The following is a 56,695-nucleotide window of genomic DNA, read 5'->3' as shown; positions in this document are numbered from 1 at the left end:
AGGCCACTGGTCGCGGGCAACTGGAAGATGAACGGCCTGCGCGGCTCCGTCGCCGTGGTCGAGGCCGTTCGCAACGGTCTGAGTCCGGATCTGCTCTGCGAGGTCGACGTCCTGATCTGTCCACCCTCGACCCTGATCTCCTCCTGCGTCGCGGCGGTCTACGGTTCGCCCATCGCCATCGGCGGCCAGAATCTCCACGCCAAGGCGAGCGGCGCCTTCACGGGCAGCATCTCAGCCGAAATGCTCGCCGATCTCGGCGCCTCCTACGTCATCGTCGGCCATTCCGAGCGCCGGGCCTATCACCACGAGACCGACGACGGCGTCCACGCCAAGGCTTTGGGCGCGCGCCGCGCCGGCCTGTGCGGCATCATCTGCGTCGGCGAGACCCAGGACGAGCGCGAGGAGGGCCGCACCCTCGACATCGTGCGGGCGCAGCTCGCCATCGGCGTGCCGAAGGGCGCTACGGGCGCCGACACGGTCATTGCCTACGAGCCGGTCTGGGCCATCGGCACCGGCCTGACCCCGACGCCGTCCGACATCGCCGAGGTGCACGCGTCCCTGCGCGAGATGCTCGGACAGCTCATCGGCCCGGAGGCCGCGAAGGTCCGCATTCTGTATGGCGGCTCGGTGAAGCCTGGCAACGCCCGCGAACTCATGGCCGTCGAGAACGTCGACGGCGCCCTCGTCGGCGGTGCGAGCTTGGTGGCGAACGACTTCCTTGGGATCGTCGGCGCTTACGCCCGCTGACCCGGCGGCCCATTGGCGTTCCGGCGCGGGTTGGTGTAACAGCCGGCTCAAATCACCGGCCGGCGCGGGGTGCGTGCGTCGCGCCCGATCCCTCCCGCGTGCGCCCCCGGCGGTGCCGCCCCTGGATAACCGATGCAGACCGTCCTCATCTCGATCCACCTCATCGTCGTGCTCGGCCTCATCGCCGTGGTGCTGCTCCAGCGCTCGGAGGGCGGCCTCGGGCTCGGCGGCGGCAGTAGCGGCGGTGGCGTCTCGGGCTTCATGACCGGGCGCGGACAGGCCAATGCCCTGACCCGGGCCACGGCGATCCTGGCGGCGCTGTTCTTTGCCACGAGCATGACCCTCGGCGTGCTGTCGCATCGCAGCGCCGCCCCACGCTCGATCCTCGACGGCGCCGGCACCACGACGCCCGCCGGCCAGCCGAATGCCGGAAATCTCCTCGATACCCTGCGGCAGCAGCAGGGCGGCACGCCGCCGGCGGCTCCGGGCGCCGCCGCGCCGGCTCCGAGCGCCGCCCCTGCGCCGACCGCGCCTGTCGCCCCCGAGGCGCCGCAGTCGCGCTGATCGCAGTCGACGGATACCCGCCGCTTTTCACGCCCGCCCGACGTTTCGCTGCCGGGTCGGCACCGGCCCATCCGGGCTGGAAACCCGAACCGACGCCCCCCGAACGGACGACATTCCGTGCATGCCCGGCTTGCGCGGGGGATAAGCGTTATTGTGGTTTGGCGAATCGTCCACCCTTGTTTATGAACCGAGGCCCATGACGCGGTACGTTTTCATCACCGGCGGCGTGGTCTCCTCGCTCGGCAAGGGTCTCGCATCGGCCGCCCTCGCGGCTCTGCTACAGGCGCGCGGCCATACGGTCCGCCTGCGCAAGCTCGACCCCTACCTCAACGTCGATCCGGGCACCATGAGCCCGACGCAGCACGGCGAGGTGTTCGTCACCGACGACGGCGCCGAGACCGACCTCGATCTCGGCCATTACGAGCGCTTCACCGGTCTGCCGGCGACGCGGGCTGACAACATCACCACGGGCCGGATCTACCTCGACATCATCACCAAGGAGCGGCGCGGCGACTATCTCGGCGCCACCATCCAGGTGATCCCGCACGTCACCAACGCCATCAAGGCGTTCGTGCTCGATGGCAACGAGGCGTTCGACTTCGTCCTCGTCGAGATCGGCGGCACGGTGGGCGACATCGAGGGCCTGCCGTTCTTCGAGGCGATCCGCCAGCTCGGCCAGGAACTGCCGCGCGGCGCCACGGCCTTCGTCCACCTCACCCTGCTGCCCTACATCCCGTCCGCCGGCGAGTTGAAGACCAAGCCGACCCAGCACTCGGTGAAGGAGCTGCGCTCCATCGGCATCCAGCCCGACATGCTGCTGTGCCGCTGCGACCGGCCGATTCCCGTGGACGAGCGCCGCAAGCTCGCCCTGTTCTGCAACGTGCGCGAGACCGCCGTCATTGAGGCGCGTGACGTCGCCTCCATCTACGACGTGCCGCTGTCCTACCGCGAAGCCGGACTCGACCGCGAGGTGCTGGCGCATTTCGGGATCACACCGAAGGGCGAGCCGGACCTGACCAAGTGGCAGACCATCTCCGAGCGCGTGCGCAACCCCGAGGGCGAGGTCTCCATCGCCATCGTGGGCAAGTACACGGGCCTCAAGGACGCCTACAAGTCGCTCACCGAGGCCCTGACCCATGGCGGCATCGCCCACCGGGTGAAGGTCAACCTCGAATGGATCGAGGCCGAGGTGTTCGAGCGCGAGGACCCCGCGCCGTTCCTCGAAGGCATCAACGGCATCCTCGTACCCGGCGGCTTCGGCCAGCGCGGCGCGGAGGGAAAGATCCGGGCGGCGCGTTACGCCCGGGAGCGGAAGATTCCGTATTTCGGCATCTGCTTCGGCATGCAGATGGCGGTGATCGAGGCGGCTCGGTCGCTGGCCGACGTGCCGGATGCGAACTCGACGGAGTTCGGCGAGACCACGGAGCCCGTGGTCGGCCTCCTCACGGAATGGCTACGCGGCAACGAACTGGAGCAGCGCGCGGCCGCTGGCGACCTCGGCGGCACCATGCGGCTCGGCGCCTACGACGCGACGCTCCACGCCGACACGAAGATCGCCGAGATCTACGGCACCACGGCCATCTCCGAGCGTCACCGCCATCGCTACGAGGTCAACATGGCCTATCGCGAGCGCCTGGAGGCCCGGGGTCTGCGCTTCTCCGGCCTGTCGCCCGACGGGCTGCTGCCGGAGACCGTGGAGCATGTCGGCCACCCGTGGTTCATCGGCGTGCAGTTCCACCCGGAGCTGAAATCCCGACCGTTCGAGCCGCATCCGCTGTTCCAGAGCTTCGTCGGCGCCGCCATCGTGCAGAGCCGGCTGGTCTGAGCCGGGACGACGCGCCGCGCCGGGAAACGTTTCCGCGCGGCGCATGAGCGCTTCCTTATCCTCCCCGGCATGCCTAACTCTGGTGCCGACAGGACTCGGGTCGCTCGCGCCCCGTGTCGTCGCGACCGGGCCAGGAGGGGGCGTGACCGAGATCCTGTTCTACCACCTGCAGCACCAGCCCCTGGAGCGGGTGCTGCCGAGCCTCGTCGAGCGCTCCTTGGAGCGGCAATGGCGCGCGGCGATCCAGGTCGCGACGGAAGAGCGGCTCCAGGCCCTCGACGACGGCCTCTGGACCTACACCGACGACAGCTTCCTGCCCCATGGCACCGACCGCGACCCGGATCATGCGGGCCATCCCGTCGTGCTGACCCTGAAGGGCGCCAACCCCAACGGTGCTGCCATCCGCTTCCTCGTCGAGGGGGCAGCCTTGCCGGAGGATGCCGACGATTACGCCCGTATCTGCGTGCTGTTCGACGGCAGCGACCAGGACGCGCTCCTGCGCGCCCGCGAGCAGTGGAAGGAGGCCAAGGCCGCCGGCCACGCCATCGCCTACTGGCAGCAGGACGAAGACGGCCGCTGGCAGAAGAAAGCCTGATGCGCGCTTCCCGAGGACAGACCATGCAACGCTTCGCCCTCGGCTTCGCGGCCGTGCTGCTCCTGACAAATCCCCTCGCCGCCCAGCCCTCGCCCCACGGCGACCGACCGACTCAGGAAACCCGAAAGCCCCCCGAGGCGCGGGGGCCGGAGGGGCGCAAGCTCCCGGCCGACGCGGTCACCGAGCACAGCGTCGCCCTGCCGGACGGGCGCACGCTGGCGTTCACGGCCCGGGCCGGCAGTCTTCCCCTGGTGGACGAGGCCGGTAAGCTCCAGGCCGAGATCGCCTTCATCGCCTACTCGATGCCGGGCAGGGCGGGCGCTCCGCGCCCCGTCACCTTCGCCCTCAACGGCGGACCGGGGGCGGCCTCGGCCTACCTCAACATCGGGGCCATCGGGCCCTGGCGCCTGCCCGTCGAGGGCGCGAGCATCAGCCCGTCGGCGCCCATCGGCCTGGTGCCCAACGACGGGACCTGGCTCGACTTCACCGACCTCGTCTTCATCGATCCCGTCGGTACCGGGTACAGCCGCGCGGCGGACGGCGACGGCAAGAAGTACTGGAGCGTCGACGCCGATGCCTCGATCCTGTCCTCGGCCATCGCCCGCTGGCTGCGCACCAACGAACGCATGGCCGCGCCGAAGTTCTTCGTCGGCGAGAGCTATGGCGGGTTCCGGGGGCCGCTCATCGCGGCCAAGCTCCAGGAGGAGATCGGCGTCGGCCTGTCCGGCCTCGTCCTGCTTTCACCCGTCCTCGATTTCGCCTGGCTCCAGACCCCCCGCACCACGCCGTGGGGGCATATGCTGAAGCTGCCGTCCTTCGCCGCCGCCGCCATCGAGCGGGCGGGCGGGACGCCGACCCGCGCGACCCTGGCCGAGGCCGAGGCCTACGCCATCGGCCCCTACCTCGCCGACCTTCTGAAAGGACCGTCGGATGCGGCCGCCGTCGCACGCCTCGGCGACCGGGTCGGGGCCCTGGCCGGGCTCGATCCGGCCTTCGTGCGGCGTCAGGCCGGGCGGCTCTCGTCGAGCGGTGTCCAGCGCGAGATCGGTCGCGACACCGGACGTGTCGCCAGCGCCTACGACACCGGCGTCACAGGCTGGGACCCGGACCCGTCGGCCCTGTCCTCGGGCTTCGAGGACCCGCTGCTCACCGCCATCCAGGCACCGCTCACCAGCGCGATGATCGCCCTCTACGCGGAGCGCTTGAACTGGAAGGTGCCGGATCTGCGCTACGAACTCCTCAACGGCGCGGTCAACCGGAGTTGGACCTGGGGAAGTGGACGCATGGCGCCCGAAGCCCTCGGTGCCCTGCGCGGCGCCCTCGCCCTCGACGGCAACTTGCGGGTGCTGGTCGCCCATGGCTTCACCGATCTGGTGACGCCCTACTTCGCCTCGAAGCTGTTGATCGACCAGATGCCGGCCTTCGGCGGCGGGCGCTTGAGCCTCTCCGTGTACCCCGGCGGACACATGTTCTATTCCCGTCCGGATTCCCGCGCCGCCTTCCACAAGGACGCCGCCGCGCTGTTCGAAGCGGCGCTCAAGGCACGCGGCACGGTGGTGGAGCCGCAAAAGCCCACGCAGAAGGATAAATTGTGATCCCACGCCCCGCCCATCGGTTGTCGCCCCTTGGGCTCCTCGTCCTCGCCGGCTGGGGGCTTTCCGCCTGTACAAGCACGGAGACGCGGGCGCCCGAGCCGGTGCCGGTGGCGACGCCCGCCCCGAGGCCCGCTCCAGCCCCGACTTTCTCGGGGCCGGTGCTGAATGGGGACGGAAGTTGTTCCGGTCCGGTTCCCACCGGAGCGGCCGCCATCGAACCCGGCATCGGCGAATGCGATCTCGTGCGCCTGAAGGGCAAACCGCCCACCGACGTCCTCGTCGGAGAGGGCCGCTCGGGCCGCGAGGTGCAGGTGCTCTATACGGAGCCCGGCGCCAAGGAGCTGTACTTCTTCGTCAACAACCGCCTCGACCGGATCGTGAAGTAGCGCATCGCCTCAGTAGCTCGGCACCAGCCGCTCCTCCGGCATCGGCGCTTCGAGATGGAAGCGCAGGCCCGCCGGGTCGTAGTCGATGGCCACGAGGGCATTGCATTGCTGGGCCAGCACCCGCTGTAGCAGGGTCGAGCCGAAGCCCTTGCGCTCCGGCACGGAAACGGGCGGGCCGCCGGATTCCGTCCAATCGAGGTTGAGCGTCCGGCCGCTCTCCGTCTGTGCCACCGACCACGTCACGGTGATCCGGCCGCCCGGCTGCGACAGGGCGCCGTGCTTCGCCGCGTTGGTGGTCAACTCGTGGAACGCCATCCCGGCCGGAACCGCGAGGTCGGCGGCGAGCTCGATGGCCGGTCCGTCGAGGGCGATGCGTCCGCCATCCGCCGCGTTGTAATGGCCGAGTTCGTTCTGCAGCAGCTCGTGCAGGGGCGCCGTCTGCCAGTAATCCTCCGTCAGCAGGGTGTGGGTCTTGCCGAGGGAGACGATGCGGTCCGAGAACGAGCTGTAGAACGCCTCGATGGTCTTCGTGCTGCGCGCCGTCGCCCCGAGCAGGCCCTGCACCGTCGCAAGGGTGTTCTTCACGCGGTGATGCAGTTCGCGAATCAGGAGCGCCTGACGCTCGTGGGTCTTCTGACGTTCCAAGAGATGCGCCTCGACTTCCCATTGCCGACGCCGCGCGCGCAGCGCCGAGCGCACGGCGCTGGCCAAGACGGCGGGGTGGAACGGGCGCTCGAGGACGGTGACGTTGCCGAGGAGGCTGGTCAGCCGTTCGTCGGGCGTCGCCCCGCGGTGATTCAGGAGCACGAAGGGGAAGTCCGACCAGGGCGGCTGGCGCTCGACCCAACCGGCGATGTCCCGGCGATCGGACTTGAGAAGCGCTTCCTCGGTGACCACCGCGCAGGCCGCGCCGTCGAGACCGGCGACGAGATCCTCGAGGCTGGTCTCGATCCGCGATGGAATCCCGACCTGGCGTAGGATCGCGGCGGCTACGGCTCCGTCCCGACCGACGGGCGCCAGGATCAGGACGTTGGCGTCACGGCTTGGCATGGCTGGCGCCGGCCTGGGTCTCGGAGGTGCGAGTCGGCTTGCCCGTTTCCCGGTCGTCGAGGAGATCGCGGCGGTCGCCCTCGTAGGTCGGCACGCCGGTGAGAACGCCGCGGAAGCCCGTCAGTGCTTCGCCCACGCGCAGGCCCTGGGTGTCGATCCGGAATTCCCGGATCGTGTCCTCGTGCATGCCCGTGCGCTTCTTCAGCACCGAGAGAGCGCGGCGTACCCGGCCCGAGGCCTCGAAGAACCGCAGCATCACCACCGCGTCGCTGACGTAGGTGAGGTCGACGGGTGAATCCATCCGCCCGACCATGCCGTGCTGGGCAAGGATCAGGATGGTCACCACGCCCTGCTGGTTCAGGTAGGTCACGAGCTCGTGCATCTGAAGAACGAGGGCAGGCTGGCCCGTCATCGCGCTCATGTAGCCGGTGAGACTGTCGATGACGACTATCCGGCTGCCATCGTTCTCGACGGCGTCGCGGATACGGCCGGCGAAATCACCCGGCGAAACATCGGCCGGATCGATCTGCTCGACGCGCAGGAGCCCATCCGCGACGAAACCGCTGAGATCCATGCCGACACCGGCGGCACGCCGCAGAAGAATGCCGATGGTCTCGTCGAAGGACAGGATGAGCGCACGCTCCTTCCGTCGGAGGGCGGCGGCGAGATAGCTGAGCGCGAGGGTCGATTTGCCGGCGCCCGAGGGGCCGATCACCAGGGTCGTGGTGCCCCGGTCGAGGCCGCCACCGAGCGCCCGGTCGAGTTCGGGCACGTCGCTGGAGACGGTCTCCTCCGGAAAGGTCGTGTGATGCCCGGCGGCCACGAGGCGGGGGTAGGCGCGCAGGCCACCCTTCCGGATGGTGAAGTCGTGATAACCGCCGTGATACTTCGTGCCGCGCATCTTGATGACATGCAGGCGACGGCGCCCGGCGCCGTAATCCGGCGTCACCTGCTCCAGGCGGATCACCGCATGGCTGATGGAGTGGAGATTGAGGTCGTTCTCCTCCGCGCTGAGGTCGTCGAGCATCAGCACGGTGGCGTTGTTGAGAAGGAAGTAGCTCTTGAGCGCCAGCACCTGGCGCCGGTAGCGCAGGGACCCCTGGGAGAGCAGGCGGATTTCCGACAGGCTGTCGAACACCACCCTGGACGGATTGACCCGCTCGATCTCCGCCAGGGCCATCCGCACGGTCTCGCCGAGTTCGAGGTCGGAGGAATGAACGAGACTCTGCTGCAGCTTCGCGTCGAGGCTGAGTTCGGGTGGGACGAGCTCGTAGATGTCGATGCCGTCGAGGCTCCAGCCGTGGCGTTCGGCCACCGACAGGAGTTCGCGCCGGCTCTCCGAGAGGGTGATGTAGAGCGCACGCTCACCGAGCTTCACGCCGTCCATGAGGAACTGCAGGCCGAGGGTGGTCTTGCCGCTGCCCGGGCGCCCTTCGATGAGGTGGGCCCGCTGGGCCGCATAGCCGCCGTTGAGAATGTGATCGAGCCCCGGTACCCCCGTGGGGATCGGCATGGCGTCGGCGGTGGCGGGGGTGGTCATTCGGCGACTCTGTTCATCGGGGCCTTGTCATCAAGGCCTTGGGTACCCAAGGGCCGAGCCGGCGAAGCGTCTTCGACCGACGGGCAAAAGATACGCCGTTCTCTCGTTCCCAGCGCCGTTGAACGGGTGGGAGCGGGCGGGGTTCCACCCGGGCCTGCGTGGCATAGAGCTTCCCCGCGTCCCGACCGGACCGCCGACGCTTCACCGCAGCATTCTTGCGGATCAGTCAAGCCTTTGCAGAAGGCCCCCGGCACCGTATCACCACCGGCCTTGACCGCATGGAGCGGTCCGTCCGGGTCGGTCACGCCCGCGAAGCCCTTTCGAGCCGACGGAACCCGGACTGTCCGATGCGCGAACCGAACGCGATCGATTTCTGGCGCGGGCTCGCCCTCGTCACGATCTTCGTCAACCATATCCCCGGCAACACCTTCGAGCGCTATACCTATTCGCAGTACGGCATCTCGGACGCGGCCGAGCTGTTCGTGTTCCTCGCCGGCTGGTCCATCGGCATCGCCACGCGGGGACGGGACGGACGCCCCGAACCGCGCCTGAAATCCGTGCTGCGACTCCTGTCGCGGACCATCGAGGTCTATCGGGCGCAGATCACCACCATGGCCCTCGCCCTGGCGATGATCGCCGGCACCGCCCTGGTTCTCGACAATCCGCTTCTCCTCGAATGGCACAATGCCGGCGGGTTCTTCGCCGATCCGATCCAAACCATGGTCGGCTTCGCGCTGCTGACCCATCAGCTCGGCTTCTTCAACATCCTGCCGCTCTACGTGGTGCTCCTCGGCATCGCGCCGATCTTCGTGCTGCTGGCCCGTGTCAGCCGCGTCGCCGCGCTGGCCCTGTCGTTCGGGCTCTACTTCGCGAGCCTGGTGTTCGACTTGAACCTACCGTCCTGGCCGGGGGAGGGCGACTGGTTCTTCGATCCCCTGTGCTGGCAGCTTCTCCTCGTCCTCGGGTTCGTCGCCGAGGACTGGAACCGGCGCTCCCCGTGGCTGCGGACCTGGTCCGTCCGTCTCGTGCCCCTCGGCATCGCCATCGTGCTGACGGGCATCGTCCTGTCGGTCCTCGAGATCCGGCCCGATCCCCTGCTGGTGCCGGAGCCGCGCCTGCTCTTCACCTTCGACAAGACCTACCTGACCCCCGCCCGGCTGATCCACTTCCTCGGGATGCTGCTCGCGTTCCAGACCCTCTACGCCGTGCTGGCACCACGCCTCGGCCCGGTGGCGGGCTACCTCACCGGCCTCGGCCGCAACTCCCTCGCCGTGTTCTCCATCGGATCGCTCCTGAGTCTGGCCGCGCAACTCGTCCGCTTCTGGACGGGTGGCGGTGTCTTCGTTGACGTTTCCGTCGTAGGATCGGGCCTGATCGCACTGGGTTTCACCGCATGGTTCGTCGAATGGCGCTCCCGCAAGCCGCGGCCCTCCTCGCCGCCAGCCTGACGCTCGCCGTCGGCCTGACACTTGCCGCAACCTGCCGCCCCGTCCGCGCCGAGCCGTCGGCGCCCGCGCCCACCGCGGGCCCGGCCACCGTGGTCTCGCCGCCGAAGACCATGGTGATGACCGCGCCGGGGCCGGACGGCGCCGAGGCCCTCGACGTCACCCTGTCGCCGGAATGCCGGGTGCCCGGCTCGAAGCTGTACACCCTGGCGCGTCTCGGCGCGGTGAAGCTCGCCCTGACGGAGAAGCGGCCGGTGCGGGTGCTCACCGTGGGCTCGTCGTCGGCCGGCCCCGGCGCGTCGGCGACCTATCCGGTGAAGCTGGAGACCGCCCTGGAGCGCTCCCTGCCCGATGTCGACGTGGTGGTGGAGAGCCGAGGCATGCAGGGCGAGATCGCGTCCGGCGCCGCCGAGCGCTTGCGCAACATGGTGGCCGAGATCGAGCCCGACCTCGTGATCTGGCAGGTCGGCACCCACGACGCCCTCGCGCGGGTGGACGCGGAGGATTTCGCCAACGCCCTCGACGAGACCGTGCAGTGGATCAAAGGCCACGAGATCGACGTGGTGCTGGTCACCCCGGTCTATACGGCGAGCCTCGCGGCGGACGAGTATTACAACAGCCTGGTGCGCAAGGTTCAGGAGGTGGCCGTCCGCGAGGGCGTGCCCCTGGTGCAGCGCTACGAGGCGATGCGCTACCTGTCGGGCCAGGGCCAGAAGGGGGAGGGGCACCTGCTCGGTTCCCAGTTCCGCCTCAACGACCTCGGCCTGCGCTGCATGGCCGAACACGTCACCCGTGCCATCACCCTGTCGCTTCTCCAGGCCGATACCGTCGTCACCGGAACCACGAAGACGCCCACGGCCGTGATCGTCCCGCCGCGCGATGCGGCGGTCAAGGCGGCGTCCCCACCGCCGTCCGTCCTCGTCGCCCCCGGCGATTGATGCCGAGAGCGCTCTCCGCCGAAGTGGATGCCGGTTCGACGGAAAAGAGCGCGGCAAAATAAAGGTTTCGCGATACGTCCCGACCCAACGTGGTCGGGCGCGGCTCTAGCCGACGCGCCGATTCCGGGTCGTCGTACTTAACCCCCTCGCAAGGCCGGTGCGCTAGACCCGATCGTCGGGCCGGGGACGCACGAATGGGCATGGCGACGGATCGCATCGGCGCATCGGTTTGGGGCACCCTCGCGGCGCGTCTGCGCGGAGCCCGCTCCGGGCCGGCCCGGGCCGCCCTCGACGTGTTTGCCATCCGCATCGCTTCGGCCGGCTTCGCCTACGTCGCGCAGGTTCTCATGGCCCGCCTCATGGGCGGCACCGAGTACGGCATCTTCGCGGCCGTCTGGGTCTGGATCGGCATCCTCGGCCATTCGGCGACCCTCGGCCTGTCGCAGGGGGCTTGCCGCTTCCTGCCGGCGGACCAAGGCGTGGGCCGCGACGACGCGGTGCGGGGCTTCCTCTTCGGCGGCGCCGTGGTCACGCTGCTGGCCGCCGGCCTGCTGGCGGGTGCCGGGCTCCTCGTCCTCCGGGCGGAGGGAACGCTGCTCGCCGGCCCCTACGGTGCGCCGATCCTGCTCGCCGCCGCCATCCTCCCCCTGTTCGCCCTGCAGGATTTCTGCGAGGGCGTCGCCCGCAGTCAGAATTGGGCGGTGCTCGCCATCGCGCCGCCCTACCTCCTGCGCCAGGGGCTCATCATGGCGGCGATGGTGGGGGCGGTGTGGTCCGGCGCTCCGGCCGAGGCCTGGGTCGCCATCGCCTGCACCCTCCTGGCCACGGCGCTCGCGGCGTCCCTCCAGGCTATCTGTCTCATCCGCCGCCTGCGTGCCGTCCATCCGCCCGGGCCGCGCGCCTATCGCTGGCGCCCCTGGCTGCGTGCCTGCCTGCCCATCGCCCTGACGGATCTCGCCAGCGCCGGGTTCAACGTCGTCGACGTGGTGATCCTCAGCGCCCTGATGCCGCCCGCCACCGTGGGCCTGTACTTTGCAGCCACCCGCATCCAGCAATTCGTCGCCTTCGTGCATTTCGCCGCCTCCGCCGCCACGGCGCAGCGCTTCACCGCCGCCCATGCGGCCGGGGACCGGGGCGGCCTCGCCGCCCTGGTGCGGATGCAGGGCGCCCTGACCCTGGCGGCGACGCTTCTCGTCGGGGCCGGCGTGCTGGTGGCCGCGCCCCTGCTCCTCGGTCTGTTCGGCCCCGAATTCCGCGACAGCCTGCCGATCCTCGCGGTTCTGGTGGCGGGCAGCGTCGCCGCGAGCGTCTTCGGGCCGGGCGAGGACCTTCTGACCATGCTGGGCGGCGAGGGCGTCTGCGCGGCCGTCACCCTGGCGATGCTCTGTCTCGCCGCCGGTTTGTGCTGGGTGCTGGTGCCGCCTTACGGTGTCATCGGCGCCGCGATCGCCATGGCGGTCGCCACCACCGTGCGGGGCCTCGCCATGGCGATCGCCGCCCACGCGATCCACGGCCTCGCCACGCCGGTCCGGCTCGGCTCCTTTCGGACACGAGACCGATGATCGCTCCGACCCGCCGGATATCCGGACCCGATCCGACCTTCGCCGTCGTCGCTCTCACCGACCTCTCCCGGCACGGGGCCGCCTGGGACGGCCTCTTCGCGCGGGCCATCGATCCGCACCCGCATTACAGCCGCCACGTTCTGGAGGCGCACCGCAGTGCCGGCCTCGTGTCGGACGATCTGCGGATCGTCACGGTGCGGTCCGGCGACCGCCTCGACGCCGTTCTGCCGTTCCGGCTCACCTACGACCTGTGCGGCCTCGGCCGTCCCGTCGCCCGTCCGTTCCTGTCGCCGTTCGTCACCGCGACCCTGCCCCTCGTCGCCGACGGACCGGAGCTGTCGGCGACCCTCGCTTCCCTCGTGGCGGGCCTGCGCGCCGCATCCGGCGGGCGGCCCTGGCGCTGGCCGCTGCTCGCCACCGGGACCCACCTCGGACGGGCACTCTCCGCCGCCTTGAACGCGGCGGGCTGGGCGCTCGGCGAGGTCGACGCCTTCCCGCGGCCGGTGCTCGATCGGCGCGCCAGTCTCGCTGCCTTCGAGGCCGACCATCCCAACCGGGCGCGTCTCAAGGATCTGCGCCGGCGCCGGCGCAGGCTGTCGGAGGGGGGTGCCCTGACCCTCGAGACCGCCACCGCAGGTGAACCCCTGCGCGCGGCCGTAGCGGCTTTCCTGGCCCTGGAACAGGCCGGATGGAAGGGCGCCGCCGGAAGCGCCTTGGCATGCCGCACCTCGCATGCCGCCTTCGCGCGGGCGCTCTTTTCCGATGCGGGCGGGCCTGTCGGCGCGCGGGCGGATCTCCTCATGCGCGACGGGCGCCCCCTCGCCATCAGCCTCGCGCTCGTTGCCGGCGGGACCGCCTGCCTGCTGAAGACCACCTACGACGAAGCCGAGCGGGCCGGGGCGCCGGGCCTCGTGCTCGAAGCCGAGATCGTGCGCGCGCTTCACGAGACCGGCTTCGCCGAGCGCCTGGACTCCGCGACCCTCGCTGGCTCGGCTCTGGAAAGCCTCTACCCGGATCGCGAGACCGTCGCGGATATCATCGCTGCTCCCGAGGGCGTGCGCGGGCTCGTGTCCGTCGAGCGGCGGGTTCGTCTCGCCCGGTTCGAGCATGCCGCCCGGGCGCAAGCGAAGCGACGTCTCGCCGAGAGCGCGTTGGCTCAGAGGTTGATGGGCAGGGGCTGACGCCCCACATCGTGCCTCGCGACTGGCCCACATCGGTTCGCCAGACAGGAAGCGCCGTATGTTTCGCCCGACCCTCGCCCTCACCGGAGCCTTGTTCCTCGCCATGACCACAGCGTCTTCCGCCGCCGAGACCGTGACCCTGCCCTCCGGGCTCCAGTACCGCGACGAGGTCGTCGGCACCGGACCCGAGCCGAAGGCCGGCCAGAAGGTCAGCGTCCACTACACGGGCTGGCTCGACGACAACGGCAAGCCGGGCAAGAAATTCGATTCCTCGCGGGATCGCGGCACGCCCTTCACCTTCACGCTCGGCGCCGGTCAGGTCATCGCCGGCTGGGATACGGGCGTCGCCACCATGAAGACCGGTGGCAAGCGCACCCTCATCATCCCGTCCGACCAGGGTTATGGCGCACGCGGTGCCGGTGGCCTGATCCCGCCCAACGCCACCCTGATCTTCGATGTTGAGCTTCTCGGCGCCAAGTAGGCCGAACACTTCAAGCTGGCTCAACACGCGAAAGGCCGGATCGGGTTGCCCCGATCCGGCCTTTCTTCGTTTCTCAAACCCGATCGGGCTGCGCCTCACTCGCCCGAGAGGGCGGCCTTGGTGCGGGACCACCAGCCGGCGCGCTTGGGCCGGTCGGGATCGAACGGCGTCAGGACCACGGCGACGGGCTCGGGCGTGGGCGCCGCAGCCGCAGGCTCCGCGCTCGGCTCGACCTCGGCGGACGCTGGCGCCCGGGAAGCCTGCTCGTCGACCTGCGCTGCGGCCGGCTCGGGCGCCGAGGCGACGGGCAGATCCTCGGCGACAGGCAGATCCTGTCCAACCGGCAGATCCTGGCTGACGGGGTCGGCGCTCGCCTGCGTCGCCGCGATGACGGCTTCCGCGCTCACCGGCTCCTCGCCGCCCGCGAAGGCCGTGGGGGCATCGGCCACGGTCTCGGACTCCGAGGCCTCGGCGTCCGTGTCCGTCGACTCGCTCGCAGTGTCGCGCGAACGGCTGTCCCGATCGCGCCCCCGGCCACCGCGACGGCCCCGGCGACGGCGACGGCCGGAGCCGTCATCCTCGCCCGTGGTGACGATCTCGGTCGAGCCGTTGACCTCGGAGCCCGTCTCCTCGGCCTGGAGCGTCGATCCGGCCTCATCGGACTCGTCTTCTTCGGACTCCGACCGGCCTTCGTCCTCGCCGCCCACCTGAGCGCCGCTATCCTGACGTCCACCACGACGGCGCCGACGCCGGCGACGGCCGCCGCGGCCTTCGCCGCCTTCGTTGGTTCCCTCGCGGGCCTCCTCGGTGTCGGACGCCTGAGATTCGGTTTCCGCTTCGGCCTCGGCGGTCTCGACCACTTCGTCCTCGAACTCCTCGTCGTCCTCCGTCTCCATCGCCGGGTTGATGGCGATGGCGCGGACGCCCGTGATGGCGCCCTCGGCGCGTACGGCCGGCTCGCCGCGGTCGAGCTGGAACGCCGCCGTGGTGGCGAGGCGCTCGTCGGCCGCGATGGTCACGGTCACGCCGAAGCGCACCTCCAGCTCGTGCAGGTGGCCGCGCTTCTGGTTGAGGATGTAGAGCGCGGCTTCCGTGCGGGTGCGCAGCACGAGGTTGTGCGTGGCACTCTTGAGGAGCGATTCCTCGATGGCGCGCAGGATCTGCAGGGCCACCGACGCCGTGGCGCGCACGAAGCCGGAGCCGCCGCAATGAACGCAGGGGAGCGACGAGCTCTCGAGCATGCCGGTGCGGATGCGCTGACGGCTCATCTCGAGCAGGCCGAAGGGCGAGATGCGGCCGACCTGGATGCGGGCGCGGTCGTTCTTCAGGCACTCGTTGAGCTTCTTCTCGACCGCGCGGTTGTTGCGCTTCTCCTCCATGTCGATGAAGTCGATGACGACGAGGCCGGCGAGATCGCGCAGGCGCAGCTGGCGGGCGACCTCCTCGGCCGCCTCCAGGTTGGTGCGGAGCGCCGTGTCCTCGATGTCGTGCTCGCGGGTCGAGCGGCCCGAGTTCACGTCGATGGAGACGAGGGCCTCCGTCGGATTGATGACGAGGTAGCCGCCGGACTTCAGGGTGACGTGGGTCGAGAACATCGCGTCGAGCTGCTGCTCGACCCCGTGGCGCGCGAAGATCGGCGTCGGGTCGCGGTAGGGCTGCACCACCTTCGACTGGCCGGGCATCAGCATGCGCATGAAGTCGCGCGCCTCGCGGTAGGCCGCGTCGCCCGCCACCAGGATGTCGTCGATGTCCTTGTTGTAGAGGTCGCGGATGGCGCGCTTGATGAGCGAGCCTTCCTCGTAGACGAGGGCCGGGGCCGAGGAGGACAGCGTCAGCTCGCGCACGCTCTCCCACAGGCGCATGAGGTATTCGAAGTCGCGCTTGATCTCCGGTTTGGTGCGGGACGCGCCGGCCGTGCGCAGGATGACGCCCATGCCCTCGGGCACCTCCAGATCCTGCGCGACTTCCTTGAGTCGCTTGCGATCGGCGGCGCTGGTGATCTTGCGCGAGATGCCGCCACCGCGGCCGGTGTTGGGCATCAGCACCGAGTAGCGGCCGGCGAGCGACAGGTAGGTGGTGAGCGCCGCGCCCTTGGTGCCGCGCTCTTCCTTGACGACCTGCACCAGGATGATCTGGCGGCGCTTGATCACCTCCTGGATCTTGTAGTGGCGGCGATAGGTGCGCGGGCGCTCGGGGATCTCGGCCAGGGCGTCGCCGTTGCCGCCGACCTGGGCGATCTTGGGCTCGCGCTCGCCGTCCTCGCCCTCGTGGTCCTCGTCGTCGTCCTCGTCCGAATCGTCGTCTTCGTCGGAATCCTCATCCGAATCGTCGTCTTCGTCCTCGTCCTCCTCATCGGACTCGTCCTCGTCGGATTCGTCCTCGGAGGTCTCGGCTGGGGCCGCGACGGGTTCGGCGGACCCGCCCATGGGCGCGGCTTCGAGGGCGATCTCGGCGGCCGGCTCGACATGAGGCGCCGAAGCGACGTGCGCCTCGGCGGTGATGTGCGGCTCGGGAGCCGCTCCAGTCGCCTGAGTCTCGGTTGCGGAAGCGTCCGTCGCGGGTGCCTCGTCGGCATTCGCCTGGGCAACGGCTTCCTCCGTGGATTCCACGGCGTGCTCGGCCTGAGCCAGCTCGGCGGACGCATCGCTGCCCGTCTCGGCCGAAGGCGCCGCCGTGTCGTCGAACCCGGACACGGTCTGCTCACCGACGTTCACGGCCGAGACGTCCGTCTCGGCGGCGTCGGCCGACGGATCCGCGACGCTCACGGTCTCGGCGGTCTTGGCCGAGGCGGCCTCGGCGCGGCGGCCGCGCGAGCGGCGGCGGGGCTTGCGCTCCTCACGCTCGCGATGCTCCTCGGCGTCGCGCGCCTCGTCCTCAAGCAGGGCCTGCCGGTCGGCGAGCGGGATCTGGTAGTAGTCGGGATGGATCTCGCTGAAGGCGAGGAAGCCGTGGCGGTTGCCGCCGTACTCGATGAAGGCCGCCTGGAGCGAAGGCTCCACCCGCGTCACCTTGGCGAGGTAGATGTTGCCCCGAAGCTGGCGCCGGTTGGCGGCTTCGAAGTCGAATTCCTCGACCCTAGACCCGTGGACCGTGACGACCCGGGTCTCCTCCGGGTGCATCGCATCGATGAGCATCTTGTTGTTGTTGGCCATGACGAACTTTCGACAGGGCGGCCGACGTCGTTCTCCTCGAACCGAGCGGCTCCCGTGGCGTGCCGCCCCGTCCCGGCCCATCGGGCCGGACGGTCAACGCGCGCGACGATCCGAAAACGCGGATCGCGGGAACTGTGGGGAAGGGATTGCCGTCAACCGCCTTTGGGCGCCGGTGATCGGCGCGCGTGGGGTTGATCCTGGTCAGGGCCGACGGGACTGCGGCGCCACGCGAAACGCGCATGCGTCGAACACGAGCAACGGCAACCGATGCTGTGTGTCCTCCCATCCTCTCCCTGACCTCGCGAAGACTCTTGGGCCGGATACCGCCGGCCACGGATTTCGAAGAATGGCCGCGAGCCGAGCGGCCGCAGCTTGAACCGTCACCTGCCCGGCTCTTTGGAGCACCGGCGAGCATGGCGCGGGAACCGACGGCGAAGACGCCCGAGCGATCACTCGAAACGTCCGCGGGCCGCGGAGCATACCGCACGGCACCGGGAAGGGTACAGTTTCATTACAGATCGCCGCAGGGATTTGGCAAGATGGAAACGCCGCACGTCCCGCGATAAGTCCCTTCCACGACGGGGCAATGGCGACCTTGACGCCCGTCCGGCCCCGAGGCCACGTGCCCCCGGCCGGCGAGGGTTTTTCCATCGACCGTCTTCACCGGTCCAGCGCCCGGCCCGATGCGGCGTCCGGGAAGGGAACGCAGCGATGGATGGCGACGCGACGTTCCGACTTGCGAACGATCAGGGCCGCGCTCGCCGCGCCGCCGAAGCGCTGTTCGCGTCGGTGAGGCGCGAGCTCGTGCCGATCATGGCCCGCGCGGGTGTCGCGCGCCGGCCACAACCCCATGCCAACCGACGGCGTGGCACAAGGAACCGTTAACCATCCCGGCCGTATCGCTTAACCGGACGCCATCAGGAACCGGAACGCCGGACCCATGTTCGCATCCCACCGCCTGCTTCGGTCGATCGTCCTCGCGGCGAGCCTCGCGCTGACCGCCAGTCCCTCCGCGCGGGCCCAGGACGGCGACAAGTCCGTCCGCCCCCCGGCGGCGGTCGCCATCGCGGCGGACCTGTCGAGCGGCGGTCCCGGCATCACCAAGCTCACCCTGACCCTGTCGAAGTCCATCGAGGCCCGCGCCTTCGTGATGGAGCGGCCCGACCGCGCCGTGATCGATCTGGCGGAGGTCAACTTTCAGCTCGGCACGGAGACCGGGCGCAAGCGCGAGGGTGTGGTCGCCTCGTTCCGCTACGGCCTGTTCGCACCCGGACGCTCGCGCATCGTCGTCGACCTCGCCCAGCCCGCCACCGTCGGAAAGATCGAGACGGTGACCCGCGCCCGCGACGGGGCCGTGCTCCTGACCGTCGAGTTCCAGCGCAGCGACCGCGAAGGCTTCAAGCGCGCTGCGGTGGCGAGCGATCCGGCACCCCAGGCGCGCAAGGCCGTGGCTCCGCCCGAGGCGACGGATGCCCGCCCGCTCATCATGGTCGATGCGGGCCACGGCGGCACCGATCCCGGCGCCATCGCGGTCACGGGCGTGTTCGAGAAGGACATCGTGTTCGGCTTCGCGCAGGCCCTCGTCGCCCGCCTCGAATCGGGCGGACGCTACCGGGTGCGGATGACCCGCGACCGCGACGTGTTCGTGCCGCTCTCCGAGCGGGTGCGCATCGCCCGCGACGCGAAGGCCGACCTGTTCGTCTCGATCCACGCCGATTCGATCCAGTCCGCCCCACAGGTGCGGGGTGCGACCATCTACACCGGCTCGGAGAAGGCCACGGACGCCGAATCGGCCCGCCTCGCCGAGCGCGAGAACAAGGCCGACGCCGCCGCCGGCACGGAGTCGAACGAGGGGCCGGGGCACGTCGCCGACATCCTCCAGGAACTCACCCTGCGCGAGACCCGCACCTTCTCGTCGGGCTTCGCCAAAGGCCTGATGGCCCAGCTCGGCCCCGTCATGGAGATGAGCCCCAAGCCCCACCGCGAGGCCGGCTTCATGGTCCTGCGCTCGCCCGACGTGCCGTCCGTGCTGGTGGAGCTCGGCTACCTGTCGAGCAAGCGCGACCTCGATCTCCTCCAGTCGGAGGCCTGGCGCACCGACGTCACCGGCGGAATGGCCAAGGCCATCGACGCGTTCTTCGGTAACCGGACCTCCCTGACCCGGCCGAACCCGCCCCGGCGTTCCGCGGCAATCGCCCCAGTTTCACCATAGAATGAGAGTGAAACCGGGGCTCACGGCGCCCCGGTCCAACCGACGTCGCGACTTCGACGGGAACGGCCGCGCGGGTAGCCCCAAGCGAACGCCGCCCTTCCTCATGCCCGCTGCCGAGAGCGGCGAGCCGCGTCCAGGCCGGACCGGTGGCAGATTTAGCGACGAACGGGACCCGGATGCGCATCATCCTTCGTTTCTTCGGCTTCCTGTTCAGCATCGGTGCGATGCTGTTCGTGGTCGCCTCGGCCGCCGGGGCGTTCTTCTACTGGAAGTACAGCCAGGATCTGCCGGACCACGCGGCGCTCGCCAATTACGAGCCACCGGTGATGAGCCGGGTGCATGCCGCCGACGGATCGCTGCTGGCCGAGTATGCCACCGAGCGCCGTCTCTATCTGCCGATCCAAGCGATGCCGAAGATCGTCGTCGCGGCCTTCCTCTCGGCCGAGGACAAGAACTTCTACAAGCACGGCGGCGTCGATCCGGAAGGGCTGGTCCGCGCCGCGCTGACCAACTTCAAGAGCGGCAAGAAGCAGGGCGCCTCGACCATCACCCAGCAGGTGGCGAAGAACTTCCTGCTCAGCCCCGAGCAGACCTTCGAGCGCAAGGCCAAGGAGGCGCTCATCGCCTTCCGGATCGAGGCCGCCTACTCGAAGGACAAGATCCTCGAACTCTACCTCAACGAGATCTTCCTCGGCACCATCGTGCCCGGGCGCAACCTGCACGGCGTCGCGGCGGCGGCGCTGGACTACTTCGGCAAGTCCGTCCACGAACTGACGATCAACGAGGCGGCCTACCTCGCCGCCCTGCCGAAGGGGCCGAACAACTACCACCCCTATCGCCAGACCCAGAAGGCCCTCGACCGGCGCAACGAGATCATCGGCCTGATGGCCCAGAACGGGTACATCACCAAGGAGGAGGGCGACGCCGCCCGCAAGATGCCGCTCGGCGTCAACCCGCGCGTCGCCTTCGCCAACGCCGCCAACGCCAACTACTTCACCGAAGAGGTCCGCCGCGAGATCGCCGAGCGTTACGGCGAGAAGAAGCTCTACGAGGGCGGCCTCTCCGTCCGGGCGACCCTCGACCCGAAGATGCAGGCCTGGGCCCGCAAATCCCTCGTCGACGGCCTGATCCGCTACGACCAGTCCCATGGCTGGCGCGGGGCCCAGGCCAAGGTCGACCTCGTCGGCCGCGACTGGGGCTTGGCCGTAGCCGAGGTTCCGGGTCTCGGCGACGTGCAGCCCTGGCGCCTCGCCGTGGTACTGAGCACCACCGGGGGTGCCGCGCAGATCGGCCTCCAGCCCCGGCGCGAGGCTTCGGGCCAGGTCTCGAAGGATCGGGAGACCGGCACCATCGCGGCCGAGGGGACGCGCTGGACCGGCCGCTCGCCCGCCGCCGCCCTCAGTGCGGGCGACGTGATCTACGTCGAGGCGATCGACGGCGGCCGCGGGGCCTACCGCCTGCGCCAGCGTCCGGAAGTCTCCGGCGCCATCGTGGCCATGGACCCCTACACGGGCCGCGTCCACGCCATGGTGGGCGGGTTCTCCTACGACGAGAGCCAGTTCAACCGGGCGACGCAGGCGATGCGCCAGCCGGGCTCGTCGTTCAAGCCGATCGTCTACTCGGCGGCCCTCGACAACGGCTACACGCCGTCCTCGATCGTCCAGGATTCGCCCATTACCATCGAGGCCGGCCCCGGTCAGGAGGCCTGGACCCCGTCGAACTACGACGGCAAGTCCGGCGGCCCGCACACCCTCCGCTACGGCATCGAGCACTCGAAGAACCTGATGACCGTGCGGCTGGCGAAGGACGTCGGCATGCCGCTCATCGCCGAGTACGCCCGCCGCTTCGGCGTCTACGACGACATGCTGCCGGTGTTGCCGATGTCGCTCGGCGCCGGCGAGACCACGGTCATGCGCATGGTGACCGCCTACTCGATGCTCGCCAATGGCGGCCGGCGTATCCGTCCGACCCTCATCGACCGCATCCAGGACCGGGTCGGCGAGACCATCTACAAGCACGACGCCCGCAAGTGCCTCGGCTGCGACGCGGAGAAGTGGTCCGGCCAGGACGAGCCGAAGCTCGTGGACGATTCCGAGCAGGTCCTCGATCCGCTCACCGCCTATCAGATGGTCTCGATCATGGAAGGGGTGGTCCAGCGCGGCACCGCCACCATCCTGAAGCAGGTCGGCAAGCCGCTCGCCGGCAAGACCGGAACCACCAACGACGCCAAGGATGCGTGGTTCGTCGGCTTCTCCCCGGATCTCGCCGTCGGCGTCTATATCGGCTTCGACAAGCCGCGCTCGCTCGGCGACCGCGCCACGGGCGGCGGCCTCTCGGCCCCCATCGCCCTCGACTTCCTGAAGCAGGCCCTCAAGGACAAGCCGCCCACGCCGTTCCGCGTCCCGCCCGGGATCAAGCTCATCCGCGTTTCGGCTTCGTCCGGCATGCGTGCCGGCTCCGGCGAAGGCCCCGGCACGATCCTCGAGGCGTTCAAGCCCGGTACCGCGCCGCCCGATGCCTACGTCGCGGCGCCCAGCAACGCCCCGCCCAGCGGCGGCGCTCCGCCGGACGCGGACCGTGCCGCTCAGGCCGGCGGCCTGTACTGAGACGCAGCCTTCGAAGCGGCCGGGACCCGATCCCGGCCGTTTTCGTTCACCGGAACCCTATTCCCGTTGGTCAGAAGCCCTTGCGCGCCAGGGCCAGGGCCGCGAGCTTGTCGATGTCGAAGCCGGCCTGGGGCACGTCGACCATGAAGCGTTCGGCGATTTCCGAAACGACGAAATCGGGGCGGACCCGCGCGATGGTGTTCCAGTCGATGCTCGTCGACCACAGCACATGCACCTCCCGGAACGTGTCGGCGAAGAGCGGCGTCAGGGTGCCGGTGGCGCCGTTGGGCGTATGATGCGCGTACGAATCCCCGAACAGGACGAGGCGGCGTGGATCGGCCCCGGGTGACGCGTTGCGGAAGATCGCGTGGGTGCCGATATGCGCGTCGCGCCCCCGGCCCTCCTGCTCGAACGCCGTGATCAGCGCGTTGGCGTGGACCCTCCGGGCCGCGCTCTCGAACAGGCACGGCTCGGCGACTTCGCAGCGGACCGGCGTGAACTTCGAACCGAGATCGCCGCCATAGACCTGGGGCGTGCCGATGCGGCGCTGGGCGATGTCGTAGCGCGGACGCACCCCGAGGCTCCGGCAGATCTCCGCATAGGCGAGCCAGCCCCCCGCGAAGGTCCAGTGGGTGTCCGTGTGGCGATAGAGCGCCGTGTCCCGGGCCCGCACCCGGAACGGCGGTACGAGATCGACATAGGTTCGACGGGCCGGCGACAGGCGCAACCAGCGTTCCAGGCGCACGGCCGGCGCGCGGTCGGGGTCGAGGGCGAGGCCGTCGAAGGCGTGGCCGTGGATGGCGAGCTTTTCGGGGGCGACGACGTGGGCGTAGCGAATCCCCATCTTCTCCAGGCGCCGGGTCCGAGCCTCGAGGAGGCGACGCCAGCGCCACAGCTTCCCCCGGGGAAATCCGGGCGCGCCGTACTGCGCCTGGACGGCGTTGCTGCCCCCCGTGAGGAACAGCCAGCCGTCGCGCCCGACATGGATGTCGGGATGGATCGCGGTCTGTGTGTGCGGCTCTATGGCTGCGGAAAGGCTCATTCGGGGGGTCTAATCGGGTTCGCGGCGGCGTGCCAACGCGCCCGGGTTAGTGCCTTGATCGGACGCGGGTTTCCAAGCCGATATCCAGGTTGCCCCTGGTGTGGCCCATCGGAATCCAGACGTCGCCGGTTTCAGTGGTGGTGATGCGCGGCCGGGGCGCCGGGGGCGGTCGCGTTCGGGCTCGTCGCGCCGATGGGCGCGACCGAGAAGGTGACCGGGACGGTCCCGGCGCGTTCGAAGGTCAGGGTGCCGGAGACGGGCTCACCGACCGTCGGGGCGGACTTGAGATCCTCGAACATCAAGTGAAGACCGCCGGGCTTCAGTTCCAGGGTCTGGCCGGGTGCGATGGGCAACCCGTCCGGCACGGCCGCCATCTTCATGACGTTGCCCGCCATGGTCATGGAATGGATCGCCCCCCGGCCCGCGGTGGTGATGGCCGCCCCCGTGAGCCTGTCGGCCTGGGTACCGGTGTTGGTGACGCGAACGTAGCCGCCCGCGACCTTGGCGCCCCCCGGCGTCGCCCGCATCCACGGTGTCTCGATCCGCAAAGTCCCGGCCGTGATGGGCTCGGCGGCGCGCGCCTGCGGCACGAGACCGAGGGCGGAGGCCACGAGAGCGAAGCGCAGGGCGGTGCGGGCGGTTTGATTCATCGCAGGGGTCCGTTGGGTCGGGCGGTAGGACGAGATGGCGGGGTCCGGTCGGGGACGGCCGAGGCGGGACGACCATGCGCGCAAATCGATCGTGCGCAAGGGCACTTCTTCGGCGTGCCCACACCCTGCGGTGATTCCCCGGGCGACCGGTCCACGACGGCGCCGTCGCGAAGGCGTCCCCGAAATCATCGCGTGCTTCGAAAAAAGCGAGCTGCGTCGGAGGCTTGCGGAGAGTGGCGCGGCTTGACCGCCTCCGATCCTACCCGGCCCGATGCGGCGCTTCGGCGATGCCCGAGCGGTCCGTAGAGCCGATTCGTGCCTGCACCGTCCTGTGGCGGGGGCGATACGCCCGCGCGGAAGTCATCGCAAAGTCCCGCAGCGCCATATTGTAGCCCGGACGCCATGAGTTCTTAACCGCACCCCGACACGTTCGCGGCAAGGGGTGCTTCGGACACGGCGTCATGCGCCGGCGGCCGGGCACCGCACGCCGCACCCTACGTCAGATCAGAGTTCGCCCGATGCTGAAACAGGCTCTCCATCCCAGGTCTTCCGGCCTCCACAGGTCCCTCGGCCTCGCCCTCGCCGCGTCCGTGGCCTTCATGGCTCAGTCCGCCTCCGCCCGTGAGCCCAGCGGCTACGCTCAGGCCGAGTGGGCGCAGGACTACGCCGCGCCGACCACCATGCAGGTGCAGCGCTCCTCGACGCCGATCCTGTCGCCGCAGACGATCGCCGCTTCGGAGCAGACCATCGAGCGCTACCGGGATATCGTGAACCGGGGTGGCTGGAAGCCGGTCTCGGGGGCCGACCGCCTGCGCATCGGCTCCAAGGGCCCGGCCGTGAGCGCCGTGCGTCAGCGCCTGATCATCTCCGGCGACCTCGATTCGGCGTCCGGCGGCTCGGGCGTCTACGATTCCTACGTGTCGGCCGGCGTGAAGCGTTTCCAGGCCCGCCACGGCCTCAGCCAGACCGGTGCCATGAGCATGGCGACCCAGCAGGCCATGAACGTGCCGGCCGATATTCGCCTGCACCAGCTCGAAATCAACGTGGTGCGCTTGCGCTCCTACGCGGGCAACCTCGGCAACCGCTTCGTCATCACCAACATCCCCGCCGCCCTGGTCCAGACCGTGGAGAACGGCCAGGTCGTGACCCTGCACGCCGCCGGCGTCGGCAAGATCGACCGCCAGTCGCCGATCATGAACACCAAGGCGACGCAGATCAATTTCAACCCCTTCTGGACGGTCCCGGCTTCCATCGTGAAGAAGGACCTCATCCCCAAGATGCAGAAGGATCCGAACTACCTCACCGACAACAAGATCCGCATCTTCACCGGTGAGACCGAGATCTCCCCGGCCTCGGTGAACTGGAATTCGGACGAGGGCACGCGCTACCGCTATCGCCAGGATTCGGGTGCCGACTTCAACTCCATGGGCATCGTGCGGATCAACATTCCGAACCCGCACGGGGTGTTCATGCACGACACCAACTCGAAGGGTGTCTACGGCGACGACTTCCGCTTCATCTCGTCGGGCTGCGTGCGCGTGCAGAACGTGCGCGAGTACATCACCTGGCTCCTCAAGGACACGCCCGGCTGGGGCCGCGACCAGGTCGAGCAGGCCATCGAGAGCGGCAAGCGGGTGGACGCCACCCTCAGCACTCCCGTGCCGGTCTACTGGACCTACATCACCGCCTGGGCGACCCCGGACGGCTCGGTGCAGTTCCGCGACGACATCTACAAGCGCGACGGCGTGAACGTGCCCTCGACCCTCTCGGCCCCGACCCCCGTGGCCAGCGCCGAGCCGGTGCCGAGCTTCGAGCCGGGCGACGAGGAGAACTAAGGCAGCGAAAGGGGATCGGCTTCTCGAGTCCCTGATCTTTTCCGGGGCGGGTGCCATAGGGCCCCGTCCCGGATGACGGCATCCTGTCTGTTGTGTTTGCTTGTCGATCCCGGCCGATTCAGGACATTTGGCTCGTGTAAGGCCGGGACGAGCACAAATTCACTTCGCGAGAACAGTTCTCAATGGCGTAGGGAAGCCTCGATCTTCGGTAGCAGAAGTTCGTTCTCGCGTGCCATGCGTATCGCCTCTTGGTCCCGGAGGATAAGACTGTCCTGGGGATCGAATACGACGCCGTCACGCATCTGGGCGAGTGTCACGGCAGCGATATAGGCGGCGACGCATTCGGGTAAACCGGACCAATAGAAGGCATAAGCGGTGCTCCACCTTCTACCAAAGTCGATATCGTCGTAGGTTTCCGTGAGTTTGTCGAAATCGCACGGTCGAAATTCGAACGAAGCATCACGGGTTTTCCATTTTGCTTTGATCAGGCCCCCTTCCCCTATGAGGATCTGATCTCGGGAGAATTTCAAGTCGAACCCAAATCCGTCGATGGTTTTTTGCCATTCGATAAGGTTCGGAAACTGGCCGTCATAGAAAACGTAAAGATCCATGCTCATGGGTTCGGCCCTATGATTGAGAATGAACTAACCATCGCGTAGATGTAGCTTTTCGCGTCGAGTCCCTTCGAGATGTGCAGCTCGACGATAGGGACGTCGTCGCCGACGCCGAGATGCTGTCGGATCTGTGCCGCGCGTTCCGGGGTGAGCTTCGCGCCACCGGTCTTGACATCCCATACCGCCAAGATGGGCGCGGCATTCGTTCGACCGTCGCGGAGAACAATATCCGTCCTGATGCTGCCATTGAGGCCATACCGCACGGTGTCGCCGAGACTGAAACTCTGTTCGACTCCGCGCCGGCCTATCCCAGGAAAATCGGACTCTCTGATGAGTTTTGCTGCCTCGGTGTGGATGGCCGTTCCGTAGAGAGGCCCCCTTCCGGTCCCGACATTGGCGACGACTTCCTTCATGACCTCCACGAGGCGATCGGACGTCAGATCGATCTTCGGATGACCGGTCCGGTCGCGTCGAACGACGACGATGCCAGGTCCGCCTCCTCCACCATTCCACCGCCCTCTCTCGTCGCGAGACTGGCTGGCGTTGAACCCGGCCTTCACGGCATCGTAGGCGCTTCGAAGTAGAGCCAGTCGCAAGCGGATGGCAGCGACCTCGCATCGGTGGAGAGCAATCTGGAACTGCCGCGACATCATGCGTACCTCCGAATCGATGTAGGTCCTTATTCCCATACTATCTCGGAAAATACAACTTATGAGTGTTTTATCGCGTGACGATCGTTCCGGTTTGGCATCGCCGGAGTGGCGGCACGGTTTGTTCCAGGACTTCGTGCCTTCGTTTCAGAGAGCGCGTGAAAGTTTTTTTGTAGGACACCGCAAATTAGCTGCGCTTGGCCCGATCCCGCCGCCCGTGTAATAAAATGCGCATCGAGCGTCCGCCCGCCGTAACGCCAGCGGATAACGGACGCCTTCGCCCGTTCAACAATCGAGGCCATCCATGAGCGCCGGTACCGTTGCCGACAAGCACTTCTCGAATTCGTTCTTCAACGCGTCGCTCGCCGACGCCGATCCGGAAGTGGCCGCCGCCGTCGGTCAGGAACTCGGTCGTCAGCAGCACGAGATCGAGCTGATCGCCTCCGAGAACATCGTCTCCAAGGCGGTGCTCGAGGCTCAGGGGTCGGTCCTCACCAACAAGTACGCCGAGGGCTATCCGGGTCGCCGCTATTACGGCGGCTGTCAGTTCGTCGACATCGCCGAGAACCTCGCCATCGAGCGCGCCAAGCGCCTGTTCGATTGTGGCTTCGCCAACGTGCAGCCGAATTCCGGCTCCCAGGCGAACCAGGGCGTGTTCATGGCCCTCATGCAGCCGGGCGATACGTTCCTCGGCCTCGATCTCGCCGCCGGCGGCCACCTCACCCACGGCGCCCCCCCGAACGTGTCGGGCAAGTGGTTCAAGCCCGTCTCCTACACCGTGCGCCGCGACGACCAGCGCATCGACATGGAGCAGGTTGAGGCGCTCGCCCACGAGCACAAGCCCAAGGTGATCATCGCGGGTGGCTCCGGCTATCCCCGTCATTGGGACTTCGCCAAGTTCCGTGAGATCGCCGATGCCGTCGGCGCCTACTTCTTCGTCGACATGGCCCACTTCGCCGGCCTCGTCGCCGCCGGGGTGCACCCGTCGCCGTTCCCGCACGCGCACGTCGCCACCACCACGACCCACAAGACCCTGCGCGGCCCGCGCGGCGGCATGATCCTGACGAACGACGAGGCTCTGGCCAAGAAGTTCAACTCGGCGATCTTCCCCGGCCTCCAGGGCGGCCCGCTCATGCACGTCATCGCCGGCAAGGCGGTCGCCTTCGGCGAGGCCCTCAAGCCCGAGTTCAAGATCTACGCCCGTCAGGTCATCGAGAACGCCAAGGCGCTGGCCGACACCCTGATGTCGGGCGGCTACGACATCACCTCGGGCGGCACCGACAACCATCTCATGCTCGTCGACCTGCAGAAGAAGGGCCTCACCGGCAAGGCGGCGGAAGCGGCGCTCAGCCGCGCCGACATCACCTGCAACAAGAACGGCGTCCCGTTCGATCCTGCCAAGCCCACCATCACGTCGGGCATTCGGCTGGGCACCCCGGCCGGCACCTCGCGCGGCTTCGGCGTCGCCGAGTTCAAGCAGATCGGCGGCTTCATCGTGGAAGTCCTCGACGGCTTGGTCGCCAAGGGCGAAGCGGGCGATGCCGAGATCGAGGCGGCCGTGAAGCAGAAGGTTCACGCCCTCACCGACCGGTTCCCGATCTACGCCTGAGACCAGGCGGTGTTCGCGCTTAACGCGTGCACCGCAACACGCTAAGGGAGACGGCCGCGGACCGGAGGGTGCGCGGCCGTTTCTCGTTCTTCCCCGCTCCCCGCACAGGTGTCCGCCCGATGCGCTGTCCCTATTGCAGCGGCCCCGACACCCAGGTGAAGGATTCGCGCCCCACCGACGACGCCATCCGGCGGCGCCGGGTCTGCCCGGATTGCGGCGGCCGCTTCACCACCTTCGAGCGGGTGCAACTGCGCGAACTCACGGTGCTCAAGCGCTCGGGTAAGCGGGTGCCGTTCGACCGGGACAAGCTCGAGCGCTCCATCGGCGTGGCCCTGCGCAAGCGCGCCGTCGACCCGGAACGCGTCGAGCGCCTCGTCAGCGGCATCACCCGGCAGCTCGAGAGCGGCGGCGAGGGCGAGATCACCACGGAATCCATCGGCGAACTGGTGATGGAGGGGCTGAAGGGGCTCGACGACGTCGCGTATGTGCGCTTCGCCTCCGTCTATAAGAACTTCCGCGAGGCCAGCGACTTCAAGGCGCTCCTGGGTACCTTGGCCGAGGCGCCGCCCGGGGCCGCTCAGGGCGAGGAGCCCGACAGCACGGTGACGCCCCTGCGCGCCAAGCCCCGTCCGCGACCATGAGCGCGCGCGACACCGCCTACATGCGGCTGGCCCTGGCCCTCGGCCACCGCAATCTCGGGCGGACCTGGCCCAACCCCTCCGTCGGCGCCGTCGTGGTCGCGGACGGGCGCATCGTCGGACAGGGCGTGACCGAGGCCGGCGGGCGGCCCCATGCCGAACCCCAGGCCCTCGCCATGGCGGGCGCGGCCGCGCGCGGCGCCACCCTCTACGTCACCCTGGAGCCGTGCTCGCATCACGGCCGCACTCCGCCCTGCACCGACGCCATCGTGGCGTCCGGGATCGCCCGCGTGGTGACTGCCCTCGAAGACCCCGATCCGCGCGTCGCCGGACGGGGACACGCCCGCCTGCGCGAGGCCGGGATCGCCGTCGCGACGGACGTCCTGCGGGAGGAGGCGGCCCGCGACCATCGCGGCCACGTCACCCGCGTGACCCTCGGGCGGCCGAGCCTGCACCTCAAGCTCGCCCGGACCCGGGACGGCTTCGCCGCCGGGGCGCCTGACCAGCGATTGCGCATCACCGGCGCAATCGGCGACGGTGCCGTCCACCTGTGGCGGGCCCATGCCGACGCGATTCTCGTCGGCATCGGCACGGCCCGGGCCGACGACCCGTCGCTCACCGTGCGCCTGCCCGGCCTGTCCGGGCGCTCGCCCCTGCGCGTCGTCCTCGATTCGAGCCTGCGGCTCCAGCCGTCGAGCCACCTCGTTCGAGGCGCGCGCGACATTCCCACCCTCGTGGTCACCACCCGCAACGCGCCCGCCCATGTGAAGCGGATGCTGGCCTCGTTCGGCGTCGAGGTGATCGGCGTCGCCGCCGATGCGGCCGGGCGGGTCGATCTGCCCGCTGCCCTGGAAGCCTTGGCCGAGCGCGGCTTCACCCGCCTATGCTGCGAGGGCGGCCCCCGCCTCGCCGATGCCCTGGCGCGCGCCGACCTCATCGATGTCTGCACCCTGATCACCGGACCCACGGCCCTCGGGACGGGCGGCCTGCCGGCCATCGGGTCGCACCTCGCATCCAGCCTGGAGAAGGGCCATCTGAAGCCCGTCGAAGCGCGCGCGTTCGGTCCCGATCGCGCGATCACGTATGAGCGGAGCGTCTAGATGTTCACCGGTCTCGTCACCGACGTGGGAGAGGTCGTCGGCGTATCGGGGGACGACCGCCTGCGCCGCATCCGCATCCGCTCCGCCTACGATCCAGCCACCATCGCGCTGGGCGCCTCCATCGCCTGCTCCGGCCCGTGCCTGACGGCGGTCGCCGTGGACCCGGTGGCAGGGGGATGCGAATTCAGCGTCGACGCCGCCGCCGAGACCCTGGCGCTGACCACCGTCGGTACCTGGGTCGCGGGCACGCGGGTCAACCTCGAACGCTCCCTGAAGATCGGCGACGAACTCGGCGGCCACCTCGTCACCGGGCATGTCGATGGCCGTGCCGAGATCGTCGCCCGCGACTCCGTCACCGGGGGTACCGGCGATCCGCAATGGGCGCCGAGCGACCGCTTCACCCTGCGGGCTCCGGCCGGCCTGTCGCGCTTCATCGCCCAGAAGGGTTCGGTCTGCCTCGACGGCACCTCGCTGACGGTCAACACGGTTGCCGACGATCTCTTCTCCGTCCTCCTCATCCCCCACACCCTGGCGGTGACGACGTGGGGCCAGCGGCGCCAGGGCGATGCCCTCAACCTCGAGGTCGATCTCATCGCCCGCTACGCCGCGCGCCTCACGGAGGCGCAAGGCGCCCTGACCCGCTGAAGCCCTCCGCCGGGGAGCCGCTTGTCGGCCGGGCGCCTTCGGTCTATCGCTCGGCCCTTCCGATCGGGCAGGCTACGGCACGGGCTCGACGCGCGAGCCGGGACAACCCGGCCGATCCAGGGCGGCAACGTCGAGACGCACGAAAAGTCCGCTCCCGCGCCGCGCATCCACAAGGCCCCACGATGGTTTCGACCCAGCACGTCCCCCGCCCGTCGCCCGCCATCGTCCGGGGCGCCCGCGTCCTCGTGGTCGAGGCCCGCTACTACGACGAACTCGCCGACGCGATGCTGGCTGGCGCGCGTGCGACCCTCGACGCGGCCGAGGCGGAGACGACGGTGGTGACCGTGCCGGGCGCCCTCGAAATCCCTGCCGCCATCGCCATCCTGGTCGAGGCCGCCGCCCGCGCCGGCCAGCCCTACGACGCCGCCGTGGCGCTGGGCTGCGTCATCCGGGGCGAGACCGGACATTACGACATCGTCGCGAACGAGAGCGCGCGCGCCCTCATGGACCTCTCCGTCGCCCGGTTGCTGCCGCTGGGCAACGGCATCCTGACGGTGGAGACGGAGGCGCAGGCCTTCGCCCGCGCCCGCGTGTCCGAACTGAACAAGGGCGGCGGTGCCGCCGAGGCGGCGCTGGCGGTGCTGGCCCTGAAGCGGGCCGCCGCGGCCGCGCCCGTCGGAGAGGATTGAGCCCCATGGCCAAAGTCATCGAGCGCAGCGGCGCGCGCCTCTCCGTGGTGCAGGCGCTTTACGAGATGGAGATTTCCGGCAAGGGCGTCATCGAGGCAGTGGCCGAGTTCGAGACCTTCTGGATCGGCCAGACCGTCGACGGTGTCGAACACCCGCCGGCCGAGATCGCCTTCTTCCGCGATCTCCTGCGCGGCGTGGTCGAGGAGCAGCGCGCCATCGATCCGATGCTCGACAATGCCCTGTCGCAAGGCTGGCCCCTGAAGCGCATCGAGATGGTCCTGCGCGCGATCCTGCGCGCCGGGGCCTATGAGCTCATGCACCGCCGCGACGTGCCGGCCCGTGCCGCCATCTCCGAATACGTCGATGTCGCCCACAGCTTCTACGGCGGCGACGAGCCCGGCATGGTCAACGCCGTCCTCGACAAGGTGGCCCGCGAGGTCCGGGGCCAGGAATTTGCTGGTCTGCCGGGTTCCAGCCTGCCCGGTTCGGGCCGGGCGTGAGCCGCGACCGTCCCACCGAGGACGGGCTGATCGCGCGTTACTTCGCGCCGCTGGCCGGCCCCGGCGCAGACGGGATGCGCGACGACGCCGCCACCCTCACGCCGACTCCCGGCCACGACCTCGTGCTGACCGCCGACGCCATCGTGGCCGGTGTACACTTCTTCCCCGACGATCCGCCGTCCTCCATCGCCCGCAAGGCCGTCGGGGTGAACTTTTCGGATTTGGCCGCCAAGGGGGCGGCTCCGCGCGGCATTCTCCTGACCCTGGCCTTGCCCGACGATTGGACGGAGGCGTGGCTCGCCGCCTTCGCCACAGGCCTCGGCGACGCCCTGTCGGCGTTCGGCGGCGCGCTGCTGGGCGGCGACACGGTCCGGGCCGCCGGGCCCCTGTCGGTGGGCGTCACGGCGCTGGGCGAAGTGCCCGCCGGCACCATGGTGCGGCGGATGACGGCGGCGATCGGCGACGTGCTCTGCGTCAGCGGTACCATCGGCGACGCCGCCCTCGGCCTGCCCCTGTGCCGTTCACCCCTGCCGGATTGGGGCGATGCCATCGGCGCGGCGGATCGCGCCGCCCTGGTCGCCCGCTACCGGCATCCGCGCCCGCGCCTCGGCCTCGCACCGGTCCTGCGGCGGCACGCCCGCGCCGCCATGGACATCTCGGACGGGCTCGCGGGGGATCTCGCCAAGATGCTGAAGGGGGAGGGGCGCTGCGCCCTTGTCCGTCTCGCCGACGTTCCGCTCTCTCAAGCTGCTGCAAGCGCCGCAGCGCACGCGCCGGACCTGATGGATACGATCGTCACCGGGGGAGACGATTACGAGATCCTCTGCGCGGTTCCACCCGAAAGCCTCGCGGCGATTCGCGCCGGGGCGGAAGCCGTCGGCATCCCCCTCCACCCCATCGGTACGGTCTTGGCCGGGGACGGGCCCCCCGTCTTCGAAGCCGCGGATGGCGCGCGAAAGACCTACGCGGCGGCCTCCTTCAGCCACTTCTGACGCGGCGCATTAGGCGGCCTCATCGTCCTCGGGCGGCTCCGGGTCGGCGGTCCACTGGGTGGCGAAGGCCGCGAGCTGGCGGGCGTCGGCGAACGCCATCACGGCGACCACCCGGTCGGCCGGCATCGCGCCCGGATAGGGGGCGAGCAGCACCTTCTCCTGGGAGAACTTCGCGCCGGGCGCGTGTTCGGCGATCCAGGCCTCGGCCTCCGGCGCGAGCCGGGTCGGATCGGAGGCATCGCGGGCGCGGGAGTCCGACCGCAACACCAGCACGTAGGGGCCGAGCGTCGGGTTACGCTGCTGAAGAGCCTGGATGATGTCGATCATGGTGTCCTCGTCGCGCACCGGACCCGAGCCGGCGGCGGCCTACGGTTGAATATCTTCGCTGATACTAATTCCGGCTCGATCGTTCGGGGGCCGACGCGGGTCCCCCTCTCCTTCCAGGAGAGGGGGCACGTCGCGTGAATACCGACCGAAGTCATCACCCGGAAACCGTATCAGCCAAAAACCCTCAGTGCAGTTTCACCCGCGATTCCGTACGGCGGGTCAGCGCGCGGGCGACGGCGTCGAGGGCGGTCTTCACGGTGCCGTGCAGGGCCTGCTCGTGCATCTTGTACAGCGAGCGGTACATCATCCGGGCGAACAGCCCGGCGATGAACATGTTCTTGCCCCGCACGAAGCCCATCAGGCTGCCCACCGTCGAGTATTCGCCAAGGGACACCAGCGAGCCGAAGTCGCGGTACTTGAACGGCTTCAACGGCTTGCCGGCGATCTTGGCGGGGATGAGCTTGATGAGATGGCTCGCCTGCTGATGCGCCGCCTGGGCGCGGGGCGGGATCGGCGTATCCGAGCCCTTCTCCACGAGGTAGGCGCAGTCGCCGATGGCGAAGATGTCTGGGTCGCGCGTGGTCTGCAGGGATGGCGTCACCACGAGTTGGTTGTTGCGCGTGGTCTCGAGGCCGCCGATGTCGTGCAGGAACGGCGGCGCCTTCACGCCGGCGGCCCAGACCACGAGTTCGGACGGAATGAAGCCCCCGTCGGCGAGTTGCACGCCGTCGGCCCGGACCTCGGTGACGCGGGCGTTGATCCGCACTTCGACGCCGATCTTGTCGAGCAGGCGCACCACGTCCTGCGACAGGCGCTCGGGCACCGCCGGCAGGATGCGGGAGGCCGCCTCCACCAGGGTGATCTTGAGGTCTTTGTCCGGGTCGATCCGGTCGAGGCCCGTGGAGGCCACGTCGCGGGTGGTCCGATGCAGCTCGGCCGCGAGCTCGGTGCCCGTCGCGCCGGCGCCGATCACCGTAACGTGGAGCTGGCCCGGACGCACGGGGCCGACCTGGGTGTGGGCGCGCAGCATGCCGTTGACGAGGCGCTGGTGGAAGCGCACCGCCTGGTCCTGCGTGTCGAGGGCGATGGCGTTCTCCTTCACCCCCGGCGTGCCGAAATCGTTGGTGGTGGAGCCGACCGCGAGCACCAGGGTGTCGTAGCCGATGGACCGCACGGGCGTGACCTCGCGCCCCTCCGCGTCGTGGCTCGCGGCGAGCTGGATCGTGTGCGTCGCTCGGTCGAGGCCGGTCATCTGGCCGATGCGGTAGCGGAAATGGTGGCGGTGGGCGTGGTGGAGGTAATCCACCGCGTGGTGGCCGACATCGAGGCTGCCGGCGGCGACCTCGTGCAGCAGCGGCTTCCAGATATGGGTGCGCGCGCGGTCGACGAGGGTGACGTGTGCCTTGCCGGACTTGCCCAGCGCGTCGCCGAGCTTCGTCGCCAGCTGAAGGCCCGCCGCGCCGCCGCCGACGACCACGATGCGATGCAGGTTTTCCACGGATTCGCCCGGTACCATGCGTTTGTCGTCCTGCGTCTCGTCAAGGAAGGGGGCGGATGTCGAGCCAGCGTGAACGCCGTGTGGCGCCGGGGGCACCGCCCATTCTTAGAACGCTTATATTTGGGGTGAGCACGTTCGGGTCAAAGAAAATTATGCGTCAGGCAGGCGCGCCGGCCTGGCGCAGGGGGTGCGCCCGCGCGAAGGCCTCCTGCGACAGGCAATCCTCCGCGATGCGCCGGACCGTCGGGTAGGGCGCGGTCTCCACTCCGAAGATGCCGGTGCCGACCCAGAGGCTGACAAGGCAGAGGTCGGCGTGGCTCACCGCGTCGCCTTGCGCGTAGCGTCCGGTCCCAGGCTCCCGGGTCAGGCGAGTCTCGAGGGTCTTCAACCCGCTCTCGAACCAGTGGCGCACGAAGCCCATCATCCGGTCCTTCGGGATGTCGTAGGCCTGCATGAGGTAGTTGCGCACCCGGGGCACATAGAGTGGGTGGGTGTCGCAGGCCACCACCTGGGCGAGCGAGCGGGCGCGTGCACGGGCGCGCGGATCGGCCGGCAGCAGCGGCACGGCGGGGTGGATGTCCTCGAGATAGTCGAGGATGGCGAGCGACTGGGTCAGGGGCGGCCCGTCGCCGTCGAAGAAGGCCGGCACCGCGCCCTGCGGGTTGATCGCCAGGAACTCTGGCTTGAATTGGTCGCCCGCATCGAGATCGATGAAGGTCTCTTCGCAGGGGATGCCCTTGAGGTTGAGGGCGATCCGCACCCGGAAGGCGGCGGCCGAGCGCCAGTTGCCGTACATCTTCACGCGCGTCGTCTCTCCGTGGCGATGCGCGACCACACCCGACATCGCTCCGGACCGCAACCCCCTCCGCCGGGGACCGTCATGAAACCGATGCGGTGGCCGTGATCCTGCTTTGTCGCAGGCGAATTTGGCAGCGCGGGATTCCTCGCGCATAGCGGACCGACGCTGAAGACGCGGGCGCGCGGCCCCAGGGATGGACGAGCATGCAGATCGAGACGCCCTACCTCATGTTCCTCGGCGACGTACCCGACACCCTGGCGGCCAAGACCGCCTACGGCATCAAGGATTGGCGTCCCGAATGGTGCGTCGGCCAGATGCGTCTGCCCGGCTGCGCCGCCGATCTCGGCATTCCCGACCTCACCCTCGCGCAAGCCGTGGAGAAGGGCTGCCGCACGATGGTGATCGGTGTCGCCAACGCGGGGGGCGTCCTGCCCGACCACTGGGTCTCGGAGATCGTCGCGGCGCTGGAGGCCGGCCTCGATATCGCCAGCGGGCTGCACGCCCGCCTCGGCGCTGTGCCGGCCATCGCGGCGGCGGCCGAGGCCAACGGGCGCCAGCTCCACGACGTGCGCCACACCTCCGAGACTTTCGCCACGGGCAAGGGCACGAAGCGCCCCGGCAAGCGCCTGCTCAGCGTCGGCACCGACTGCTCGGTGGGCAAGAAGTACACGGTGCTGGCGCTTGAGCGCGGCATGCGGGATCGCGGCCTCGACGCGGATTTCCGCGCTACGGGCCAGACCGGCGTGTTCATCTCGGGACGTGGCGTCGCCATCGACGCCGTGGTGGCGGACTTCATCTCCGGCGCCGTCGAGTGGATCGCCCCGGCGGCCGCGCCCGACCATTGGGACCTTCTGGAAGGGCAGGGCTCTCTGTTCCACCCGTCCTTCGCCGGCGTCAGCCTCGGGCTGCTGCATGGAGCGCAGGCCGACGCGTTCATCGTCTGCCACGAGCCGAGCCGCACCGCCATGCGGGGGGTGCAGCATCCCCTGCCGACGATCCGGGAGGTCATCGACCTCACGGTGCAACTCGGACGCCTCACCAATCCCGACATCCGCCCCGTGGGGATCGCGGTGAACACCCAGAGCCTGGAAGAGGGCGCCGCCCGGACGCTGCTCGCCGATCTGGCCCGCGAGCACGGCCTGCCGGCCACCGACCCCGTGCGCTTCGGCGTCGGGGAGATCGTCGACCGTCTCATCGCCGAGTTCCCGGCCGGGGCCGCCGCATGAGCCGGGTCCTCGCCGCCGCCATCGAACGCTTCCCCATCGCGGGGGCGTTCACCATCGCGCGTGGCAGCCGCACGGAGGCCGTCGTCGTCCTTGCCACCATCACGGATACGGAGGGGCGTGTCGGGCGCGGCGAGTGCGTGCCGTACGCCCGCTACGGCGAGACCGTGGACAGCGTGCGCGACCTCATCCTGGCGCAGGCCGATGCCATCGCGGCCGGGGCGTCGCGGACGGATCTGCTCACCGCCATGAAGCCGGGCGCGGCCCGCAACGCCCTCGATTGCGCCCTGTTCGACCTGGAGGCGAAGCAGCTCGGCCGCCCGGCCTGGGAGATCGCCGGTCTCAGTGCCCCCGAGGTCGCCACCACCGCCTACACCCTCAGCCTCGGCGATCCGGAGAGCATGGAGGCCGCCGCCCGCGCGGCCGCCGCCCGTCCGCTCCTCAAGGTGAAGCTCGGGGGGGAGGGCGACCCGGACCGGATCGCCGCCGTGCGCCGCGGGGCGCCCCGATCGCGCCTCGTGGTCGATGCCAACGAGGCATGGCGGCCCGACACCCTGGAAGCGAACCTCGCCGCTTGCGTCGCGGCGCAAGTCGAACTCATCGAGCAGCCCCTGCCGGCGGGCGAGGACGAGATCCTGGCCACCATCCCGCGGCCGATCCCGATCTGCGCCGACGAGAGCCTGCACGACCGCGCCGGCCTCGACGCCCTCGCGACCCGCTACGACGCCATCAACATCAAGCTCGACAAGGCCGGCGGCCTCACCGAGGCGGTGATGCTGGCCCACGAGGCCCGTGCCCGCGGCTTCTCCCTGATGATCGGCTGCATGGTCGGAACATCGCTCGCCATGGCGCCCGCCATGCTGCTCGCGCACCACGCCGACTTCGTCGATCTCGACGGTCCGCTGCTTCTGGCCCGGGACCGAGACCCCGCCCTGGTGTTCGACGGCAGCCTGATCCACCCGCCGACGCCGGAGTTGTGGGGGTAGGTTCGGTGCTGTTGCCGGCACGCCGGTCTCCTCAGGGCGCGCCGACCACCCGGAGCGGGCTCGAACGACGCGCCCGGCTCGTCGGGTCAGGCGCAGCACAGCGGGTCTGGTTGCGGCCGGTGGCCTTGGCCTCGTAGAGCGCGATATCGGCGCGTTTGTAGAGATCGGCCGTCGCGCTGCCGACGCCGGGGGTCGGCACGACGGTCGCGGCCCCGATGCTCACGGTGACCGAACCCGCGCCCAGGGACGCCGCCTCCACCGTCAGCGTCGCCATCTCCGCGTGGACGCGATCGGCGATCCGTAGGGCACCCGCCGAGTCCGTTTCCGGCAGGAGCAGGACGAACTCCTCCCCGCCGACACGAAAGACGAGATCCTCGGGACGGTGAACGCTGGCTGCGAGGCAGCGCGCCAGCCCGATCAGCACCTCGTCGCCGACCGCATGGCCGTAGCGGTCGTTGTAGCGCTTGAAATGGTCGGCATCGACCACGAGCAGGGACAGCGGTTCGCCGGTGCGCCCGGCACTCCGCCACGCGCGATCGAACATCGTCTCGAAGCGCCGCCGGTTCGACAGGCCCGTGAGGGCATCCGTCTGCGACAGCCGGGCCAGCTCCGCCTGCGCCTCCGAGCGGCGGCGCAACTCGCGTCCGAACAGCAGCGAGAGGCTGGCGGTGAGGCCGCACAGCACGAGGACGATGAGGCCGAGGACGAGGGCGTGCTCGCGCCACTCGGCCTCGACCTCGTCGCGGGACAGGGCGACGTTGAGGAGCATCGGATGATCGCCGATGCCCGTGAAGCTGTAATGCCGTTCGAACCCGTCGCTGAATGTGCGGCTGACGAAGCTGCCGCGTCCTTCGCGGACGAAGCGAACGAAGTTCGGGACCTCGGCGAAGCTCTTGCCGATGGTGTCTCCGTCGAACGGATAACGCATGATGCGTGTGCCGTCGCGCAGATACAGCGCGATGGTGCCGAGGCGCCCGAGACCGATATCCTCGAACAACCCGCTGAAGTACGTCAGCTTCAGCGAGCCCAGAACGACACCGCCGAACGAGCCGTCCGGCTTGTCGATGCGGCGGCTGAGGACGAGGACTTGGGTTCCGAGAAGCTGCGACACGATGGGGCCGCTGATCACGAGGCCGAGATCGGCGCGCGCCCGGTGTGCCTGGAAGTAGGCGCGCGCCGAATTGTTGAGCTTGCGCGCCGGCACGGCCCCGGAATCGACGATGCTTTCGCCATGCTCGTCGAGGACGAGCATCACGCCCATGTCTCGCGCCGAGATGGCCCGGTCGAACAGGATGAGCTGCCGCATCTCCGGGGTCGCCTGCGCGACGCCGGGTTCCCGCAGGTTGTCGATGACGCCCTGGAGGGACAGGTCGATGATTTCGATGTTGCGGGCGATGTCGCGTTCGAGAACCTGGAGAAGGTTCTTCGAATTCTGCTCGGCCTTGCTCCAGGCATCGCGGCGCAGGTCGAGTAGCATGATCCCGGACACGAGAAGCATGCCGATCGGCGCGAGAATTCCGAGGGCGATCCCGAGGCGCCCCAGGCGGAGCGTAGGCAAGCGAAGCACGAGCAGGCCGATCGCCGAAAGGATGCGCCGCCGACGAGCCACCACACGCTACCCCCGTGTCCGCATCCACACAACCCAAGGGTAGCACGAGGGAATGAAGCGAAGGTTTCAGTGGTGCGTACGATCGTGTCGAGCGAAGTCCATTTCGCGAAGCGATCGTCGCCAGGTATCCATCGGACCTACCCGCGCACGATGAAGCGCAGGGCATAGACGAGGGCGGTAAACGAGATGAGACTCACCGCGTAGAACACCACGAACCACAGCATGCGCCGGTTTCGCCCCGACGCACCCGAGGATTCGTTACCCTCCGAGCCGCTCCCGCCGGGGTCGGCGCCGCGTCCGGCGTCCCTCAATGTCCGTAACCCCCCGCCTGAATGTCCTCGGCGACTTTGCCGCGAAACACCCAGTAGGCGTAGGCCGTGTAGGCGAGGGTCAAGGGCATGACCACGGCATAGCCGACAAGGGCGAATTGCAGGGCGCTGACGGCGTTGGCGGCCTGCCAGATCGTCAGGCGCGGCGGTACGATGTAGGGGAACAGGCTGATGGCGAGGCCGAGGAATCCGAGCAGGAACAGCGCGATGGCGAGGAGGAACGGCGCGAGATGCCGTCCTCCCGCGAGGGCGCGGTGGATGCCCCAGGCCACCAAGGCCGTCACCGCCGGCACGGGCGCGACGTAGAGGATGTTGGGCCAGGACACCCAACGCCACTGGATGTCGAGGCCGAGGAACGGCACCCAGGCGCTGACGATGGCCATGCAGGCGACGGTGGCGAGAAGAAACTGCCGGCTCTTGCGGCGCGCCCAGATCTCGAGCTCGCCCGAGGTCTTCATCACGCACCAGGTGGCCCCGAGCAGCCCGTAGCCGCAAACGAGGCCGATCCCCGTCATCACGCTGAACGGGGTCAGCCAGTCGAGGGTCCCGCCGGTGAAGCCGCGCCCCTCCGTCTGGAAGCCCTGCACGAAGGCACCGAGTACCAGTCCCTGCGCGAAGGTCGCCACCAGGGAGCCGTAATGGAAGGCGTAGTCCCACAGCGCCTGCGAACGTTCCGCCTTGAACCGGAACTCGAAGGCGACGCCCCGGAAGATCAGCGCGATGAGCATGAGGATCAACGGCAGGTAGAGGGCCGGCAGCAGGATCGCGTAGGCGACGCTGAACACCGCGAACAGGCCGCCGCCGCCGAGCACCAGCCACGTCTCGTTGCCGTCCCAGATCGGCGCCACGGAGAGCATCATCCGGTCGCGCCAATTCCCCTTCCGGGCGGCGGTGAAGAGGATGCCAACGCCGAGGTCGAATCCGTCGATGACCACGTACATGGCCACCGCGAGCGCGAGCAGTCCCGACCAGATCAGCGGCAGCCAGAAGGCCGGCCCTTCGTAGTCCATGCCGAATCCGAACATCCGACCGCGCCCCCGTCGTCATACTCCCGACGACAGGTTTAGCCGCACGATCCCCGCAATGCCAACCGGACCCCGCCGGGGCGCTACCGCGACGCGACGCCCCGCCACGGCGGCTGCCGGTCGGCCTCGGCCAAGGTATCGGCGGAGGCCGGACGGGTCGTGCCGAGGCGCCGGACGAGGCCGTCCACTCCTTCGCGCACGAGCTGTTCGCGCGGTTCCGCCGGCATCGCGTCGAAGGCGGCCGCGAGAGCGTGGGCCGGCGCCTGCGGCGACACCGCCGGGAGGGTCGGCACGGCGTCCGGGCGGTCCCTCAGGAGCGCGAGGTAGGACAGGCCGCCGATCACCACGGCGGCACGGATGAGGAACAGCATGACTCGGTCCAGGGTCCGTACGGGGCGGCGACGAACAGCGTGAACTCCAGGAACGCACGCGAGTGGTAAAGCAGACATGAGCCGGTCGACACGACTCGTCGCGATGGTGAACGGCGTTTTATTGGGTCTGAGATCGAAAGCGTCGTCGGCTTTGTGGGGCCGATACGATCAGGAGCCGGGCGTCACCGGATTTTTCGGGCGTGCCGCCGCGAGAGCCATCCGTCTCGGACGATGCGGTTACTTTCCGGAAAGCATGTGGAGACGTGCGGCACCCCCCTCGCAAGACTCGCTTAAGTCGGCTCTGCGACGGTTCGGTCAGTCGAGTTCAGGTCGAGCCCGAGTTCAAGTCGAACCAAGGGGCGTCGGACGGGCCGGTAAGGCCTCCATCCGCGCTGTGCGTGTCGGTATTGCGTATCTACGGTGCCCTGGCGTCCCTCATCGATACCCGTTTGGCGGGTCTCGTCCATGAGTCGGTGATCGACGACGCCGCCGTGCGGTTTCGTCATGAGCGCTTCCTCGTCTCGCGCCTGGCCACCGGTTTGGTGATGATGCTGGGTCTGCCGCCCTACCTGCTTCTGCGGGGCGTGCCGAGCGGCATCGAGGCCCTCGCCATCGCCAGCCTGCTGCTCCCGGTCTTCGCCGCCGTCCTCCTGTCGCGCACCGGCATCCTCTGGGTGGCACACGCGATCTCGTCGGCCGGCCTCACCGGCCTCGTGGTCTGCCTCGCGATGATGACGGGCGGCGCCAACTCCGCCGCCGCCATCTGGCTCGTGGCGATTCCCCTCGAGGCCGTGGTCTCGGGCTCGCGCCGGGCAACCCTCGCGGCCGCCATCGTGGCGGCCCTCGGGGCGCTCGCCGTCGCGTTCCTGCCGCCGCTCGGCGTCAGCGGCGTCCTGATGGAATGGTCCCGGACCCTCGCCATGCCGGTCTTCGCCATCACGGCCATCGGCCACATCACCGCCCAGGCCATCGAGCACTTCCGCCACGAAGGCCGGTGGCTCGCCAAGCTGCGCGACAACGAACTGCGCGATCGCATGCTCCTGTCGGCTATCGACGACCTCGTGACCTGGCACGATTGCAACGGACGCGTCATCGAGGCCAGCGCGTCGTCGGCCCGCTTCATCGGCGCCGAGGCAAGCCGCCTGCGCGGTCACGGCCTCCTGGAGCGCGTTCATGTCGGCGACCGGCCGGCCCTGCTTCAGACCCTCAGCGACGTCGCCGCTCACGGCGTGCCCGCCACGGTGCAGTTCCGTCTCCAACTCGACGCCGCCGCCGTGCGGGCCGAGGGGGCCCCCCGCGTGATCTTCGCCGAGATGCGGGCCCACCGCATCGACGCCGCCCGCACCGGCCTGCCCAATGCCCTGGCTTCCGGCTCGAGCGTCGTCGCCGTGACCCGCGACGTCACGGAGCACCGCCGCCACGCCGAGGAATTGGAGCGCGCCCGCGCCGAGGCCGAGCGCGCCGACGAGGTGAAGAGCCGCTTCCTCGCCACCGTGAGCCACGAGCTGCGCACGCCGCTCAACGCCATCATCGGGTTCTCGGAAGTCCTGGCGGGCGAGGGCGCCATGACCATCGGACCGGAGCAGAGCCGAGAATACGCTGTGATCATCGGTGATTCGGGCAAGCACCTCCTCGACGTGGTCAACACGCTCCTCGACATGTCCCGCATCCAAAGCGGCCACTTCGATTACGCGCCGGAGACCTTCGACCTCAACGCCCTCGTGCGGACCTGCTGCGACCTGATGCAGCTCAGGGCCGTGAAGGCCGGCGTGGTCCTCGTCCGCTCCGACGATACCGCACCGATCCACATCACGGCCGACCTGCGCGCCTGCCGGCAGATGATGATCAACCTCCTGTCGAACGCCGTGAAGTTCACGCCGTCCGGCGGGCGGGTGGAGGTCGCCATCCGGCAGGCTGGCCATCACCTCGATCTCATCGTCACCGACACCGGAATCGGCATCGCGGCCGACGATCTGCCCCGGGTCGGCGACCCCTTCTTCCAGGCTCAGAGCGACACCCGCCGCTCGCACGAGGGCACGGGCCTCGGTCTCTCCGTGGTCCAGGGGCTCGTCGGCCTGCACAGCGGCGCCATCGCCATCGAGAGTGTTCCGGGCCAGGGCACGAGCGTCATCGTCACCCTGCCGGTGACCTCCCGGACGCAGGCCAACCTCGCCGGTCCGGCCCCGATCCGCACGGCTTCACGCGTTCCCGGCGCCACAGACACGGCGCGGTCGCCGGCGCCGATCCGTCGGCCCATCGGCCTGTTCGAGGCCTCGTCCGAGCCCGTCCGCGAGAGCTACGTGCCCGACGGAGGTTCGCCCCTGCGGCGTGCCGGATAGGACCGGCCCATCGTCACCCAGAGCGGCCGGACCCGGCCGCTTGCCCCGACCCCCCATCCGCGTCCCGTGCGCGGGTGGGGCGGCCCAGTTTGAGGGAGCCGCCATGCGCGATCAGCGCGAGATCATCGTCCCGCCCCAGCCGCGCGGACCCCGGGCCGATGCCGCCACCCGGCGTCAGCGCGCCGGCGCGAGCGCACGGCCGGGCGGATGGCGGTCCGATCTCGGCGCTGTCGTGCGTTGGGCCGGTCGCCTGTGCGTGACGCGACCCGGCGATGTTCTCGGCTTCGTCGTCGTCGTCGGTGCCGCGGGATTCATCTCCTTGAATGCGCTGGGTTATCAGATGGGCCGTCATCCGGCCCCGATCTTCCCCAAGCCCGCGCCGCGCCCGATCGCGTCCGCGCCGCGCTCGATCACCGAGAAGCCGCCCGCCCGCCGGATCGAGGCGAACCGGCCCGATGCCGGCGAAGCGGCGAGGGCTGCCGTTCCGAAGGCGGCGGTTCCACAGACATCCGCCAAGGCGGACCCCGCCAGCGCCGAGCCGTCGAAGCCGGATGCACCGAAGTCCGAACCTGCGCGGATCGCCCTCATCCAGCCCGCGCCGCGTCCGGTCTCCCGCGACACCATCGGGGAGATCATCCGCGAGGGCGAGACCACGGCGTCCGTTACGCCGAAGGCCGATCCGGCGGTGGCGAAGGCGCAGCGTGCCCTGGTCAAGCTCGGCTACGGACCCCTCAAGGCGGACGGCGTCCTCGGCACCGGCACTCGGGCGGCCATCGAGCGGTTCGAGCGCGACCGCAAGCTTCCGGTGAAGGGCCAGCCCGCCGGCCGCACCCTGCGCGAACTCGCGGCTCGCGCCGCCGCATCGCCGGGCTGATCGCTTTCGCGGGAAATCCCGCTATAGCCGGGCGATGGCTCGTCTGCGTTCGGATTTCTGGGTCTCGGCCCATCTGCGCCGTCTCGGCATCGAGGGCATCGCCGCCGTCCAGCGGCGGCGCGGCGCGGCGGAAGCGGGGGCGATCTTCGTCAAGGTCGACCGCCTCGACGGCCGCGCCGACCTCTACGGGCCGGCGCCCCAATCCCTCGTCGATACGGACGGCGACACGGATCGGCGCTTCGTCGCACTGATGCGCGAGGCCGAGCCCGCCGATGTCGAGCTCCGCATCGGCAAGGAGGTGCGGTTCGATCACGATCTTTGGATCGTCGAGATCGACGATCGCGCCGGCCGGCACCTCCTCGATCTGGCCGAGTAGGCGCGCTCCGCCCGTCGAGGAACGCTCAGGAACTCTGGCGCAGGCGACCGGGGAGGGCGGGGCGAAGGGGCGCGCGCTCGGCGGCGGCCGGCGAGACGCGCGGGCGCGCGGCGTCGGGGGCGTTGTAGGGCTGGTGCGCCCGTGCATCGCCCGCGCGCTCGGGCAGGGCGGTGTCGAGAATGGCGGCGAGCAGGCTGCGCGCGGCGGGGCGCTGAACCTTGCGGAACAGCTTCACCAGGTCGAACACCCGGTCGACGGAGCGGGCCACGGTCTCGTTGAGGGTCAGGAAGACGTAGACGGCCTCCTCCTCGTGAAGGCCCGCGGCACGCAGGGCGAGGGTGAGCAGGTCGTAGCGCAGGTGCGGGTCCGGCGTCGCGGCCAGGAAATCCCGGCGCAGGCCGAGCATCTCGGCGAGCGCTCCGATGAAGCCGGCGATGTCGCCGCGTCCCGAGAAGCCTGTCAGGATCGCGCCGGCCTCGCGCGGCGGCGGCGGGCATGGGCGCAGGGCCGCGGTCGCGGCCACCGCCTCGCCAATGGCGTCGCGCCGGGCTTCGTCGGCGTAGAGGAACAGGGGCGACAGGTCCGCCGGGACGAGGTCCGTGCGCGCCAGGAGCGCCCGGCCGAGGTCGGCCGACCGCCGTCCGCGCCCGACGAGGCGGGCCAGGGTCTCGGCCCCGAGGACGATGTGCGTGTTGCCCGCGAGCGCCAGGTCGACTTCGCCGACCGCACGGGCCGACAGGGCGTTGACGGTGCTCCGGTCGATGTCGGGACGCGCCGCGATGGCGCCGCCCAGATCCGTGCCGTCCGAGAGCGCAGCCTCGATCACCGTCGGGGTGAGGGTGGGCGCCTGCGCGATCACGGCGTCGCGGACGGCCCCGCCGCGCGCGGCCAGGATCGCCAGGATGCCGGGCGGCGTTTCCGGGAAGGCCGCGAGCTTGCGCGCGACGATCTCGGCGGTCTCCTCGTCGACGATGGGGATGAGGCCGCCGGCCAAGGCCTCGAACGCTTCGAGGGTCTTCCGGTCGCGGAACGGTGCGGACAGGAACAGATCCGTCTGCACGCGCAGGATCACGGGTTTCAGATCGAGGGTGTCGAGGCGCGACAGTTCGATCAGGCCGGAGAGGTCCGGCGCATCGTCGACAGATGGGTGCATGGCACTTCGATTACGCAGAACTCGCTGTCCCGAGACTTAGCGTGTTTGCGTGAATCAGCCTTTAAACCCCCGGGGGTGGGCGCGTGTCGTCCTGCGCCATCCCCGCAGATCACAGGGTGTCCATCGACCCGTGATCCGCCGTGGTGTCGCGACGTCTCACACGACGCGGCGATCCTTCCCGTCGGCCGCCTTGTCCACGGCCTTGGGCATCGGAAGGACCACGGGTGTCGACGTGCCGGCCGGCATCGGGTTCGAGGCGGCGGGAATGCCGGACGCCGCGGGGGAGGACGTCGTACCGTTCAATCCAGCAGGCACCGGCGGCTGGGCCGGCACCGGCGGCTTGGCGGACTCCGGCGGTCGGGCCGGTTCCGTGGGCTTCGCGGCGTCCAGGGGCTTTGCGACTTCGATGGGCAAGATCGCCCCCTCCGGCGGCTCGGCCTCGTCCGTCCCGGTCTCCGAGGGGCCGGCCAGAACCTCCGTCGGGGTCTTCCACACGAAGGCGTCGAGGCGGCCGGTGACGGGAGAGACGGGGGCCCAGCGCTCCGATGCGATGCCGTCGGCGATCCACAGGGGGTCGCGCGGGGCATGAGCCGCGCGGGAGAGCCACTCGCGCGAGCGGCCCGTGCCGGCGCCGTGTTCGGCCTCCTCCAGGCGCGCCATGGCGAGGCAGGCCCGCACGGAGGGCCGGTCGGCGAGCAGCGGTGCGAGGGCTTCGCGGGCCTGGGTGAACTCGCGCGCCTCGTAGGCCGCCTGGGCCATGGCGAGGCGAGCCTCGGGATGCCACGACGACAGCCGGGCCAGGGTCTCGGCGCGGGCGAGGCGGTCGCGCACGGAATCGCCGGTGCGCAGGGTCAGGTAGGCCTTGGCGAGATCCGGATGCGGACCGGCGCGCCACGCGGCCTCGATGATCTTGGCGGCCTTCCGCAGGTCGCCGCGGCGCGCGAGCAGGCGCCCGGCCAGAGCCGCCGCCGGTACGAGGTCGGGGGCGAGCTTGACCGCCCGCAGTACCCGCTCGGTGGCGGCTTCCGGCTCGCCGGCTTCGCGCTCCTGCGCGGCCGCGGTGAGGAGCACGGCGCGCTGACGGCGGGCGAGACCCTTCTCGATGAGGCCTAGGGAGGCACGGCGCTCGACGGTTTCCGTCGCGCCGCTCCAATCGCCGTCGGCGCATTGGGCTTCCAGAACGGCCTCGTTGGCCCAGGTGACGCTCGGTGCGAGGCGCGCGGCCTCGGCCGCGTAGGCACGGGCGGACACGTCGTCCTCGCGGCGACGGGCCTCGACGAAGAGGCCGCGTAGGCCGAGCACCCGGGTCTCGGGATCGTCGACCATGCGCTGGAACGCCGATTCGGCGGCCTCGCGGTCGCCCGAAATCTGTGCGGCCTGGGCCTTCAGCAGCAGGGCGAGGGGCTCGGCACCCAGCAGTCGTTCGGCATCGTTGGCGTGGCGCCGCGCCGCCATGGGATCGCCGGAGCCCACCGCGACCATGCCGCGCGACAGGGCCGAGTAGCCCTTGGCCCGGCGCCGGTCGCGCGAGCCGCGCACCAGGGCCTCCGGCAGGGTGATGAGACCGCGCACGATGGCCCAGATGAAGCCGACCACGATGGCGGCGATGAGGACGCCGATCAGCGCGATGGCGAGGCTGGTGGCGACTTCGTAGCCGTTCCACACGATGGTGACGGAGCCGGGATGGTCGGCGACCCAGGTCGCGCCGTAGGCGGCGACGGCGAGGAGGGCCAGGAAGGCGAGAGCGCGCCACATGGGATCAGAAACTCCTGGGCGTGGGGCCGGTCGAGCCGGCGGCGCCGTAATCCGGGAACGGGAGCTTCGGATGCTCCCGTCGATTCATTCGTCGGTGGCATCGGGCGGGGATACCGCCGCGACGGGGCCGTGCCTTACCGCGACGGGCCCACCGCGGGCAGGCCCTTGAAGGCCTCCGCGAGCAGAGCCTGCGCCGCCTCGCCGGCCGCTGCGCGGGACTTCAGCTTGGTCCCGAACTCGCCGGCCTGGGCGCGGACATCCTCCGGCAAGGCCGCGAAGGCCTGGGCGGCTTCCGCGACGGCGCCCCGGTCGAGGGCGTCCTGCACCTTCGGCAGCGGGTCCGCGGCGGGCGCTGCGCCCTGCGCCGACGGCGCCGCGCCATCAACCTTGCGCACCTGCACTATGGATTCGGCCATGCTCATCAGCTTCTGGCTGAAATCGCCGGTCTCGGCTACCGAACGCACCTGTGCGGAGCGGCGGGCCGCCGCGATCGTCTCGGACACGGTGCGGAATTCGGCCGCGAGGGTGCGGGCCGTCGGGGCCCCGCGATCGGCGAAGACCGCCACGGCGGTGAGCCGGGCCGGATCACCCGGCTCGTAGTTGCGCAGGGCGGAAAGGGCGTCGGCGTAGGGCGTTCCGGCGTTCAGGGCGGTCACGATCCGGTCGGCCGAGACCACCCGCAGGGCGGCTTGAACGGTGGCGACCTCGGCGCGCTCGGACAGGGCCTTGTCGAGGCCGGCGATCCTGTCGCCCTGTGCCTGAAGCTGGGTCTGAACCTGACGCTCGATGCCCTTGGCGGCTTCCGCGGCTTGAGTCTTGCCGGCTTCCGCCGCCTGCTGGCTCGCCTGGGTGGCGGCCTGGACCTTGGCGTCGAGGGCCTGCTGCGCGTCCGTGAGCTTCTGGCCGAGGGTGCGCGTCGCCTCGGCGTTGGTCTTGATTGCCTCGGCATTGGCCTTGGCCCGGTCGTCGAGGGCGGTCTGAAGCGCCGCGAGCTTCGGGGTCAGGTCGGGCTGCTCCGTGGGCTTCGGCACGGCGGCGATCTGGGCCTCCACCGCCTTCAGGCGCTCGGCGAGGGCCGTCACCTGCGCGGTGTCGTTGTTCGCGGGCGCCACCGCCATGCGGGCCTCGCCGCCCTGCTGGCCTGGCTCCTCCTGGAGGGCCGAGACACGCTGGTCGAGGCTGTCGAGGCGCGCGGCGACGTCGGGCGGCAGGGTCGCGGTCGCCTGCGGCGCGGTGCCGTCGCCGCTGGGAACCGGCGCGGCGCTGGCCTTCTGCAGGGCCTCGCGGGCCGTGGAGACGGCCTCCGGCACCGCCTTGAGGGCGGTCTCGTTGGACGCGACGCGCTGGGACAGGCGCGCGACCTCGTCCTTCGGCGCCAGCGCCGCTATGCGCTGATCGAGGGCGGCGAGGCGTCCGTCGTCGGCCTGAGGCAGCACGCCCGCGCGTTCGACGGCGAACAGCAGAGCGGCTCCGATGACGCCGCCGAGAAGGCCGGCGGTGGCGACGGAGCCGAAGCCCGGCCCACGCGCCGCCGGTGTTAGCGGAGGCGTCGGCGCGATCTTCGGCGTGGTTCCGCCGGACCCGGCTTTCGGATCGGCCGCCTTGGGAGTCTCGCCAAACTTGCCGGTATCCGAAGGCTTGGTGCCGGCGTCGGGTTTGACACCATCTCCAGGCTTGGCACCATCTCCGGGCTTGGCGTCCGCCGGCTTGGTGGCGACACCCGGCATGATGCCGGCGCCCGTCGCCGACGCTTTCTGGGCCGGTGCCGGATCGGGCAGTCGCTTGGCCTTCAGATCGATGATCGGACCGTCCGTCGCCCCACCGGACGGCTTTGCCGCGCCCTGCGCGCCGCTCGGGAAGGTCGCGGTCCTCGGCGAATCCTTGGGGGGTTCCCTGGAAGCGTCCGGCTTCGGCGGCTCGCTCTTGCCCACCTCGCTCTTGCCGATCTCCGGCTTCGCGTCCTTCGACAGGTCGGCGGACCTTGCCGGCTCCGGCGGCTTCACATCCGCGGGCTTGTCGCCACCCAGCACGCCGGACGCAGCGGCTTTCGGGGCGTCGGGGGATTTGACGCCGTCCAGCGGCCTGGCATCCTTGCCCACGGGCTGGGCGTCCTTGGACGCTTCGGGCGGCTTCGGCGCACCCGGCTGGCCGACGCCCGCAACGGCGGGCTTGGTGTCACTCGTGGAGGGGGCGGTCTTCGGGGCATCGGGCTTGCTCGGCGACGCATCCGGCTTGGCACCAAGGGCGTTCGACGTCGGTGCGTTCGACGTCGGTGCGTTCGGCTTTGCCGGCTCGGGCGGGCGCGTGCCGGACGCATTGCCCGGGCGGTTGGCGTCGCTGTTGGGTGGTTTCACGGTTCGTTGCTCCCTTCCCGACGCTGCCGTCGTCACCCGACACCGGTTCGGTGCCCCCGGGTTCGGCGATCGCAGCCCAGCTTATTCAGATTCGTCCTAGCATCACGGCCCGCGCCGGAGCGAGGCCCTTCCGTCAGGTTCCCGCCACCAAACCCGCCAGAAGGCTCTCCTCGTCCGGCCGTGCCGCCACGAAATGCGCGTCGAGACCCGCCGCGGCCAGGGCGGCGGCCACGTCACTCGACAAGCAGTAATGCTTGAGCGCGCCGAAGGCTCCGCTTCGGCCCGCGCGGCGTGCCAGAAGTTGTGCGGTCTCGGCGCTGCGGCGCGAGTAGTGCAGCACCGCGTCGAGGGCGGCCGGATGAGCCGCCAGTGCCGCCGCCACGGCCGGCGGAAGCGTCGCCTCCGCCACGGCTGCGTAGGCGATGGCGGCGGTGACCGCATATCCCGCCGCCCTGAGGGAGGCGGCCGGCTCGGACTTGCCTTCGGCGCCGGCGACATGGAGGAGGGCGCTGCCAGCCGGCAGGGTGGCGCGGACGAGGGCGGACAAGGCGGCGGCGTCGCCCCCGGCCTCATGCACCGCTTCGAGCCCGGCCCGGCGCGCCAGATCCGCCGTCCGCACACCTACGGCGAAGACCGGCAGGGCGGCGAACCGCACCCGGTCCGCCGCCGTCAGGGCCGCGATCGCATTGGCGCTCGTGAGCAGCAGGCCCGCATGGGCGCCCTCGGGCAGGGCTGCGCCCGTGGGGCGGATCGTCAGCACCGGCGCGACCAGAGGCGTATGGCCGAGCGACCGGAGTCGCCGGCTCGTTCGCGTCGCCCCCGGCTCCGGCCGCGCCACCCAGATCCGCATTCCGCCGAAACCTCGTCCAGTCGTTGCCCTACCCCTCGTTGCCCTGATAGCGCCAGCCCGGCTAGGATGCATCCGACGCAGAAGCTCGCCGCCGCAGCCGGTGATGCCTTGACGCGGCATCCGCAGGTTTCAACCGTGCCGCAGGAACGTACCCGCTCCATGACCGTCCGCATCCCATGAACGTCCTGATCCCATGAACGTCCTCGGCATCGAAACGACCTGCGACGAGACCGCCGCCGCCGTGGTCTGCCCCGGCGAGGGCGGACGCGGACGCATCCTCTCCAACGAGGTCCTGAGTCAGATCGCCGAACATGCGGCCTATGGCGGCGTGGTACCGGAGATCGCCGCGCGCGCGCATGTCGAGGTCTTGGACCGGCTCATCCTGCGCGCCCTCGACGGCGCCGGCCTGCGTCTGGCTGAAGTCGACGGCATCGCGGTGGCGGCCGGCCCCGGCCTCATCGGCGGCGTGCTCATCGGCCTCGTTACCGCCAAGACCCTGTCGCTGGTGGCGCGAAAGCCCCTCATCGCGGTCAATCACCTCGAGGCCCACGCGCTCACGGCGCGCCTCACGGACGGGATCGGCTTCCCCTATCTCCTTCTCCTGGCGTCGGGCGGCCACACTCAGCTGGTCGCGGTCAAGGGCGTCGGCGATTACGTGCGGCTCGGCACCACCATCGACGACGCCATCGGCGAGGCGTTCGACAAGGTCGCCAAGCTCCTGGGCCTCGGCTACCCCGGCGGGCCGGAAGTCGAGCGCCTGGCCGAGACCGGCGACCCCGAGCGCTTCGCCTTGCCGCGGCCCATGCTGGGCCGGCGCGAAGCCAACTTCTCCCTGTCCGGCCTCAAGACCGCCCTGCGGATCGAGGCCGAGAAGCTCGCTCCGCTGTCCAGCGCCGACGTCGCCGACCTGTGCGCCGGCTTCCAGGCGGCGGTGGTCGACGTGATCGTGGATCGTCTGCGGGTCGCCATGCGCGACTTCGCCGCCGTCGCCGGGCATCCGACGGCGTTGGTCGCCGCCGGCGGCGTCGCGGCCAACGGCGCCATCCGGCGTGCCCTCACCACCCAGGCCGGGGAGGCAGGCCTCGCCTTCGTGGCGCCACCCATCGCGCTCTGCGGCGACAACGGCGCCATGATCGCCTGGGCGGGCATCGAGCGCCTGCGCCTCGGCCTCGTCGACGATCTCACCGCGCCGGCCCGTGCCCGCTGGCCGTTCGCCGAGCCCGTCGCCGCGGCCTGACAGGAGCGCCGCATGAGCAAACCCATCGCGGTGATCGGCGGCGGTGCTTGGGGCACGGCGCTCGCCAACGCCGCCGCCGGCGCCGGACATTCCGTGACCCTATGGCTGCGCGACGCCGAGGCCGCCGCACGCCTCGAAGCAACCCGCGAGAACGCACGCTACCTGCCCGGCGTGCCCCTCCACGCCTCCATCCGGGCCACGGCCGACGCATGCGCCTTGCGCGACGCCGGCACGGTACTCATGGTGACGCCGGCCCAGACCCTGCGGACGGTGCTCGCCGACCTCGCCCCGTCCTGGGCCCCCGGGACGGCGATCGTCCTCTGTGCCAAGGGGATCGAGCGCGGCAGCGACCGCTTCATGAGCGCCGTCGCCGCCGAGATCCTCGGACCGGACGCCCCCGTGGCGGTCCTGTCGGGCCCGAGCTTCGCGGCGGACGTCGCCCGTGGCCTGCCCACCGCCGTGACCCTGGCGGCCGCCGACGCGGGGCACGCCGCGCGTCTCGCCACCGCCCTGTCGGGGCCGAACCTGCGCGTCTATCACACGGACGACGTGCGCGGCGTCGAGGTCGGCGGCGCCGGCAAGAACGTGCTCGCCATCGCCTCCGGCATCGTCGCCGGGCGGGGCTTAGGCGAATCGGCCCGGGCCGCCCTCATCGCGCGGGCGTTCGCCGAGCTCATGCGCTTCGCCCGCGCCTACGGCGGGCGCCCCGAGACCCTCATGGGGCTGTCGGGCCTCGGCGATCTCGTGCTCACCGCCTCCTCGCCGCAATCGCGCAACTTCGCCTTCGGTCAGCGCCTCGGGGCCGGCGCCTCGCCCCAGGACGCCGCCGGCGGCAAGCTCGCGGAGGGTGCCTACACCGCTGCGGCCCTGGTCGCCCTGGCGCGGGCGCGGGCCGTCGAGATGCCCGTGGCCGAGGCCGTCGCCGCCGTCGTGGCGGGCGAGGCCAGCGTCGAGACCGTCATCGCCGCGCTCCTGGCGCGCCCGCTCCGCGGGGAGGCCGAATGAGGATGGGGCCGATCCATGCCTTCCTCGCCGGCGAGGGATCGGACGGCGAAGGACGCCGTCTCGCCGACGTGGTCGCGTTCGGCGACGCCCGGATCGAGGGCGTGCACGATTTCATCCAGTGGTGCTTTCCACTGCGCGAGGCGAGTCTCGCCGTGCCGGGCGCTCCCGTGCTGACCCGCGCCGAGGCCGAGGCGATCCGAGCCGACCCGGCGGCGCTCTCGGGTCTTCGGGCGGCGCGTGATCGCATGATGCGCTTCTATGGGGACACCAACGGCTGGCTGCGCGCCCACGATCACAACCACCTGCGCATCACCCGCATCCTTCGGGCTCTTCGCAATCTGTTGGGATCACGGGAGGCGCAAGCGTTTCACGCCTTCGTGACCGCACGCAATGCCGAGGCCGGCGCGCCGATCAATCCGGACAGCCTGCGCTACTGGGCGAACGCGCTCTCGGGGGACTGACGGCCACGCTTCCCGGATGGTATGGCACCCGCCGTTCCCCGGAGATCCGCATGGCCCACTGGCTCTACAAGTCCGAACCCGCCACGTGGTCGTGGGACAGCCAAGTCGCGGCCGGGGCCGCCGGCACCCACTGGAACGGCGTGCGCAACCATGTGGCCAAGAAGAACCTGCAGGCCATGGAAGTCGGCGAGCTGGGGTTCTTCTACCATTCCAACGAGGGCAAGGCGGTGGTCGGCATCGTCGAGGTGATCCGCCCGTACTACCCCGACGATTCCGACGCCACGGACCGGTTCGGGATGGTGGATCTGCGCGCGGTGGAAGCGCTCCCCCGGCCGGTCACCCTGGAGGCGATCAAGGCCGAGCCGCGCCTCGCCGCCATGGTGCTCGCCAACAATTCCCGCCTGTCGGTGCAGCCGGTGACGGAGGAAGAGTGGGCGATCGTGCGGGCGATGGGCGGGCTCGGCTGATGCCTGACCTCACCCTTGCCGCTGGGCCTGCGTCACCGCCACGTGGATGAGTTCGGCGAGCGTTCGGACGCCGAGCTTCTGGCGCATCTGCGAGCAGGCGTTGGTGACGGTCTTGTAGCTCACCGACAGGTCGCTCGCGATGGCGCCGTAGGACTTGCCCTGAGCCAGACGCGCCAGGATCTGCTGCTCCCGCGGCGTCAGCTGGGCCTCGGGCGTGCGGCGCGGGTCCGTGCGCAGCATGGCGACCTCCGTGGCGAGGCGCCGGTCGAGGTAGACCTGTCCGGCACGGACCCGGTCGAACGCCTCGAACAGCTCGCCCGAGGCGTGGTCCTTCAGGACGTAGCCGAGCGCCCCCGCCTCCAGCGCGCGGGCGACGATGACCGGATCGTTGTGCATGCTGAACACCAGGATCCGCACCTGCGGATCGACGCCGCGCATCCGGCGGATCAGCGCCAGGCCGGCGAGCCCGCTGCCCTGGAAGGTCAGGTCGCAGATCACCATGGACGGCTTCAGGCGGTGGAAGGCCCGATAGGCCGCCACCACCGTGGTGGCCTCGGCGATGCGCTCGATGCCGGCATCCTCCAGTACGCGGCGGCAGCCCTGGAGCACGATGGGGTGATCGTCGACGACCAGGACCGGGGCCCGGAGGGAAGTGGTGTGGATCGCGTTCATGCGGCGGGGATCGCGCTCGAGTCCTCGGACCGTTCGGACTCGAACGGAATCATGATCCGGACAACCGTCCCGGGCCGGCCATTGTCAAGCGCCAATGTGCCGCCCAAGGCCTCGACGCGCTCGCGCATCCCCGACAAACCCAGCCCGACCCGGTGGTCGGGCGTGATTCCGCGGCCATCGTCATGCACTTCGATGGCGAGGTGCGATCCGGAACCGTCCTGAACTTCGCCCGCCTCCACGGTGACGCGCGCGGCCCCGCCATGCCGAACGGCATTGGTCATGCTCTCCTGGATGCAGCGGAAGACCGTGAGATCGGTGACGTCGCCGTAGCCGGCCCCAAGGCGATCGAACGTGCCCGTGAAGGCCGTCCCCGAGTGCCGGCGGGTGAAGTCGCGCAGGAGCAGGACGAGGCAATCGGGCAGGGGCACCTGACCCAGGGCATGCGGGCGCAGGCGGTTGAGGAGGTCGCGGTTGAGGGTCTGGACCTGACCCACGATGGCGCTGATCTCCTCGGCGCGCTGGGTCAGCTTCCCCCGGTCCGGCGCCGCCTCGGCGGCGGCCATGCGGATCACCGAGGCGGCGTTGGCTTCGAGGGCGAACAGGCAGGGGCCGAATTCGTCGTGGAGCTCGAGGGCCGTCGCCCGCCGCTCGTCGTCCTGGGCGGAGAGGAGCTGGCGGTTGAGGCGCCCGTTGGCGGCACGGGTTTCCGACAGGGCCTGGGCCACGCTGTTGAAGCGGGCGGCGATGACCGCGAGTTCGCGCGAGGCCGGCGGCGCGAGGCGTGCGGTGTAATCCTGCCGTTCGAGCTGGGTCAGGCCATCGGCGACCTGCGTCAGGGGCGCCAGCACCCGGCCGAAGGCGACGTAGAGGGCGGCAAGTAGCCCGAGGCTGACGATGAGGCTCGCCAGCGACAGGGAGACGGCGTAGCCCCAGACCTCGTCGATCTCGTCCCGCGGCTGGGTGGTGATGCGGGCGGTGCCGAGGCGCTGGCCCTGGACTACGATGGGCAATTCGTGCTGGCGCGGCTCGGGGGCGATGAGGGCGACGAACCAGTGTGGTGCGTCGTAGGCGTCCCGGCGCTGGCGATGCGACGGTGCCGGGACGACGGCGCCCGCCGCGTCGAGGACGGTGACGCGCACGTGGCGCAGGCCCTGCACACGCAGGCGCAGGGTCTGCAGCAGGGTGTCGGGCGAGGCGGCCTGCGCCAGATCGATGGTGTCGGAGACGAGAAGCTCGACATTGGACAGGGCCGCCTTCATCTCGACCTCGACGGCGGAGCGCGCGTTCAGCACGATGACCCCGCACGAGAGCAGGGCCGCCAGGAGATCGATGGCGATGACGAGGACGATCATCCGCGTGCGGGTCGGCCAGCGTGCCCACAGGGTGGGGCGGGCCGCCCAACCGGGCGGGCTCGATGCGGGGGCCGTCGTCATGGTGGGGGTGCCGGGAAGCGGATGAGGGACGTTCCACTTGTAGCCGAGTCCGGGCGGGATGGAACGTGTAGCCCCGCGCCGTCCCGTCCCGATGAATCCGCGGGGATCCGGGACCGGCTCGCCGCATTCCTCGACGATCCGGCCACCCGGTGGAGTCTCGGCGGATTCGGTGCCGGGGCCGAGTTCGGTCGTGCGCCCGGCGAGGCCGTCGCGACCATGGGGCGTTTCGGCCGGCTGACGTGCCGCGGCGCCCTGATGCTCGCGCCCGCCGACGACCTCGTGCCGGTGGCCTACGAAACCGGGTTCCGTGGCGGCTGGAGCCATGCGGTCGCCCTGTGCCTGCCCGTGGGGACGGCTCTGGTCCCGGGGCCGGAGGTGGTCACGCCGCTCGGGCCCGACCTCGCGGCTGCCCGGCCCACGGATCGCGAGGCGTTCCTGTTCGACCTCGGCCTCGGGCTGCCTCAGGGGTCGGCCTGCCTGCGGACCCGCGATCCACGGATTCTCGACAATCTGTGGGGAGCTTGCGGCGGGGCGGCCTTCGCGCCCGGCAGTCCGGTGCCGGGGCTCCTCGTGGAACGCCGGCTCGACGTGGTGATGACGACCCGTCTCGGGCGGATCGAGGTCTTCGGCGGTCCCGTCGGCTCCGGCGCGGCCGCGCCGCGCGCCTACGTCGCCCCGGAGGTCGTACGGGCGCGCCGGACCCATGCGG

General features: G+C 70.2%; 50 protein-coding genes and 1 pseudogene (2 of these 51 running past the window's edge). 31 read left to right on the top strand and 20 right to left on the bottom strand.

Annotated features, from left to right (window positions below):
• The 6 genes from tpiA to ASG60_RS08575 form a co-directional block, all read left to right on the top strand.
• Positions 1 to 747 carry the 3' portion of a triose-phosphate isomerase gene (gene tpiA, locus ASG60_RS08600; RefSeq protein WP_056169966.1) on the top strand. The gene continues 18 nt to the left of window position 1, outside the view, so 747 of the gene's 765 nt are visible here — the last part of the coding sequence; its start codon lies off the left edge, out of view; its stop codon occupies positions 745 to 747.
• A gap of 132 nt (positions 748 to 879) precedes the next feature.
• Complete coding sequence (gene secG / locus ASG60_RS08595; RefSeq protein WP_056385029.1) at positions 880 to 1,311, top strand: preprotein translocase subunit SecG; 432 nt, start codon at positions 880 to 882, stop codon at positions 1,309 to 1,311.
• Between the two features lie 196 nt (positions 1,312 to 1,507).
• On the top strand, positions 1,508 to 3,136 hold the full coding sequence (locus ASG60_RS08590; RefSeq protein ID WP_056385027.1) for a CTP synthase: 1,629 nt from the start codon (positions 1,508 to 1,510) through the stop codon (positions 3,134 to 3,136).
• 142 nt (positions 3,137 to 3,278) lie between these two features.
• A complete protein-coding gene (locus tag ASG60_RS08585; protein WP_056385025.1) occupies positions 3,279 to 3,731 on the top strand; it encodes a DNA polymerase III subunit chi in 453 nt (150 codons plus the stop codon).
• A 23-nt stretch (positions 3,732 to 3,754) separates the two neighbouring features.
• Positions 3,755 to 5,326 carry a peptidase S10 gene (locus ASG60_RS08580; RefSeq protein WP_200947660.1) on the top strand — a complete coding sequence of 524 codons (1,572 nt, stop codon included), beginning with the start codon at positions 3,755 to 3,757 and terminating at the stop codon, positions 5,324 to 5,326.
• Complete coding sequence (locus ASG60_RS08575) at positions 5,323 to 5,712, top strand: hypothetical protein (RefSeq protein ID WP_244473737.1); 390 nt, start codon at positions 5,323 to 5,325, stop codon at positions 5,710 to 5,712. The genes ASG60_RS08580 and ASG60_RS08575 overlap by 4 nt, the downstream gene beginning before the upstream one ends.
• 9 nt (positions 5,713 to 5,721) lie before the next feature.
• Here ASG60_RS08575 and ASG60_RS08570 read toward each other — a convergent pair whose 3' ends face one another.
• On the bottom strand, positions 5,722 to 6,762 hold the full coding sequence (locus ASG60_RS08570) for a sensor histidine kinase (RefSeq protein WP_056169949.1): 1,041 nt from the start codon (positions 6,760 to 6,762) through the stop codon (positions 5,722 to 5,724).
• Positions 6,749 to 8,302 (bottom strand): ATPase domain-containing protein, encoded by a 1,554-nt coding sequence (locus tag ASG60_RS08565; RefSeq protein ID WP_056260572.1) that lies wholly within the window; start codon positions 8,300 to 8,302, stop codon positions 6,749 to 6,751. Before ASG60_RS08565 ends, ASG60_RS08570 begins: the two co-directional genes overlap by 14 nt.
• 347 nt (positions 8,303 to 8,649) lie before the next feature.
• Here ASG60_RS08565 and ASG60_RS08560 point away from each other — a divergent pair, with 347 nt between their 5' ends.
• The 5 genes from ASG60_RS08560 (at position 8,650) to ASG60_RS08540 (ending at position 13,909) form a co-directional block, all read left to right on the top strand.
• Positions 8,650 to 9,750, top strand: a complete 1,101-nt coding sequence (locus ASG60_RS08560) for an OpgC domain-containing protein (protein WP_056385021.1) — start codon at positions 8,650 to 8,652, stop codon at positions 9,748 to 9,750.
• Complete coding sequence (locus ASG60_RS08555) at positions 9,708 to 10,685, top strand: GDSL-type esterase/lipase family protein (RefSeq protein WP_056359419.1); 978 nt, start codon at positions 9,708 to 9,710, stop codon at positions 10,683 to 10,685. Before ASG60_RS08560 ends, ASG60_RS08555 begins: the two co-directional genes overlap by 43 nt.
• A gap of 200 nt (positions 10,686 to 10,885) precedes the next feature.
• Positions 10,886 to 12,247, top strand: coding sequence for an oligosaccharide flippase family protein (locus ASG60_RS08550; protein ID WP_056385286.1), 1,362 nt, complete (start codon positions 10,886 to 10,888; stop codon positions 12,245 to 12,247).
• Positions 12,244 to 13,428 carry a GNAT family N-acetyltransferase gene (locus ASG60_RS08545; protein ID WP_056385019.1) on the top strand — a complete coding sequence of 395 codons (1,185 nt, stop codon included), beginning with the start codon at positions 12,244 to 12,246 and terminating at the stop codon, positions 13,426 to 13,428. The genes ASG60_RS08550 and ASG60_RS08545 overlap by 4 nt, the downstream gene beginning before the upstream one ends.
• Positions 13,429 to 13,486: 58 nt before the next feature.
• On the top strand, positions 13,487 to 13,909 hold the full coding sequence (locus tag ASG60_RS08540; protein WP_056169934.1) for an FKBP-type peptidyl-prolyl cis-trans isomerase: 423 nt from the start codon (positions 13,487 to 13,489) through the stop codon (positions 13,907 to 13,909).
• 95 nt (positions 13,910 to 14,004) lie between these two features.
• Here ASG60_RS08540 and ASG60_RS08535 read toward each other — a convergent pair whose 3' ends face one another.
• Positions 14,005 to 17,061: a ribonuclease E/G gene (locus ASG60_RS08535; protein WP_056385017.1), complete on the bottom strand. Its 3,057-nt coding sequence runs from the start codon at positions 17,059 to 17,061 to the stop codon at positions 14,005 to 14,007.
• 940 nt (positions 17,062 to 18,001) lie between these two features.
• Here ASG60_RS08535 and ASG60_RS08525 point away from each other — a divergent pair.
• Both ASG60_RS08525 and ASG60_RS08520 read left to right on the top strand, forming a co-directional pair.
• On the top strand, positions 18,002 to 19,273 hold the full coding sequence (locus ASG60_RS08525; protein ID WP_056385013.1) for an N-acetylmuramoyl-L-alanine amidase: 1,272 nt from the start codon (positions 18,002 to 18,004) through the stop codon (positions 19,271 to 19,273).
• Positions 19,274 to 19,449: 176 nt separating this feature from the next.
• Entirely contained in the window at positions 19,450 to 21,879 is a 2,430-nt protein-coding gene (locus tag ASG60_RS08520) for a penicillin-binding protein 1A (RefSeq protein WP_056169923.1), read from the top strand.
• A gap of 70 nt (positions 21,880 to 21,949) precedes the next feature.
• Here the strand turns inward: ASG60_RS08520 and ASG60_RS08515 are convergent, their stop codons facing one another.
• On the bottom strand, positions 21,950 to 22,921 hold the full coding sequence (locus tag ASG60_RS08515) for a hypothetical protein (protein WP_056260564.1): 972 nt from the start codon (positions 22,919 to 22,921) through the stop codon (positions 21,950 to 21,952).
• A 131-nt stretch (positions 22,922 to 23,052) separates the two neighbouring features.
• Positions 23,053 to 23,502 (bottom strand): annotated as a pseudogene (locus tag ASG60_RS23420) (copper chaperone PCu(A)C); the annotation flags it as partial.
• Positions 23,503 to 24,089: 587 nt separating this feature from the next.
• Between ASG60_RS23420 and ASG60_RS08505 the strand changes: the two are divergent.
• Entirely contained in the window at positions 24,090 to 25,406 is a 1,317-nt protein-coding gene (locus ASG60_RS08505) for a L,D-transpeptidase family protein (RefSeq protein WP_056169914.1), read from the top strand.
• A gap of 179 nt (positions 25,407 to 25,585) precedes the next feature.
• Here ASG60_RS08505 and ASG60_RS08500 read toward each other — a convergent pair whose 3' ends face one another.
• Positions 25,586 to 26,023: a hypothetical protein gene (locus ASG60_RS08500; RefSeq protein WP_162244783.1), complete on the bottom strand. Its 438-nt coding sequence runs from the start codon at positions 26,021 to 26,023 to the stop codon at positions 25,586 to 25,588.
• Positions 26,020 to 26,673: a hypothetical protein gene (locus ASG60_RS08495; RefSeq protein WP_156398842.1), complete on the bottom strand. Its 654-nt coding sequence runs from the start codon at positions 26,671 to 26,673 to the stop codon at positions 26,020 to 26,022. Before ASG60_RS08495 ends, ASG60_RS08500 begins: the two co-directional genes overlap by 4 nt.
• A gap of 301 nt (positions 26,674 to 26,974) precedes the next feature.
• Between ASG60_RS08495 and glyA the strand changes: the two genes are divergently transcribed.
• From glyA to thiL, 7 genes are all read left to right on the top strand, one after another.
• Positions 26,975 to 28,279, top strand: a complete 1,305-nt coding sequence (gene glyA, locus ASG60_RS08490; RefSeq protein ID WP_056086469.1) for a serine hydroxymethyltransferase — start codon at positions 26,975 to 26,977, stop codon at positions 28,277 to 28,279.
• Between the two features lie 119 nt (positions 28,280 to 28,398).
• Entirely contained in the window at positions 28,399 to 28,920 is a 522-nt protein-coding gene (nrdR, locus tag ASG60_RS08485) for a transcriptional regulator NrdR (RefSeq protein WP_056385004.1), read from the top strand.
• Between the two features lie 20 nt (positions 28,921 to 28,940).
• Positions 28,941 to 30,017 carry a bifunctional diaminohydroxyphosphoribosylaminopyrimidine deaminase/5-amino-6-(5-phosphoribosylamino)uracil reductase RibD gene (gene ribD / locus ASG60_RS08480; protein ID WP_082531690.1) on the top strand — a complete coding sequence of 359 codons (1,077 nt, stop codon included), beginning with the start codon at positions 28,941 to 28,943 and terminating at the stop codon, positions 30,015 to 30,017.
• Positions 30,018 to 30,662: a riboflavin synthase gene (locus ASG60_RS08475; RefSeq protein WP_056169894.1), complete on the top strand. Its 645-nt coding sequence runs from the start codon at positions 30,018 to 30,020 to the stop codon at positions 30,660 to 30,662.
• A 182-nt stretch (positions 30,663 to 30,844) separates the two neighbouring features.
• Positions 30,845 to 31,351, top strand: a complete 507-nt coding sequence (gene ribH, locus ASG60_RS08470; RefSeq protein ID WP_056169891.1) for a 6,7-dimethyl-8-ribityllumazine synthase — start codon at positions 30,845 to 30,847, stop codon at positions 31,349 to 31,351.
• Positions 31,352 to 31,356: 5 nt separating this feature from the next.
• Complete coding sequence (nusB, locus tag ASG60_RS08465; RefSeq protein WP_056169889.1) at positions 31,357 to 31,851, top strand: transcription antitermination factor NusB; 495 nt, start codon at positions 31,357 to 31,359, stop codon at positions 31,849 to 31,851.
• On the top strand, positions 31,848 to 32,843 hold the full coding sequence (thiL, locus tag ASG60_RS08460) for a thiamine-phosphate kinase (protein WP_056304441.1): 996 nt from the start codon (positions 31,848 to 31,850) through the stop codon (positions 32,841 to 32,843). Before nusB ends, thiL begins: the two co-directional genes overlap by 4 nt.
• Before the next feature lie 9 nt (positions 32,844 to 32,852).
• Here thiL and ASG60_RS08455 read toward each other — a convergent pair whose 3' ends face one another.
• From ASG60_RS08455 to maiA, 3 genes are all read right to left on the bottom strand, one after another.
• Positions 32,853 to 33,170 carry a hypothetical protein gene (locus tag ASG60_RS08455; RefSeq protein WP_056170661.1) on the bottom strand — a complete coding sequence of 106 codons (318 nt, stop codon included), beginning with the start codon at positions 33,168 to 33,170 and terminating at the stop codon, positions 32,853 to 32,855.
• Between the two features lie 184 nt (positions 33,171 to 33,354).
• Positions 33,355 to 34,686 carry an NAD(P)/FAD-dependent oxidoreductase gene (locus ASG60_RS08450; protein ID WP_056169883.1) on the bottom strand — a complete coding sequence of 444 codons (1,332 nt, stop codon included), beginning with the start codon at positions 34,684 to 34,686 and terminating at the stop codon, positions 33,355 to 33,357.
• A 139-nt stretch (positions 34,687 to 34,825) separates the two neighbouring features.
• A complete protein-coding gene (gene maiA / locus ASG60_RS08445) occupies positions 34,826 to 35,470 on the bottom strand; it encodes a maleylacetoacetate isomerase (RefSeq protein ID WP_056385284.1) in 645 nt (214 codons plus the stop codon).
• Positions 35,471 to 35,670: 200 nt separating this feature from the next.
• Here maiA and dgcN point away from each other — a divergent pair, with 200 nt between their 5' ends.
• Together dgcN and dgcA are read left to right on the top strand one after the other, a co-directional pair.
• Positions 35,671 to 36,693 carry an N-acetyltransferase DgcN gene (dgcN, locus tag ASG60_RS08440; RefSeq protein ID WP_056385000.1) on the top strand — a complete coding sequence of 341 codons (1,023 nt, stop codon included), beginning with the start codon at positions 35,671 to 35,673 and terminating at the stop codon, positions 36,691 to 36,693.
• Positions 36,690 to 37,676, top strand: coding sequence for an N-acetyl-D-Glu racemase DgcA (gene dgcA, locus ASG60_RS08435; protein WP_056384998.1), 987 nt, complete (start codon positions 36,690 to 36,692; stop codon positions 37,674 to 37,676). The genes dgcN and dgcA overlap by 4 nt, the downstream gene beginning before the upstream one ends.
• Before the next feature lie 31 nt (positions 37,677 to 37,707).
• Here dgcA and ASG60_RS08430 read toward each other — a convergent pair whose 3' ends face one another.
• From ASG60_RS08430 to ASG60_RS08420, 4 genes are all read right to left on the bottom strand, one after another.
• On the bottom strand, positions 37,708 to 39,174 hold the full coding sequence (locus ASG60_RS08430; protein ID WP_082531689.1) for a sensor domain-containing diguanylate cyclase: 1,467 nt from the start codon (positions 39,172 to 39,174) through the stop codon (positions 37,708 to 37,710).
• Between the two features lie 248 nt (positions 39,175 to 39,422).
• Entirely contained in the window at positions 39,423 to 39,596 is a 174-nt protein-coding gene (locus ASG60_RS22600; RefSeq protein ID WP_156368925.1) for a hypothetical protein, read from the bottom strand.
• Positions 39,593 to 40,639, bottom strand: coding sequence for a cytochrome d ubiquinol oxidase subunit II (gene cydB, locus ASG60_RS08425; protein WP_056384996.1), 1,047 nt, complete (start codon positions 40,637 to 40,639; stop codon positions 39,593 to 39,595). The genes ASG60_RS22600 and cydB overlap by 4 nt, the downstream gene beginning before the upstream one ends.
• An 83-nt stretch (positions 40,640 to 40,722) precedes the next feature.
• Complete coding sequence (locus ASG60_RS08420; protein WP_056260545.1) at positions 40,723 to 41,010, bottom strand: hypothetical protein; 288 nt, start codon at positions 41,008 to 41,010, stop codon at positions 40,723 to 40,725.
• A 398-nt stretch (positions 41,011 to 41,408) separates the two neighbouring features.
• Here ASG60_RS08420 and ASG60_RS08415 point away from each other — a divergent pair, with 398 nt between their 5' ends.
• The 3 genes from ASG60_RS08415 (at position 41,409) to ASG60_RS08405 (ending at position 44,599) form a co-directional block, all read left to right on the top strand.
• Entirely contained in the window at positions 41,409 to 43,349 is a 1,941-nt protein-coding gene (locus ASG60_RS08415; protein ID WP_056384995.1) for a PAS domain-containing sensor histidine kinase, read from the top strand.
• A gap of 103 nt (positions 43,350 to 43,452) precedes the next feature.
• On the top strand, positions 43,453 to 44,223 hold the full coding sequence (locus tag ASG60_RS08410; protein WP_056384992.1) for a peptidoglycan-binding domain-containing protein: 771 nt from the start codon (positions 43,453 to 43,455) through the stop codon (positions 44,221 to 44,223).
• Positions 44,224 to 44,257: 34 nt separating this feature from the next.
• Positions 44,258 to 44,599 (top strand): DUF1491 family protein, encoded by a 342-nt coding sequence (locus tag ASG60_RS08405; protein WP_056304436.1) that lies wholly within the window; start codon positions 44,258 to 44,260, stop codon positions 44,597 to 44,599.
• Between the two features lie 25 nt (positions 44,600 to 44,624).
• Here ASG60_RS08405 and ASG60_RS08400 read toward each other — a convergent pair whose 3' ends face one another.
• The 4 genes from ASG60_RS08400 to ASG60_RS08385 all read right to left on the bottom strand — a co-directional run bounded on the left by ASG60_RS08400 (position 44,625) and on the right by ASG60_RS08385 (position 50,711).
• The gene (locus tag ASG60_RS08400) at positions 44,625 to 45,752 is read right to left on the bottom strand and encodes a DUF2336 domain-containing protein (protein ID WP_056169859.1); all 1,128 of its coding nucleotides are present in this window, start codon (positions 45,750 to 45,752) and stop codon (positions 44,625 to 44,627) included.
• Positions 45,753 to 45,908: 156 nt separating this feature from the next.
• On the bottom strand, positions 45,909 to 47,507 hold the full coding sequence (locus tag ASG60_RS08395) for a heme biosynthesis HemY N-terminal domain-containing protein (RefSeq protein WP_056304435.1): 1,599 nt from the start codon (positions 47,505 to 47,507) through the stop codon (positions 45,909 to 45,911).
• Positions 47,508 to 47,641: 134 nt separating this feature from the next.
• Positions 47,642 to 49,861: a hypothetical protein gene (locus tag ASG60_RS08390; protein WP_056384990.1), complete on the bottom strand. Its 2,220-nt coding sequence runs from the start codon at positions 49,859 to 49,861 to the stop codon at positions 47,642 to 47,644.
• A 133-nt stretch (positions 49,862 to 49,994) separates the two neighbouring features.
• Entirely contained in the window at positions 49,995 to 50,711 is a 717-nt protein-coding gene (locus tag ASG60_RS08385; protein ID WP_056384988.1) for a uroporphyrinogen-III synthase, read from the bottom strand.
• A gap of 193 nt (positions 50,712 to 50,904) precedes the next feature.
• On the opposite strand from ASG60_RS08385, the gene tsaD reads away from it, so the two are divergent.
• The 4 genes from tsaD to ASG60_RS08365 are packed head-to-tail and all read left to right on the top strand — an operon-like array spanning position 50,905 to position 53,881.
• Entirely contained in the window at positions 50,905 to 51,948 is a 1,044-nt protein-coding gene (tsaD, locus tag ASG60_RS08380; RefSeq protein ID WP_056384986.1) for a tRNA (adenosine(37)-N6)-threonylcarbamoyltransferase complex transferase subunit TsaD, read from the top strand.
• Positions 51,949 to 51,960: 12 nt separating this feature from the next.
• A complete protein-coding gene (locus ASG60_RS08375) occupies positions 51,961 to 52,953 on the top strand; it encodes an NAD(P)H-dependent glycerol-3-phosphate dehydrogenase (RefSeq protein ID WP_056359355.1) in 993 nt (330 codons plus the stop codon).
• Positions 52,950 to 53,414, top strand: coding sequence for an opioid growth factor receptor-related protein (locus tag ASG60_RS08370; RefSeq protein ID WP_056384984.1), 465 nt, complete (start codon positions 52,950 to 52,952; stop codon positions 53,412 to 53,414). Before ASG60_RS08375 ends, ASG60_RS08370 begins: the two co-directional genes overlap by 4 nt.
• Before the next feature lie 50 nt (positions 53,415 to 53,464).
• A complete protein-coding gene (locus ASG60_RS08365; RefSeq protein ID WP_056384983.1) occupies positions 53,465 to 53,881 on the top strand; it encodes an EVE domain-containing protein in 417 nt (138 codons plus the stop codon).
• A 9-nt stretch (positions 53,882 to 53,890) separates the two neighbouring features.
• On the opposite strand, the gene ASG60_RS08360 is transcribed toward ASG60_RS08365, so the two are convergent.
• Positions 53,891 to 54,553: a response regulator transcription factor gene (locus ASG60_RS08360; RefSeq protein ID WP_056169834.1), complete on the bottom strand. Its 663-nt coding sequence runs from the start codon at positions 54,551 to 54,553 to the stop codon at positions 53,891 to 53,893.
• Complete coding sequence (locus tag ASG60_RS08355) at positions 54,550 to 55,986, bottom strand: ATP-binding protein (RefSeq protein ID WP_056169831.1); 1,437 nt, start codon at positions 55,984 to 55,986, stop codon at positions 54,550 to 54,552. Before ASG60_RS08355 ends, ASG60_RS08360 begins: the two co-directional genes overlap by 4 nt.
• A 216-nt stretch (positions 55,987 to 56,202) precedes the next feature.
• On the opposite strand from ASG60_RS08355, the gene ASG60_RS08350 reads away from it, so the two are divergent.
• Positions 56,203 to 56,695 carry the 5' portion of a hypothetical protein gene (locus ASG60_RS08350; RefSeq protein ID WP_056384981.1) on the top strand. It continues 272 nt past the right edge of the window, so only the first 493 of its 765 coding nucleotides appear in the window; it begins with the start codon at positions 56,203 to 56,205; the stop codon falls past the right edge of the window.

Source organism: Methylobacterium sp. Leaf469, assembly GCF_001424745.1.
In the GTDB taxonomy this organism is placed as follows: domain Bacteria; phylum Pseudomonadota; class Alphaproteobacteria; order Rhizobiales; family Beijerinckiaceae; genus Methylobacterium.
This window is presented reverse-complemented; position numbering and strand designations above follow the sequence as displayed.

Coding starts and splice junctions, on each gene's coding strand:
- secG (WP_056385029.1), top strand. CDS start 880: ATGCAGACCGTCCTCATCTCGATCCACCTCATCGTCGTGCTCGGCCTC.
- ASG60_RS08590 (WP_056385027.1), top strand. CDS start 1,508: ATGACGCGGTACGTTTTCATCACCGGCGGCGTGGTCTCCTCGCTCGGC.
- ASG60_RS08580 (WP_200947660.1), top strand. CDS start 3,755: ATGCAACGCTTCGCCCTCGGCTTCGCGGCCGTGCTGCTCCTGACAAAT.
- ASG60_RS08570 (WP_056169949.1), bottom strand. CDS start 6,762: ATGCCAAGCCGTGACGCCAACGTCCTGATCCTGGCGCCCGTCGGTCGG.
- ASG60_RS08565 (WP_056260572.1), bottom strand. CDS start 8,302: ATGACCACCCCCGCCACCGCCGACGCCATGCCGATCCCCACGGGGGTA.
- ASG60_RS08560 (WP_056385021.1), top strand. CDS start 8,650: ATGCGCGAACCGAACGCGATCGATTTCTGGCGCGGGCTCGCCCTCGTC.
- ASG60_RS08555 (WP_056359419.1), top strand. CDS start 9,708: ATGGCGCTCCCGCAAGCCGCGGCCCTCCTCGCCGCCAGCCTGACGCTC.
- ASG60_RS08550 (WP_056385286.1), top strand. CDS start 10,886: ATGGCGACGGATCGCATCGGCGCATCGGTTTGGGGCACCCTCGCGGCG.
- ASG60_RS08545 (WP_056385019.1), top strand. CDS start 12,244: ATGATCGCTCCGACCCGCCGGATATCCGGACCCGATCCGACCTTCGCC.
- ASG60_RS08540 (WP_056169934.1), top strand. CDS start 13,487: ATGTTTCGCCCGACCCTCGCCCTCACCGGAGCCTTGTTCCTCGCCATG.
- ASG60_RS08535 (WP_056385017.1), bottom strand. CDS start 17,061: ATGGCCAACAACAACAAGATGCTCATCGATGCGATGCACCCGGAGGAG.
- ASG60_RS08525 (WP_056385013.1), top strand. CDS start 18,002: ATGTTCGCATCCCACCGCCTGCTTCGGTCGATCGTCCTCGCGGCGAGC.
- ASG60_RS08520 (WP_056169923.1), top strand. CDS start 19,450: ATGCGCATCATCCTTCGTTTCTTCGGCTTCCTGTTCAGCATCGGTGCG.
- ASG60_RS08515 (WP_056260564.1), bottom strand. CDS start 22,921: ATGAGCCTTTCCGCAGCCATAGAGCCGCACACACAGACCGCGATCCAT.
- ASG60_RS08505 (WP_056169914.1), top strand. CDS start 24,090: ATGCTGAAACAGGCTCTCCATCCCAGGTCTTCCGGCCTCCACAGGTCC.
- ASG60_RS08500 (WP_162244783.1), bottom strand. CDS start 26,023: ATGAGCATGGATCTTTACGTTTTCTATGACGGCCAGTTTCCGAACCTT.
- ASG60_RS08495 (WP_156398842.1), bottom strand. CDS start 26,673: ATGATGTCGCGGCAGTTCCAGATTGCTCTCCACCGATGCGAGGTCGCT.
- glyA (WP_056086469.1), top strand. CDS start 26,975: ATGAGCGCCGGTACCGTTGCCGACAAGCACTTCTCGAATTCGTTCTTC.
- nrdR (WP_056385004.1), top strand. CDS start 28,399: ATGCGCTGTCCCTATTGCAGCGGCCCCGACACCCAGGTGAAGGATTCG.
- ribD (WP_082531690.1), top strand. CDS start 28,941: ATGCGGCTGGCCCTGGCCCTCGGCCACCGCAATCTCGGGCGGACCTGG.
- ASG60_RS08475 (WP_056169894.1), top strand. CDS start 30,018: ATGTTCACCGGTCTCGTCACCGACGTGGGAGAGGTCGTCGGCGTATCG.
- ribH (WP_056169891.1), top strand. CDS start 30,845: ATGGTTTCGACCCAGCACGTCCCCCGCCCGTCGCCCGCCATCGTCCGG.
- nusB (WP_056169889.1), top strand. CDS start 31,357: ATGGCCAAAGTCATCGAGCGCAGCGGCGCGCGCCTCTCCGTGGTGCAG.
- ASG60_RS08455 (WP_056170661.1), bottom strand. CDS start 33,170: ATGATCGACATCATCCAGGCTCTTCAGCAGCGTAACCCGACGCTCGGC.
- ASG60_RS08450 (WP_056169883.1), bottom strand. CDS start 34,686: ATGGTACCGGGCGAATCCGTGGAAAACCTGCATCGCATCGTGGTCGTC.
- dgcN (WP_056385000.1), top strand. CDS start 35,671: ATGCAGATCGAGACGCCCTACCTCATGTTCCTCGGCGACGTACCCGAC.
- dgcA (WP_056384998.1), top strand. CDS start 36,690: ATGAGCCGGGTCCTCGCCGCCGCCATCGAACGCTTCCCCATCGCGGGG.
- ASG60_RS08430 (WP_082531689.1), bottom strand. CDS start 39,174: ATGCTTCTCGTGTCCGGGATCATGCTACTCGACCTGCGCCGCGATGCC.
- cydB (WP_056384996.1), bottom strand. CDS start 40,639: ATGTTCGGATTCGGCATGGACTACGAAGGGCCGGCCTTCTGGCTGCCG.
- ASG60_RS08420 (WP_056260545.1), bottom strand. CDS start 41,010: ATGCTGTTCCTCATCCGTGCCGCCGTGGTGATCGGCGGCCTGTCCTAC.
- ASG60_RS08410 (WP_056384992.1), top strand. CDS start 43,453: ATGCGCGATCAGCGCGAGATCATCGTCCCGCCCCAGCCGCGCGGACCC.
- ASG60_RS08405 (WP_056304436.1), top strand. CDS start 44,258: ATGGCTCGTCTGCGTTCGGATTTCTGGGTCTCGGCCCATCTGCGCCGT.
- ASG60_RS08400 (WP_056169859.1), bottom strand. CDS start 45,752: ATGCACCCATCTGTCGACGATGCGCCGGACCTCTCCGGCCTGATCGAA.
- ASG60_RS08395 (WP_056304435.1), bottom strand. CDS start 47,507: ATGTGGCGCGCTCTCGCCTTCCTGGCCCTCCTCGCCGTCGCCGCCTAC.
- ASG60_RS08385 (WP_056384988.1), bottom strand. CDS start 50,711: ATGCGGATCTGGGTGGCGCGGCCGGAGCCGGGGGCGACGCGAACGAGC.
- tsaD (WP_056384986.1), top strand. CDS start 50,905: ATGAACGTCCTCGGCATCGAAACGACCTGCGACGAGACCGCCGCCGCC.
- ASG60_RS08375 (WP_056359355.1), top strand. CDS start 51,961: ATGAGCAAACCCATCGCGGTGATCGGCGGCGGTGCTTGGGGCACGGCG.
- ASG60_RS08370 (WP_056384984.1), top strand. CDS start 52,950: ATGAGGATGGGGCCGATCCATGCCTTCCTCGCCGGCGAGGGATCGGAC.
- ASG60_RS08365 (WP_056384983.1), top strand. CDS start 53,465: ATGGCCCACTGGCTCTACAAGTCCGAACCCGCCACGTGGTCGTGGGAC.
- ASG60_RS08360 (WP_056169834.1), bottom strand. CDS start 54,553: ATGAACGCGATCCACACCACTTCCCTCCGGGCCCCGGTCCTGGTCGTC.
- ASG60_RS08355 (WP_056169831.1), bottom strand. CDS start 55,986: ATGACGACGGCCCCCGCATCGAGCCCGCCCGGTTGGGCGGCCCGCCCC.